The sequence below is a fragment of the Streptomyces argenteolus genome (assembly GCF_042902585.1).
Lineage (GTDB): Bacteria > Actinomycetota > Actinomycetes > Streptomycetales > Streptomycetaceae > Streptomyces > Streptomyces argenteolus.
Map to the genome: position 1 here is coordinate 56,198 of NZ_JBIBEG010000009.1, position 55,972 is coordinate 112,169.

54 protein-coding genes (2 of these 54 cut by a window edge) are annotated in these 55,972 nt (G+C 71.7%); 21 read left to right on the plus strand and 33 right to left on the minus strand.

Going from position 1 to position 55,972, the window contains the following annotated elements; translation table 11 throughout:
- Positions 1–27, plus strand: partial view of a dihydrofolate reductase family protein gene (locus ACFY8O_RS27360; protein WP_387906830.1) — the final stretch only. Its footprint begins 579 nt before the window's first position; only the last 27 of its 606 coding nucleotides appear in the window; its start codon lies off the left edge, out of view; the stop codon is at positions 25–27.
- Here the strand turns inward: ACFY8O_RS27360 and ACFY8O_RS27365 are convergent.
- The gene (locus tag ACFY8O_RS27365) at positions 24–722 is read right to left on the minus strand and encodes a DUF4386 domain-containing protein (RefSeq protein WP_387906833.1); all 699 of its coding nucleotides are present in this window, start codon (positions 720–722) and stop codon (positions 24–26) included. The genes ACFY8O_RS27360 and ACFY8O_RS27365 overlap by 4 nt on opposite strands.
- 119 nt (positions 723–841) lie before the next feature.
- Here ACFY8O_RS27365 and ACFY8O_RS27370 point away from each other — a divergent pair, with 119 nt between their 5' ends.
- A complete protein-coding gene (locus ACFY8O_RS27370; protein ID WP_387906835.1) occupies positions 842–1,528 on the plus strand; it encodes a TetR/AcrR family transcriptional regulator in 687 nt (228 codons plus the stop codon).
- Positions 1,529–1,793: 265 nt separating this feature from the next.
- On the opposite strand, the gene ACFY8O_RS27375 is transcribed toward ACFY8O_RS27370, so the two are convergent.
- Together ACFY8O_RS27375 and ACFY8O_RS27380 are read right to left on the minus strand one after the other, a co-directional pair.
- On the minus strand, positions 1,794–2,771 hold the full coding sequence (locus tag ACFY8O_RS27375; RefSeq protein WP_387906838.1) for a MerR family transcriptional regulator: 978 nt from the start codon (positions 2,769–2,771) through the stop codon (positions 1,794–1,796).
- A gap of 289 nt (positions 2,772–3,060) precedes the next feature.
- Positions 3,061–3,795: a translation initiation factor IF-2 gene (locus ACFY8O_RS27380; RefSeq protein ID WP_145810141.1), complete on the minus strand. Its 735-nt coding sequence runs from the start codon at positions 3,793–3,795 to the stop codon at positions 3,061–3,063.
- A 292-nt stretch (positions 3,796–4,087) separates the two neighbouring features.
- On the opposite strand from ACFY8O_RS27380, the gene ACFY8O_RS27385 reads away from it, so the two are divergent.
- Entirely contained in the window at positions 4,088–4,732 is a 645-nt protein-coding gene (locus ACFY8O_RS27385) for a dihydrofolate reductase family protein (protein WP_387906841.1), read from the plus strand.
- A 271-nt stretch (positions 4,733–5,003) separates the two neighbouring features.
- Here the strand turns inward: ACFY8O_RS27385 and ACFY8O_RS27390 are convergent, their stop codons facing one another.
- The 4 genes from ACFY8O_RS27390 to ACFY8O_RS27405 all read right to left on the minus strand — a co-directional run bounded on the left by ACFY8O_RS27390 (position 5,004) and on the right by ACFY8O_RS27405 (position 9,062).
- Entirely contained in the window at positions 5,004–5,405 is a 402-nt protein-coding gene (locus tag ACFY8O_RS27390; RefSeq protein WP_387906844.1) for a MarR family winged helix-turn-helix transcriptional regulator, read from the minus strand.
- 200 nt (positions 5,406–5,605) lie between these two features.
- Entirely contained in the window at positions 5,606–6,271 is a 666-nt protein-coding gene (locus ACFY8O_RS27395; protein ID WP_387906846.1) for a response regulator transcription factor, read from the minus strand.
- A complete protein-coding gene (locus ACFY8O_RS27400) occupies positions 6,268–7,629 on the minus strand; it encodes a sensor histidine kinase (RefSeq protein ID WP_387906849.1) in 1,362 nt (453 codons plus the stop codon). Before ACFY8O_RS27400 ends, ACFY8O_RS27395 begins: the two co-directional genes overlap by 4 nt.
- A gap of 719 nt (positions 7,630–8,348) precedes the next feature.
- The gene (locus tag ACFY8O_RS27405) at positions 8,349–9,062 is read right to left on the minus strand and encodes a TetR/AcrR family transcriptional regulator (protein ID WP_387906851.1); all 714 of its coding nucleotides are present in this window, start codon (positions 9,060–9,062) and stop codon (positions 8,349–8,351) included.
- A gap of 128 nt (positions 9,063–9,190) precedes the next feature.
- On the opposite strand from ACFY8O_RS27405, the gene ACFY8O_RS27410 reads away from it, so the two are divergent.
- On the plus strand, positions 9,191–9,646 hold the full coding sequence (locus tag ACFY8O_RS27410) for a nitroreductase/quinone reductase family protein (protein ID WP_387906854.1): 456 nt from the start codon (positions 9,191–9,193) through the stop codon (positions 9,644–9,646).
- Here the strand turns inward: ACFY8O_RS27410 and ACFY8O_RS27415 are convergent.
- A complete protein-coding gene (locus ACFY8O_RS27415) occupies positions 9,630–10,895 on the minus strand; it encodes a geranylgeranyl reductase family protein (RefSeq protein ID WP_145810334.1) in 1,266 nt (421 codons plus the stop codon). The genes ACFY8O_RS27410 and ACFY8O_RS27415 overlap by 17 nt on opposite strands.
- Positions 10,896–11,089: 194 nt before the next feature.
- On the opposite strand from ACFY8O_RS27415, the gene ACFY8O_RS27420 reads away from it, so the two are divergent.
- Both ACFY8O_RS27420 and ACFY8O_RS27425 read left to right on the plus strand, forming a co-directional pair.
- The gene (locus ACFY8O_RS27420) at positions 11,090–12,454 is read left to right on the plus strand and encodes a dipeptidase (protein ID WP_387906857.1); all 1,365 of its coding nucleotides are present in this window, start codon (positions 11,090–11,092) and stop codon (positions 12,452–12,454) included.
- Between the two features lie 121 nt (positions 12,455–12,575).
- A complete protein-coding gene (locus tag ACFY8O_RS27425; protein WP_387906860.1) occupies positions 12,576–13,256 on the plus strand; it encodes an MBL fold metallo-hydrolase in 681 nt (226 codons plus the stop codon).
- Between the two features lie 129 nt (positions 13,257–13,385).
- Here the strand turns inward: ACFY8O_RS27425 and ACFY8O_RS27430 are convergent, their stop codons facing one another.
- The gene (locus ACFY8O_RS27430; RefSeq protein WP_387906863.1) at positions 13,386–14,441 is read right to left on the minus strand and encodes an NUDIX hydrolase; all 1,056 of its coding nucleotides are present in this window, start codon (positions 14,439–14,441) and stop codon (positions 13,386–13,388) included.
- Positions 14,442–14,636: 195 nt separating this feature from the next.
- On the opposite strand from ACFY8O_RS27430, the gene ACFY8O_RS27435 reads away from it, so the two are divergent.
- Entirely contained in the window at positions 14,637–14,813 is a 177-nt protein-coding gene (locus tag ACFY8O_RS27435; RefSeq protein WP_387906866.1) for a hypothetical protein, read from the plus strand.
- Between the two features lie 42 nt (positions 14,814–14,855).
- Here the strand turns inward: ACFY8O_RS27435 and ACFY8O_RS27440 are convergent, their stop codons facing one another.
- On the minus strand, positions 14,856–15,824 hold the full coding sequence (locus ACFY8O_RS27440) for an ROK family protein (protein WP_387906869.1): 969 nt from the start codon (positions 15,822–15,824) through the stop codon (positions 14,856–14,858).
- Positions 15,825–16,008: 184 nt separating this feature from the next.
- Between ACFY8O_RS27440 and ACFY8O_RS27445 the strand changes: the two genes are divergently transcribed.
- Positions 16,009–17,040, plus strand: coding sequence for a LacI family DNA-binding transcriptional regulator (locus ACFY8O_RS27445; protein ID WP_387906872.1), 1,032 nt, complete (start codon positions 16,009–16,011; stop codon positions 17,038–17,040).
- Between the two features lie 3 nt (positions 17,041–17,043).
- Here ACFY8O_RS27445 and ACFY8O_RS27450 read toward each other — a convergent pair whose 3' ends face one another.
- From ACFY8O_RS27450 to ACFY8O_RS27470, 5 genes are all read right to left on the minus strand, one after another.
- The gene (locus tag ACFY8O_RS27450; RefSeq protein ID WP_387906875.1) at positions 17,044–18,342 is read right to left on the minus strand and encodes a DUF6986 family protein; all 1,299 of its coding nucleotides are present in this window, start codon (positions 18,340–18,342) and stop codon (positions 17,044–17,046) included.
- Between the two features lie 173 nt (positions 18,343–18,515).
- Positions 18,516–19,478, minus strand: a complete 963-nt coding sequence (locus tag ACFY8O_RS27455; protein ID WP_145810163.1) for an electron transfer flavoprotein subunit alpha/FixB family protein — start codon at positions 19,476–19,478, stop codon at positions 18,516–18,518.
- A gap of 58 nt (positions 19,479–19,536) precedes the next feature.
- On the minus strand, positions 19,537–20,322 hold the full coding sequence (locus ACFY8O_RS27460) for an electron transfer flavoprotein subunit beta/FixA family protein (protein ID WP_031096812.1): 786 nt from the start codon (positions 20,320–20,322) through the stop codon (positions 19,537–19,539).
- Between the two features lie 201 nt (positions 20,323–20,523).
- A complete protein-coding gene (locus ACFY8O_RS27465; protein ID WP_387906878.1) occupies positions 20,524–21,027 on the minus strand; it encodes a flavin reductase family protein in 504 nt (167 codons plus the stop codon).
- Between the two features lie 196 nt (positions 21,028–21,223).
- On the minus strand, positions 21,224–21,550 hold the full coding sequence (locus ACFY8O_RS27470) for a TlpA family protein disulfide reductase (RefSeq protein WP_145810166.1): 327 nt from the start codon (positions 21,548–21,550) through the stop codon (positions 21,224–21,226).
- 219 nt (positions 21,551–21,769) lie between these two features.
- Between ACFY8O_RS27470 and ACFY8O_RS27475 the strand changes: the two genes are divergently transcribed.
- A complete protein-coding gene (locus ACFY8O_RS27475) occupies positions 21,770–22,492 on the plus strand; it encodes a lysophospholipid acyltransferase family protein (protein ID WP_145810168.1) in 723 nt (240 codons plus the stop codon).
- Between the two features lie 167 nt (positions 22,493–22,659).
- On the opposite strand, the gene ACFY8O_RS27480 is transcribed toward ACFY8O_RS27475, so the two are convergent.
- From ACFY8O_RS27480 to ACFY8O_RS27490, 3 genes are read right to left on the minus strand one after another with little or no spacing between them, the layout of a single operon-like run.
- Entirely contained in the window at positions 22,660–23,724 is a 1,065-nt protein-coding gene (locus ACFY8O_RS27480) for a threonine aldolase family protein (protein ID WP_208766099.1), read from the minus strand.
- Positions 23,721–24,485 carry an SDR family NAD(P)-dependent oxidoreductase gene (locus ACFY8O_RS27485; protein ID WP_145810171.1) on the minus strand — a complete coding sequence of 255 codons (765 nt, stop codon included), beginning with the start codon at positions 24,483–24,485 and terminating at the stop codon, positions 23,721–23,723. The genes ACFY8O_RS27480 and ACFY8O_RS27485 overlap by 4 nt, the downstream gene beginning before the upstream one ends.
- Positions 24,486–24,511: 26 nt before the next feature.
- Complete coding sequence (locus ACFY8O_RS27490; protein WP_387906883.1) at positions 24,512–25,909, minus strand: DUF6421 family protein; 1,398 nt, start codon at positions 25,907–25,909, stop codon at positions 24,512–24,514.
- A gap of 281 nt (positions 25,910–26,190) precedes the next feature.
- On the opposite strand from ACFY8O_RS27490, the gene ACFY8O_RS27495 reads away from it, so the two are divergent.
- Complete coding sequence (locus tag ACFY8O_RS27495) at positions 26,191–26,841, plus strand: glycerophosphodiester phosphodiesterase (RefSeq protein ID WP_387906886.1); 651 nt, start codon at positions 26,191–26,193, stop codon at positions 26,839–26,841.
- A 99-nt stretch (positions 26,842–26,940) separates the two neighbouring features.
- Here the strand turns inward: ACFY8O_RS27495 and ACFY8O_RS27500 are convergent, their stop codons facing one another.
- On the minus strand, positions 26,941–27,489 hold the full coding sequence (locus tag ACFY8O_RS27500; RefSeq protein WP_387906888.1) for a GNAT family N-acetyltransferase: 549 nt from the start codon (positions 27,487–27,489) through the stop codon (positions 26,941–26,943).
- 179 nt (positions 27,490–27,668) lie between these two features.
- Here ACFY8O_RS27500 and ACFY8O_RS27505 point away from each other — a divergent pair, with 179 nt between their 5' ends.
- From ACFY8O_RS27505 to ACFY8O_RS27525, 5 genes are all read left to right on the plus strand, one after another.
- A complete protein-coding gene (locus ACFY8O_RS27505) occupies positions 27,669–28,262 on the plus strand; it encodes a DUF5134 domain-containing protein (RefSeq protein WP_387906891.1) in 594 nt (197 codons plus the stop codon).
- Positions 28,263–28,348: 86 nt separating this feature from the next.
- A complete protein-coding gene (locus ACFY8O_RS27510; protein ID WP_145810180.1) occupies positions 28,349–29,284 on the plus strand; it encodes a M56 family metallopeptidase in 936 nt (311 codons plus the stop codon).
- 33 nt (positions 29,285–29,317) lie between these two features.
- Positions 29,318–30,007 (plus strand): phosphatase PAP2 family protein, encoded by a 690-nt coding sequence (locus ACFY8O_RS27515; protein ID WP_387906894.1) that lies wholly within the window; start codon positions 29,318–29,320, stop codon positions 30,005–30,007.
- Between the two features lie 31 nt (positions 30,008–30,038).
- Positions 30,039–30,764: an HAD family hydrolase gene (locus ACFY8O_RS27520; protein ID WP_387906897.1), complete on the plus strand. Its 726-nt coding sequence runs from the start codon at positions 30,039–30,041 to the stop codon at positions 30,762–30,764.
- Between the two features lie 80 nt (positions 30,765–30,844).
- Positions 30,845–31,024: a hypothetical protein gene (locus ACFY8O_RS27525; RefSeq protein WP_145810185.1), complete on the plus strand. Its 180-nt coding sequence runs from the start codon at positions 30,845–30,847 to the stop codon at positions 31,022–31,024.
- A gap of 172 nt (positions 31,025–31,196) precedes the next feature.
- Here the strand turns inward: ACFY8O_RS27525 and ACFY8O_RS27530 are convergent, their stop codons facing one another.
- Positions 31,197–32,687, minus strand: coding sequence for an LVIVD repeat-containing protein (locus tag ACFY8O_RS27530; protein ID WP_387906900.1), 1,491 nt, complete (start codon positions 32,685–32,687; stop codon positions 31,197–31,199).
- A gap of 163 nt (positions 32,688–32,850) precedes the next feature.
- Here ACFY8O_RS27530 and ACFY8O_RS27535 point away from each other — a divergent pair, with 163 nt between their 5' ends.
- Positions 32,851–33,528 carry a DUF305 domain-containing protein gene (locus ACFY8O_RS27535; protein ID WP_387906903.1) on the plus strand — a complete coding sequence of 226 codons (678 nt, stop codon included), beginning with the start codon at positions 32,851–32,853 and terminating at the stop codon, positions 33,526–33,528.
- 87 nt (positions 33,529–33,615) lie between these two features.
- A complete protein-coding gene (locus tag ACFY8O_RS27540) occupies positions 33,616–35,010 on the plus strand; it encodes an FAD-dependent oxidoreductase (protein WP_387906905.1) in 1,395 nt (464 codons plus the stop codon).
- Between the two features lie 29 nt (positions 35,011–35,039).
- Here ACFY8O_RS27540 and ACFY8O_RS27545 read toward each other — a convergent pair whose 3' ends face one another.
- From ACFY8O_RS27545 to ACFY8O_RS27595, 11 genes are all read right to left on the minus strand, one after another.
- Complete coding sequence (locus ACFY8O_RS27545) at positions 35,040–35,387, minus strand: ArsR/SmtB family transcription factor (RefSeq protein WP_387906908.1); 348 nt, start codon at positions 35,385–35,387, stop codon at positions 35,040–35,042.
- 51 nt (positions 35,388–35,438) lie between these two features.
- Positions 35,439–36,167: a class I SAM-dependent methyltransferase gene (locus tag ACFY8O_RS27550; RefSeq protein ID WP_387906911.1), complete on the minus strand. Its 729-nt coding sequence runs from the start codon at positions 36,165–36,167 to the stop codon at positions 35,439–35,441.
- Positions 36,168–36,196: 29 nt separating this feature from the next.
- The gene (locus tag ACFY8O_RS27555) at positions 36,197–37,297 is read right to left on the minus strand and encodes an NADH:flavin oxidoreductase/NADH oxidase (RefSeq protein WP_387906913.1); all 1,101 of its coding nucleotides are present in this window, start codon (positions 37,295–37,297) and stop codon (positions 36,197–36,199) included.
- A 151-nt stretch (positions 37,298–37,448) separates the two neighbouring features.
- On the minus strand, positions 37,449–37,853 hold the full coding sequence (locus ACFY8O_RS27560) for a hypothetical protein (RefSeq protein ID WP_387906916.1): 405 nt from the start codon (positions 37,851–37,853) through the stop codon (positions 37,449–37,451).
- A 27-nt stretch (positions 37,854–37,880) separates the two neighbouring features.
- On the minus strand, positions 37,881–41,069 hold the full coding sequence (locus ACFY8O_RS27565) for a glycosyl hydrolase 115 family protein (protein ID WP_387906918.1): 3,189 nt from the start codon (positions 41,067–41,069) through the stop codon (positions 37,881–37,883).
- Between the two features lie 221 nt (positions 41,070–41,290).
- Entirely contained in the window at positions 41,291–42,559 is a 1,269-nt protein-coding gene (locus tag ACFY8O_RS27570) for an enolase C-terminal domain-like protein (protein WP_387906920.1), read from the minus strand.
- 36 nt (positions 42,560–42,595) lie between these two features.
- Entirely contained in the window at positions 42,596–43,699 is a 1,104-nt protein-coding gene (locus tag ACFY8O_RS27575) for an endo-1,4-beta-xylanase (RefSeq protein ID WP_387906922.1), read from the minus strand.
- Between the two features lie 139 nt (positions 43,700–43,838).
- Complete coding sequence (locus ACFY8O_RS27580; RefSeq protein WP_387906924.1) at positions 43,839–46,241, minus strand: beta-xylosidase/alpha-l-arabinosidase; 2,403 nt, start codon at positions 46,239–46,241, stop codon at positions 43,839–43,841.
- Between the two features lie 52 nt (positions 46,242–46,293).
- A complete protein-coding gene (locus tag ACFY8O_RS27585; protein ID WP_145810202.1) occupies positions 46,294–47,193 on the minus strand; it encodes a carbohydrate ABC transporter permease in 900 nt (299 codons plus the stop codon).
- Between the two features lie 4 nt (positions 47,194–47,197).
- The gene (locus ACFY8O_RS27590; RefSeq protein ID WP_145810204.1) at positions 47,198–48,127 is read right to left on the minus strand and encodes a carbohydrate ABC transporter permease; all 930 of its coding nucleotides are present in this window, start codon (positions 48,125–48,127) and stop codon (positions 47,198–47,200) included.
- Between the two features lie 2 nt (positions 48,128–48,129).
- Complete coding sequence (locus ACFY8O_RS27595) at positions 48,130–49,374, minus strand: extracellular solute-binding protein (protein WP_145810205.1); 1,245 nt, start codon at positions 49,372–49,374, stop codon at positions 48,130–48,132.
- A gap of 214 nt (positions 49,375–49,588) precedes the next feature.
- Here ACFY8O_RS27595 and ACFY8O_RS27600 point away from each other — a divergent pair, with 214 nt between their 5' ends.
- Entirely contained in the window at positions 49,589–50,647 is a 1,059-nt protein-coding gene (locus ACFY8O_RS27600) for a LacI family DNA-binding transcriptional regulator (RefSeq protein WP_387906928.1), read from the plus strand.
- Between the two features lie 795 nt (positions 50,648–51,442).
- Complete coding sequence (locus tag ACFY8O_RS27605) at positions 51,443–52,528, plus strand: WD40/YVTN/BNR-like repeat-containing protein (protein WP_387906930.1); 1,086 nt, start codon at positions 51,443–51,445, stop codon at positions 52,526–52,528.
- A 187-nt stretch (positions 52,529–52,715) separates the two neighbouring features.
- On the opposite strand, the gene ACFY8O_RS27610 is transcribed toward ACFY8O_RS27605, so the two are convergent.
- Positions 52,716–53,393: a uracil-DNA glycosylase gene (locus ACFY8O_RS27610; RefSeq protein ID WP_145810210.1), complete on the minus strand. Its 678-nt coding sequence runs from the start codon at positions 53,391–53,393 to the stop codon at positions 52,716–52,718.
- Between the two features lie 205 nt (positions 53,394–53,598).
- Here ACFY8O_RS27610 and ACFY8O_RS27615 point away from each other — a divergent pair, with 205 nt between their 5' ends.
- On the plus strand, positions 53,599–54,603 hold the full coding sequence (locus tag ACFY8O_RS27615) for an N-acetylglucosamine kinase (RefSeq protein ID WP_387906932.1): 1,005 nt from the start codon (positions 53,599–53,601) through the stop codon (positions 54,601–54,603).
- Positions 54,604–54,741: 138 nt separating this feature from the next.
- A complete protein-coding gene (locus ACFY8O_RS27620; protein WP_145810214.1) occupies positions 54,742–55,665 on the plus strand; it encodes a sirohydrochlorin chelatase in 924 nt (307 codons plus the stop codon).
- Positions 55,666–55,825: 160 nt separating this feature from the next.
- Here ACFY8O_RS27620 and ACFY8O_RS27625 read toward each other — a convergent pair whose 3' ends face one another.
- Positions 55,826–55,972, minus strand: the end of a protein-coding gene (locus ACFY8O_RS27625; RefSeq protein ID WP_387906934.1) for a lactonase family protein. Its footprint extends 927 nt past the window's final position; the window shows 147 of its 1,074 coding nt (coding positions 928–1,074); its start codon lies beyond the right edge, outside the window — the gene reads right to left on this strand; it ends in the stop codon at positions 55,826–55,828.

The following is a 55,972-nucleotide window of genomic DNA, read 5'->3' on the forward strand; positions in this document are numbered from 1 at the left end:
GGCAAGCCCAGCTACGACAGCTACTAGGCCGTTTCGTTCAGCTCATCCGATCGCGTCCGGCGAGGGCTCGCGCCTGAGCCGGGCCCGAACCCCCTGACGATCAGCCACCCGGCCAGACCCAACTCCCAGGCGCACACCGGGAGCGCGCAGATCGACCCCGCCACAGAGAGCTGCGCCCAGGCACCGAACATCACGGCGACGGCCGAGGTGCAGATCAGTGGGCCGCCGACCAGCCCGAGCACGGCGACGAAACGCGGCACGAGCCGTGCGCGGTACGCCAGGTGGGCGAGCAGGACGGTGTTCAGGCCGAGGGCGATGTTGGGCCCGAGCAGGAACGCCCAGTCGTGCACGGCCACCAGTGCGGCGTCGGCGCCTTCCGCCGTCCCCGTACCCCGTCGCAGGGTGACGAGTGCGAGGACGGCGACGATCCCGAAGGCGATGATGGCCGCCTCCAGCAGTCGCCCGAAGGCGTATCCGAGCGCGAGCCCTTCGCCGTGGCGGCGCAGGACGGGGAACAACGCCGCCCCGGTTCCGGCCACCGCCGCCACCAGCACCACCTCGCAGACCACCCCGAGCAGCGCCCCCGTGTCGGCACCCTGCGCGAGCCGGCCGTCCGCCGCTCCCAGCAGAGGGCGGTACAGCACGGCCCCGGCTATCGCGGCGGCCTCGGTCAGCAGGAACAGTGACCCGACGGCCACCGCGGTTCTCCGGTCAGGACTCATCTTCTCGGTACCCCCCACTCGACGGTGGTGTACGCCGTACACCTGGCGGCGAGCATAGGTGTACGGCGTACACTCGTCAAGGAAAGGACGCTGTAGAGACGGGAAAGGGCCGAACCGAGATGACCCGGCAGGAAGCCGCACACACCCACCGGATCCCCCTGAACCGGGACCGCGTCCTGCGCGCCGCCGTCGCGCTCGCCGACGCCACCGGCATCGATGCGCTCAGCATGCGCAGGCTCGCGCAGGAGCTGGACGTCGTACCGATGGCCCTCTACAAGCACGTGGGCAACAAGGAGGAGCTGCTCGACGGCATGCTCGACACCGTGGTCGGAGAGATCGACCCGCCGGCTGAAGGCCCCGACTGGCAGAGCGTGGTCCGCGCACGGATCCTCTCCGCCCGGCGGGTCCTGCTGCGCCACCCCTGGGCAGCCAGGGTCATCGAGTCGCGGACCGGCCCCACCCCGGCAGTGCTGTCGTACCTGGACTCGATGGCCGGCAGCTTCCGGGAGGGCGGCCTCTCCGCCGACCTCACGCACCACGTCATGCATGCGATGGGCAGCCGCCTGCTCGGCTTCAGTCAGGAACTCTTCGACGCCTCGGGCCCCTCCGGACCGCCCGACCCCGGGCTGGCGGCGAGCTACCCCCACATCGCGGAACTTGCGGCGACGGCCACCCACGACGGGAGTCCCACGGTCGGTGGCGGCTGTGACGACCAGTTCGAGTTCGAATTCGCCCTGGATCTCCTGCTGAACGGCTTCGAAAGCCTCCGCCGCCAAGGCTGGACGTCCGCGCGTGCTGTTGACTGACGCGCAGTGCGCACAGATGGAGCCGTCCCTTGCGGACCGGACGCCGGAGCGGGGTGGGCGGTGCCGGGATCACCGGGAGGTGGTCGAAGCGATCGCAGTCAATTCCCGTCCCGGGAAGCAGGGTTGCTGGCCCCAGGCCGCCGGGTCCGCGCGTTCGGCCGCTGGGGCATGTGGGGAAGCAGGTGCCCGAAGACCCGCCCGGCGCAGCGGAGCCGGCGCCGCTCAGAGGTACGTCCGAGCAGCGCCGACATGACCGCGCGCGTGATCAGCTCGACGTCACCGAGCGTGTGCGCGGTCCCGGCGGCAACGCGCCACGGTCCTTTCGCAGGGCCTGGATGAGCCAGGGATACACCGGGGTCAGGTGCGGTACCACCTGCCAGCCGTTGACGATCCACACCAGCCGCCAGTACCGGTCCACCCGGGGGTCGTGCGCCTCTTCGAACTGCTCGGCCATCCAGTCCCGGAATTCCGTGTCAGGCGTGCGCGCGAGCACCGTGGCGAAGCGGTGCACGAGGTCGTCGATGACGGGTGCGGCCCTGTCGCCGAGCGGGTCGATGCCCGACTCCACGGCCCCGGCGACCTTCTGGCGGGTGAACTCCATCAGTTCCTCGCCTGCATCGCATTCGATGTCGAGGGGGCGCCCGGCGGCCTGGCGTACGGCCGCCCGGCGCATCCGGGCGCGGAAGTCCTCGTCTCCGACCAGCTCCGTGAGCTCCACCCACGCGGCGACCTGCTCGCCGGTCGGATCGTCGGGGAGGTCGGGCGTGGCAGCGCGAACCATGGCCACGGCGGTCGGGTCGGCCTCCACCGAGCCGAACGTGCCATCCACGAAGTCGTCGATCAGACGTCGGCGTTCCTCTCCGGACAGCTGTGTGAGCCTGTGCATGAGGTGGGTCTCCTCGGGACTGGACCCGCGTGCGGCCACGACGCGCAGAACGCTCCGACGCAGTTGCAGCAACCGGATCTGGACGTCCAGGGCATCGGCGTGCGCCGCTGCGACTTCCGCCACCGGGAGCTCGCGGTCCAGTACCCGGCGAATCGTGGCCAGGTCCATGCCCAGTTCGCGCAGGGTGCGGAGGAGTTCCAGACGAAGCAGTGCGTCGAGGCCGTAGAGCCGGTAACCGGCGGGGCTTCGGGTGGTCGGCGCTACCACCCCCGAATCGGAGTAGAACCGGATGGTCCTCACGGACAAGCCGGTCCGCCGGGAAAGCTCCCCGATCGAGTAGAGGGTCGTATCGTCCATGCCCCTACTCTGCTGTCTCCAGTCACTGGAGACTCAAGTCCATTCCCCACCAGGTCCCCGAGCACGAGATGACCTCCGGGTGGTGACCGAGGCATGCGTTGCGCGCACCCCTCACCGCCAGGAGGAAACAGCCACGCCGTGCACGTGCCGAGCGAGCGACGGCCGGGGGTACGTGGCGGGGCCGTGCTGTCCCCCGGGCAACCGGGCGATCAGTCACCGCTGAGCGAGAACACTGGACGGGGCGGGCTCTGGCCGCGTCCGGCCTGGCGAGCCCGCGGGAACGGTCCGCTCAGTGCGGGGACGGCTGCGGATCCAGGGCATTGCCGATGCTGCAGCCGCCCTCGCCGGGCATCCTCTGGATCCGAGACGGCACCCACACGTCGGTGCCGCCGGGCTCCACATGGGCGAGCAGGCAGTCCTGCGCGTCGAAACCGTTGCCCTCCACCGACAGCAGGACGCCGACCCGGCCCCCGTCGGCCTCGACCTCGGTACGGATCTCCGGGTGCAGGTCCAGGGACGCGAGCACCCGGCGGACCTCCGCCTCGTCCACCCGGCCGTCCTCGGACACCCTGGGCAGCTTCGTGCGGAGCTCCTCGTACGGCAGCGGGGGCGGCTCGGGTGGCGGGGGGAAAGTCATGGGAAGGCCGTCCGGACAGTCCACGTCGCGGGGCTCCTCGCCCCATTCCGTGCGGGGCGACACCCGCACCGTGAAGCAGCGGCTCACGGTGACCTCCTCGACGTCGAACCAGCCGTTGTACGCCGTGCCGGACGTACGGACGACCACGTCGATGCCGTCCCCGTCGTGTGTCGAGGCACCCGTCACCCGCAGTACCTCGACCCCGTCGATACCGGACGCGGAGCGGCCGACCTCCTCCGCCGTGCGCGGGCGCTGGCCGTGGAGCAGCTCGCCCGCCCTCCTGGCCACCTTCCGGGCGGCGTCGGTCGCCTCCTCGTCGGAGGACTGCACCACCCCGCAGCCGACCGTGAGCAGCAACAACGGAGCCAGCAGGAGTATTCGGCGCATGCCTCCCCTTTCCGGTGCCACGGGCGGCGGGCAGCCGTTCGTCTGCTCGCACCGGTCGGGGTGATCGTACTCAGCCGGACCGACAGCCGGGGGCCATGAGAAGACGGCGTCGGAGGTGCCGCCTGCGGGTGCCTGCTCGTAGGCTGCCTGGAGGAGTTCGAAGGTCCGGGCGGGCGGGTTCGGGCGGGAGGACGCACAGGTGCGCCTCACGGGCCGTCACCGAGTCTAGAATTCCTCGCACTTGCTGATCGGGATCTACCAGCACATCGCTTCGAGGGCAGGAGTCCATGCCATGTCCCGCGTGAGGGTCCACAACTTCTCCGTCTCCGTCGACGGGTTCGCCACCGGTGAGGGTCAGAGTCTCGACACTCCGTTCGGCCATGCCGGCGCGCGGCTCCATGAGTGGTTCTTCCCGACCAGGACCTTCCAGCGGATGCAGGGCCAGGCGGACGGGAGCACGGGGGTCGACGCCGCCATCGCCGGTACCTGGGATGCCGGCATCGGAGCGGAGATCATGGGCCGCAACAAGTTCGGTCCCCAGCGTGGGCCGTGGGAGGACGACGAGTGGAAGGGCTGGTGGGGGTCCAACCCGCCGTTCCACACTCCGGTGTTCGTCCTGACGCACCACCCCCGGCCCCCGGTGGAGATGGAGGGCGGCACCACCTTCCACTTCATCGACGCCACGCCGCAGGAGGCACTCCGTCAGGCGCGCGAGGCCGCGGGCGACCTGGACGTGAGGATCGGCGGCGGGCCGACCACGGTCCGCGAGTTCCTCGCCGCGGACCTCGTCGACCACCTGCACATCGCCGTCGTCCCGATCGTTCTGGGCCGTGGCGAGCGTCTGTGGGACGGCCTCGAGGGCTTGGAGCAGCGCTTCCGGATCGAGTCCGTGACAACCCCCAGCGGTGTCACCCACATGACCTTCACCCGGCCGTAGCGAGCGTCTGCACGGGCAGCGCTCCCTCTCGGTCTGCGGCCCGGGGCAACAGGACGCACATCCCGGCCCCGCGAGCGGTGCGCGTGTTCGACCGAGCAGCTGACCAGCAGGGGCAACGGGAGCACACGCCCCCGTTCCGTGCCGGGCCCCGCTGCCCGTCACCGTCACGCAGGGGTGAGAGCGCGCGCTGTCGGGGCGTCCCTCTCGTGCGCTCACGCGGGACCCGGCGCCCGCCCCTTGCAGAGCGGATCCATGGGGTCGTGTACGTGCGTCAGCCGCCCGTCCCGTTCAGCATCCGGGACAGCACGTCCCGCTGGATCGGCCGGGCCTCCGCATGGCGGTCCCGGCCGGCATCCGTCAGTTCCACGTGCACGCCGCGCCGGTCCTCGACGCACATCGCGCGGCGTACGAGGCCGTCCCTCTCGAGCCGCGCCACGAGCCGCGACAGCGCGCTCTGGCTGAGGTGGGTCCGGGAGGCGATCTCCTGGACGCGGAGGCAGGAGGGGCCGCCGTCGCCCGCGCGCTCCGCCAGGATGTCCAGGACCTCGAAGTCACTGGCTCCCAGCCCGTGCCGGTCCAGTGCCCGATCGAGCTCGCCCACGGTCCTGGCATGCAGCGCGAGCAGGGCACGCCACTCCTCGACGAGCGACCGCTCGGACTTCTTCGCTGCCATGACGGAACGCTAACAGAGGCGCTTCACCCCGATGCCCGCGCAGCGGAGCGCGACAGCCGCACACGCGAGGACGCATGGACGGGCTCGCCCAGCGCGTCGAGCCGGGCGAGGACGCATGACCGGGCTCCCTCAGCGCGTCGAGCCGGCCAAGGAGGCATGGACGGGCTCGCCCAGCGCCGTGGAGCCCGGTCCTGGCGAGGTCAGCCGAGCCAGCCTGGCCGCACGATCCCTGACTCGTAGGCCAATACGACGAGTTGGGCCCGGTCGCGGGCGCCCAGCTTGACCATGGCCCTGCTGACATGGGTCTTGGCGGTGAGCGGGCTGACGACGAGCCTGCGGGCGATCTCCTCGTTGGAGAGTCCCATGCCGACCAGCGCCATCACCTCGCGCTCGCGGTCGGTCAGCTCGTCCAGGACCGCGCCGCCGACCGGCTCCTTCGAGCGGGCGGCGAACTCGGCGATGAGGCGACGGGTCACTCCCGGGGAGAGCAGGGCGTCCCCGCCCACCACCGCGCGCACCGCCCGCAGCAGCTCCTCCGGTTCGGTGTCCTTGACCAGGAAGCCGGAGGCCCCGGAACGGATGGCCTCGAACACGTACTCGTCCAGTTCGAAGGTGGTGAGCATGACCACCTTCACCTCGTCGAGTTCAGGGTCGGCGGTGATGGCGCGGGTCGCGGCCAGCCCGTCGAGCCTCGGCATCCGGATGTCCATGAGCACCACGTCGGGACGCGATTCGCGTACCAGGCGCACGGCTTCCGCTCCGTCGGCGACCTCCCCCGAGACCTCGATGTCGGGCTGCGCGTCCAGGAGCGCGCGGAATCCCGCCCGGACCAGCACCTGGTCGTCGGCCAGCAGGACGCGGATCATGGCGCCTCCCCGCTCTTCCCCGAGCGTCTCTCCCGCTCGGCCGGCGAGGTGGGGCCGCTCCTTACGGGCCGCAGGGGCAGCTCCGCCGCTACCCGGAAGCCGCCGTCGGGACGTGGTCCGGCGTCGATCGTCCCGCCCAGCGCCGCCGCCCGCTCCCGCATGCCGACGAGTCCGCTGCCGCCACCCCCGGTGGGATCCCCCGTGGCAGGTCCCTCGTCGTCCACCAGCAGCTCGATGTGGGTCGCCCCGTGGGCGATCCGGACCAGCGCCGTACGCGATCCGGAGTGCCGCACCACGTTGGTCAGGGCTTCCTGCACGATCCGGAACGCCGCGAGGTCGGTCCCCGGCGGGATCCGGGGCAGGGGGTGCCGGCTCTCGACGGTCACGGTGAGGCCCGCTGCGGCTGCCTGGTCGACCAGTTCGGGCAGGCGGTCGAGTCCGGGGGCCGGGGCCCTTGGGGCGTCACCCGGAGCTCTGAGGTTCTCCAGCACCTGCCGGACCTCGTCCAGGGCCTCCTTGCTGGCCGACTTGATCGTCGTCAGGGCGGTACGGGCCTGCTCCGGATCCGAGTCGAGAAGCGCCAGGCCGACCCCCGCCTGGACGTTGATGACGGAGATGCTGTGGGCCAGGACGTCGTGCAGTTCGCGTGCCATGCGCAGCCGTTCCTCGTCGGCCCGCCGCTTCTCGGCCGCCTCACGCTCGGCCCGCGCGGCCGCCCACTGCTCACGGCGCACCCGGAGCAGCTCCGCCGCGGCGACGATCGCCACGACCCACGCGGTGACGAACGCTTCCTGAGCCCAGGGTGCGGGTCCGTCGCCGTCCGGTGGCAGCCAGCGGTAGAGCCAGTGCGCGGCCAGCAGGTGCCCCGCCCACAGCGTGCCCAGCGACCACCAGGCCGCCGCGCGGTGCCCCGACACGATGGCGCTGAAGCAGCCAACGGCCACGGCGAGGAAGACGGGGCCGTACGGATACCCCAGCCCGAGATAGACGAGCGTCGCCGCGCACGTGCCGGCGACGGCGGCGACGGGGTGGCGGTGGCGCACGAGGAGCACCGCGACCGCGGCCAGCAGGAGCAGCCGGGCGGCGAGCCCCAGCGGTTCGCGGTCCTGGCCGTGGGCGGCGACGTTCGTCCCGGCCATCACGACCACGGCGAGCACGACCGTGGAAGGCCACGGGAGCCGGCGGCTCCGCGGGCGCGGGTCTCCAGGCCTCGCCGGGGAACCGTACCGCCCGGGGTCGTCGTCGCCGCGCCCTGTCCGGCGGGTGAACCGCCCGTGCCACGGCGGACCGTGTCCGGCCAGGCGGCGGCCGGCCAACCCCCGGCGGGGCACGCCGGGGTCCGCTCGCTGCTCATGCATACGGCCCACGCTAGACGCGGGGGGCCCGGGCACGCATCAGCCGGGCGAGGTGGCGCCGTGTACTCCCCGCGGAGTACACGACCGGGCGGATGCCCCGCCGTTTCCTCGCGTCGCTCGGGGGCCTGCCGTACGCGAGGATCAGGCCGGCGGTGCAGCGGCTGGCCGGGAGCCCGCGTTCCCGGGCGCCTGCGTTCCCGGGCGCCTGCGTTCCCGGGCGCCTTCGTTCCCGAGCGCCTTCGTTCCCGAGCGCCTGCGTTCCCGGTCGCCTGCATACGGAGGCGTACTCGTACGGAGGCCTACGTGCCGAGCCTTCTCACCCCGGAGGCCCTTCCCTGACGCCGCCGGCGTGCTCGCTCTGCGACCGGGGGTCTCCGGCGCCCTCCCGGCCCCGGAAGCTTGGGACATGTACCGGCGTCCCTCACGGCGCCGCATGCTCAGGCCTGCGGTCACGGATCCGCCCGGAATCCCCGTATCGGAATGCCCGTACCGTCCCTGGCCCTCGCGGCACGGAGGCCTGTCTCGTGCCACCCGTACCCGACGGGCGACCCCTGAGCCCCTCCCACGAGCCGTAAGCCGGGCGCCGGGCTCCGGTTCGGGCAGCCATCTCCCTCGGACTCAGGGGCCGGCGGTCCCTTTCGTCAGATGCGGTCAGGCAGTCCGAGCCGTCAGATGCAGGTTCCGGCAGCGCTCTCTGCCGCACGCCGGTTCCGGCTGCTCGGCTACTCCTTCGCGGTCCGCCCGTCCAGCAGGCCGACCGACCGTCCGAGATCGGCGGCGGCGCCCCGGAACAGGAGGTCGCGTGCCTCGACGACGCGGTCGAACTGGCCGAAGAGCTCGAAGGAGATCAGCCCGAAGAGTTGCGCCCATGCGGAGACCAGGGCGGCCACGACGGCCGGTGGCAGGTCGGGAGCGAGGTCGGCGGCCAGCCGGGCGGCCTCGGGGCGCAGCTCTGCCTCCAGCCGGGGGGCGGCGAGTCCGTCCGTGCGGTGGGCGTCGCGGGCGAGGTCGATGAACACGAGGCCGACGCGCGACGCGGGGCCGACGGTGTCCTGCGGGGCGCTGTACCCGGGCACCGGCGAACCGTAGATCAGCGCGTACTCGTGGGGGTGGGCCAGAGCCCAGGCCCGGACGGCGCAGGCGACAGTCGTCCAACGGGCGGAGTGCGGGCCGGCCGAGCCTCCAGGGGTCGCACGTGCGGCCTCCGCGGCCTCGCCCACGGCGTCGTAGGCATCGACGATGAGGGCCGTCAGCAGGTCGTCGCGGCTCGGGAAGTAGCGGTAGAGGGCTGACGAGACCATGCCGAGTTCCCGGGCGACGGCGCGCAGGGAGAGCTTCGCGGCGCCTTCCGCCGCCAGTTGTCTCCTGGCCTCGTCCTTGATCGCCGCGGTGACCTCGACACGGGCGCGTTCCCTGGCTCCTCGGATGGTGCTCATGGAGATCAGTGTGCCACGCGATCGGAGCACTGAACACAAGCGAGAGCAGTGCTCTTGCTTCGGAGCGGCACACTCGTGCACACTGCTCCAAAGCGAGAGCACCGCTCTCTTGATGGCAGGAGCTCACCATGGCCCAGCAGCCGTACTACCTCCGGGGCAGCGCCCTCACCGTCCGGATGAACAGCGTCGTCGGCCGTCTCGCCCGTCACGGCCTGAGCTTGCTCGGCACCGCCGAGATGTCGGTGCGGGGCCGCAAGAGCGGGCAGATGCAGCGCATCCCCGTGAACCCGCACCGCCACGAGGGCATGCAGTACCTCGTCTCCGCCCGCGGCCACTCGCAGTGGGTGCGCAACATGCGGGTCGCCGGCGGCGGAGAGCTGCGGGTGGGCCGCACGATCCGCACGTTCACCGCCGTCGAGATCGCGGACGACGAGCAGAAGGTACGGATCGTCCGCGCCTACCTGAAGCGGTGGGGCTGGGAGGTCAACCAGTACTTCCAGGGCATCACGGCGAAGTCGACCGACGCCGAACTCCTCGCCGCCTGCCCCGACCACCCCGTCTTCCGCATCACGGTCGAGAGCTGACCCCGTCCGCTCCCTGGCGGTCCATCACATGGAGCGCGCGCTGGGCCAGCGGATGCGAGCGGACCAGCTCGGCGAGAGAGGTGGTCCCCCGGGTGACTCCCGCGAAGGCGTTCCACGCGGGCCGGAAACCCGTCAGGATCGCGTGCAGGAGACCGGGCCGCCGCTCGAAGAGCCGGAGCATGCGCCGTCCGACGCCCATCTCCACACCCAGTCCGGCCTTGATGGCGAAGGCGTAGTTGAGGGCCTGCCGCCGGGCGTCGACCGCGTCGTGCGACTCCGCGATGCGCACGGCCCACTCCCCGGCGAGCCGGCCGGAACGCAGGGCGAAGGAGATGCCCTCCCGGGTCCAGGGCTCCAGCAGCCCGGCCGCGTCGCCGCAGACGACCACGCGTCCGCGGGACAACGGGGAGTCCTCGCTCCGGCAGCGGGTCAGATGACCGGAGGAGATCTTCGGCTCGAAGCCGGCGAGACCCAGCCTGCCGACGAAGTCCTCCAGATACCTCTTGGTGCCCGCGCCGTCGCCGCGGGCCGAGATCACCCCGACGGTCAGGGTGTCGCCCTTGGGGAAGACCCAGCCGTAACTCCCGGGCATCGGACCCCAGTCGATGAGCACCCGGCCGGCCCAGTCCTCGGCCACCGTCTCCGGTACGGGGATCTCCGCCTCGAGGCCGAGGTCGACCTGGTCCAGCTTCACGCCGACATGAGCCCCTATCCGGCCCGCACTTCCGTCCGCGCCGACGACGGCCCGGGCGAGCACCGTCTCGCCTCCGGACAGCACCACGGCGACCGTGCGCCGGTCCGGCACGGCGGGGCCGTGCTGCTCCACCCGTACCACCGCCGCGCCCGTGCGCAGCTCGGCGCCGGCCTTCTGCGCTTCCTCCACAAGTCCCGCGTCGAACTCAGGGCGGTTGATCAGCCCGAAGAGCATGCGCTTGGACCGCCGGGTACGGGAAAGCTTGCCGTTCAGCGAGAAGGTCACCGCGTGGATGCGGTCCTTCAGGGGCAGTTCGAAGCCGGGCGGCAGCGAATCCCGTGAGAACCCGATGATTCCGCCGCCGCAGGTCTTGTAGCGGGGGATCTCCGCCTTCTCCAGCAGCAGCACCCGGCGGCCCGCCACGGCCGCCGCGTACGCCGCGGAAGCTCCGGCCGGGCCCGCGCCGACCACGACGACGTCCCATACCGAGGACTCCTGCGGTACCGACGACGACTCTTCCGGCTCACGTCCGGCGTCTGCGTTCTCGCTGCTCACGATGTGCTTCTGCTCCCGATCCGACCAGTGGCCCCAGTTGCTCACGGCATCCTACGGCGCGACGCGGCCGAACTCCGCTGTGGGAGGATCAGCCATGAATTCGTCGTACACGCAACGTCGCACCCACGGCGTCGCCCACGGTCGCGTACTCACCGCGCCACAGTCCTAACGTCGCACCCACGAGGAGCGTGCCCATGACCGCCCACCCGATTTCCGAGACCGTTGCCTCACTGATGCCCCGTGCGAAGGCGGAGCTCGCTGAGCTGGTGGCCTTCAGGTCGGTGGCGGACCCCGCGCAGTTCCCGAGGAGCGAATGCGAGGCGGCGGCCGGCTGGGTCGCCGACGCCCTGCGCGCCGAGGACTTCCAGGACGTCGCCCTGCTCGACACCCCCGACGGCACCCAGTCGGTGTACGGATACCTGCCGGGTCCCGCCGGCGCGCCCACGGTGCTGCTCTACGCGCACTACGACGTGCAGCCGCCGCTGGACGAGGCGGCCTGGCTCTCGCCGCCGTTCGAGCTGACCGAGCGGGACGGCCGCTGGTTCGGCCGGGGCGCGGCGGACTGCAAGGGCGGATTCATCATGCATCTGCTCGCGCTGCGCGCCCTGAAGGCGAACGGCGGTGTCCCGGTCTCGGTCAAGGTGATCGCGGAAGGATCCGAGGAGCAGGGGACCGGCGGCCTGGAGCGGTACGCCGAGGCCAACCCGGAGCTGCTGGCCGCGGACACGATCGTCATCGGTGACACCGGGAACTTCCGGGTCGGCCTGCCGACCGTCACCGCGACGCTGCGGGGCATGACCATGCTGCGGGTCCAGCTGGACACGCTCGAAGGCAACCTCCACTCCGGGCAGTTCGGCGGCGCGGCCCCCGACGCGCTGGCCGCGATGATCCAGCTGCTGGCGTCCCTGCGGTCCGAGGACGGCACGACCACCGTCGACGGACTGACGACGGACGCGGAGTGGGACGGACTGCAGTACCCCGAGGGCGAGTTCCGCAAGGACGCGAAGGTGCTCGACGGCGTGGAGCTGATCGGCACGGGTACGGTCGCCGACCGGATCTGGGCGCGGCCCGCGGTGACGGTCATCGGCATCGACTGCCCGCCGGTCGTCGGCGCCACCCCCTCGCTCCAGGCGAGCGCCCGGGCGCAGATCAGCCTGCGGGTGCCGCCGGGGCAGGACGCCGCCGAGGCGACGGAGCTGCTGACCGCCCACCTCGTGTCGCACGCCCCGTGGGGTGCGCGGATCTCCGTCGAACAGGTCGGCCAGGGGCAGCCGTTCCGGGCGGACGTCACCAGCCCGGCGTACACCTCGATGGCCGAAGCCATGCGGCTCGCCTACCCGGGTGAGGAGATGCAGACCTCCGGCATGGGCGGCTCCATCCCGCTGTGCAACACCCTGGCTTCGCTCTACCCGCAGGCCGAGATTTTGCTCATTGGGCTGAGCGAGCCCGAGGCACAGATCCACGCGGTGAACGAGAGTGTGTCCCCCGAGGAGCTGGAGCGGCTCTCGGTCGCCGAGGCGCTGTTCCTGCGGAACTACGCGGAGTCCAGGAAGGCCTGAGGTCCGCGACGAGCCCCCGCCCCGTGACACGGACCGCTCCGGGCGGCGCTACGCGCTGAGCGGAAGTCGCCCGGAGCAGAATTCCGGGCGACCGGCGCCCTCCTGCGCGTACGTTCCGGGCATGGACGTCGTCGAGGTGACCCCGCAGCTGCACATGTTCCGCTTCTCCGTCGCGCAGGCGTATCTCTGGCGTGACGGCACGGACCTGACCCTGGTCGACGCGGGCGACGCGCACGCCGCCGCCGCGATCGAGGACGGAGTGCGCGGGCTCGGGCTGGACCCGGGCCGGATCCGCCGGATCGTCCTCACGCACGGACACCGGGACCACTACGGCGGCGCCCAGGAGCTCGCCGACCGGCACGGCGCAGAGATCCTCGCCCACCGGCTGGACGCCCCCGTGGTCCGGGGCGAGGCGCCCACTCCGGAGCCCGTCCTGCACGACTGGGAGCGCCCCTTGTACGCCCGTGCGCTGACGGTTCCGGAGGCGCCGCCCACCCGGGTCGACCGCGAGCTGACGGACGGCGAGGAGCTGCCGTTCGGGGGCGGTGCCCGGGTGGTGCACTCCCCCGGGCACACACCCGGCTCCATCGGTCTTCATCTGCCCCGCCACGGAGTGCTGTTCACCGGGGACTCCGTGGCCTCGGTCGGCCGGGTGATGCTGGGTGTCTTCAACACCGACCACGCCCGGGCGCGTGAGTCGTTCCGGCGACTGGCCGCCCTCACGCCCTCGGTGGCGTGCTTCGGCCACGGTGATCCACTCACCGACGGCACCGCGGCCCTGCTGCGGGCAGCCGCCGGCTGACGGACGATCCGTGCACGAGCGGGGCGCCGGCCGGACTGGAGCATCGTGGCGCCGGCGGCCGGACCGCCGCTGCTCGTGGCCTTCCTCCTCCAGGTACCGACCGGGGCAGGCGCGATCGAGCCGGCCCGATCAGGGCGAGAGCCCCTGAACGCCCACCGGCACGCCTGCCTCAAGATTCAGCACGGTGGAGCGTTCGCGGGCGCGCAGGGCCCAGCGGAGCCGCTCGAAGCGCGTCGGGGGGAGCAGGAGTGCGGCCTCGTCCTCGGTGACGAACCGCCAGCCGCGCAGCTCCGCCCCCGGCAGCAGCAGCCGCGCCGCCTCCTCGCAGCCGAGCCGGCCCCCGTCGAACAGGAAGCGCAGCCCTCCGTACGCGGGTGGCTTCGGGGCCTCCCAGTCGACCACCAGCAGCTTCGGCTCCGTCGCGAGGCTGAGCCCCAGCTCCTCGGCGACTTCCCTGATGCCGGCCTGGGCCGGGGCCTCTCCGGTCTCCACCACCCCGCCCGGGAACTCCCAGCCCGGCTTGTACGTGGGGTCGACGAGCAGGACCCTGTCCTGCTCGTCGAAGAGCAGGACCCCGGACGCGACGGTCTCCGCGCGTGGTTCGGGGGTCTGGACTATCCCGCACTCCTTGGCCTCACCGGTGCGCAGCGCCTCCGCGATGCGCTGCGCTGTCTGGGAGGGGGTGAGGTCGCTGGTGTCGATCGTGAGGGCGTCCGCGCTGATCCATCCGAGCGCCGCCCGGTAGGGCTCGATGTGTTCGTACGCCCACTGCCGGATGCGCTCGCTGTGTTCGGGATCGTCCGCGAATTCCTCACGGCCCGCTATCCGCCGACGCAGGATCGTTTCCTCGGGTGCGAGCAGCACATGACGGACGGGTATGCGCCGGGAGGCGAGCCCGCCGAAGATCTCGTCGCGGTAGTCCTGCCGCAGCAGCGTCATCGGCACCACCAGCACGCCCGGGAGCTCCGCGAGCAGTGCCGCGGCCGTGTCGACCACCATCCGCCGCCAGATCGGCAGGTCCTGGAAGTCGGTCACCTCCGCGAGCTTCTTCTGCGGGAGCAGCATGCGCAGCCCCCCGCCGGTCAGCTCGGGGTCGTAGAAGGTGCTGTTCGGGATCAGATCGATCAGTTCGCACGCGGCGCTGGTCTTGCCCGCACTGAACGCACCGTTGATCCAGACGATCACGGGTCCCCCTCTTCCGTAGCCCCCTGTGGCTTGCCCGCAACACCCCGCTGCGGAAACCCCGCGGGGCGACGGGGTTGTGCCGAAGGGCTGCCGGGCGCGTCCCACTGTACGAGCCCGGCCGGGTGCCGGACCGTGACGAGGGACCGCCGGACGTCGTTGGAGCGGACAGCGACTGGAACGACGAGGGGGTACGCGGTGCGCCGCACGGTACTGGAGCAGTTTCCCGCGGGTGGGCCGCGGGGCAGCCGGCCGGCCGAGGAGTTCGCCGCGGCCCGCCGCGGCGAGGGCATGCCGGCGGAGGTGGTGATGGATCTCGAACGTGACGCCTTCCTGGTCGTGGTGCCCCAGCAGCCGGCCGACCGGGCCCATTGACGGGCGCGGCCCTCGCCGGGCCCGCCCGTTCCCCGTCCGTCGTTACGGCGCGGCCACGGCCCGCACGCCGTTCGCGGCGCCGGAGCGGACCGTCGAGGCCGCCGCCGCGGCACCCACCAGGCCCGCGTCGGTGCCCATCACGGCCGCGGTGACCGTGAGCCCCTGGACGAAGGAGAGCGTGGCGTAGTCCCGGAGGGACCTGCGCAGCGGCGCGAAGAGCACCTCGCCCGCGCCGGCCACTCCGCCGCCGACGACCGCGATGTCGATGTCCGTCAGCGTGGCGGTGGCGGCGATGCCGGCGGCGAGCGCCTGGGCGGCCCGTTCGAAGGAGGCGACGGCGACGGGGTCACCCGCGCGCGCGGAGGCGGCCACCGCGGCTGCCGTGGCGTCGCCGTCCGGGCCGGGCCGCCAGCCGTTGTCCAGCGCGCGCCTGGCGATGTTCGGACCGCTGGCGATGCGCTCCACGCAGCCGCGGGCCCCGCACGGGCAGGGGTCGCCGTCCAGGTCGACGCTGATGTGTCCGATGTGGCCAGCGTTGCCCGAGGGGCCGGGGTGCAGCTTCCCGCCGAGGACTAGACCGCCGCCGACGCCCGTGGAGACGACCAGGCACAGCGCGTTGTCGTACCCCCGGGCCGCGCCGAGCCAGTGTTCGGCCGCCGTCATCGCGACTCCGTCGCCCACGAGCGTCACGGGGAGTCCACCCGTCACCGCGGCCACGCGGTCCACCAGCGGAAAGCCTCGCCAGCCGGGCACGTTGACCGGACTGACGGTGCCCGCGGAGGCGTCCACGGGCCCGGCGCTGCCGATGCCGACCGCGCCCGCCCGGTGCCACAGAGGGGAGGCCGCCAGGTCGGCCAGGACGCCGCGGACCGCGCCCATGACCGCCTCCGCACCCTCCTGCGCGGGCGTCGGCCGCTGTGCCCGTACGAGGAGGGATCCGGCGCCGTCCACCAACGCCCCGGCGATCTTGGTACCGCCGATGTCGAGCGCGGCGACGAGGTCGGTATGCATCGGTGTGGACTCTCCGGAGGGGGTGAGGCGCAGGACCTGCGGCTTCAGTCTGGTGGTCCACCCAGTCTCCATTCTCTTGACAACGTTGTCCAGGGCCTATGCTCGACGCCACAGCAATCGGCCCCACCCCCGGTACCGCCGGGACGGCCGGAACGACCCGTTCCCGACGACAGGACAGCGCACCGTGGCCGAGACCGCCCGTCATTCCGAGACCCGTTACGGCAACAGGCCGACCATGAAGGATGTGGCGGCCCGGGCCGGCGTGGGCCTCAAGACGGTCTCCCGGGTGGTGAACAGCGAGCCGGGGGTCACCCCGGACACCGAGCGCCGCGTCCAGGAGGCCATCGAGGCACTCGGTTTCCGCCGCAACGACAGCGCGCGCGTCCTGCGCAAGGGCCGCACCGCGTCCATCGGGCTCGTCCTGGAGGATCTCGCGGACCCGTTCTACGGCCCTCTGAGCCGCGCGGTCGAGGAGGTGGCCCGCGCCCACGGGGCCCTGCTGATCAACGGCTCCAGCGCCGAGGACCCCGAACGCGAGCAGGAGCTCGTCCTCGCCCTCTGCGCCCGGCGGGTCGACGGCCTCATCGTGATCCCCGCCGGTGACGACCACCGCTACCTGGAGCCCGAGATGAAGGCCGGCATCGCCACCGTGTTCGTCGACCGGCCGGCGGGACGGGTCGACGCGGACATGGTCCTGTCGGACAGTTTCGGCGGGGCGCGCGCGGGAGTCGCCCACTTGGTCGCGCACGGCCACCGCAGGATCGGTTTCGTCGGCGACCAGCCCCGCATCCACACCGCGACGGAACGCCTGCGCGGGTACCACGCGGCCCTGACCGACGCCGGGATCGAGGTGCAGGACGCGTGGATCTCCCTCGGCCCGACCGATCCCGGCCGGGTCAGGTCCGCCGTCGAGGCCATGCTGTCGGGCCCGGAGCCGGTGACCGCGGTCTTCGCGGGCAACAACCGCGTGACGGTCACCGCCGTGCGGGTCCTCGCCGAGTGCGACCGCCGGATCGCCCTGGTCGGCTTCGACGACATCGAGCTCGCCGACCTGCTCGGCATCACGGTGATCTCCCAGGACGCCGCGGCCGTGGGCCGTACGGCGGCGGAACACCTGTTCCGCCGCCTCGACGGGGCCGCCCACCCACCGGCCAGGGTGGAGCTCCCGACCCGGCTCATTCCCCGCGGCTCGGGGGAGCTTCCTCCCGCGCCGTAGGCGTTACGGCGCCGTCACGGTGAGGCCGCCGCGGCGCGGCGACGCGAAGCCGTCCAGATCCGCGCGGGTCAGACCGGTGAGACCGGTGACCTCGCCGGCGTCCAGGGCGCCGCAGTCGATCCCGCGGAGCAGATAGCCACTGAGGGCCTTCGCGGTGGCGGGCTCGTCCATGACGTCTCCGCCCGCCTTCGCGACGTAGGCGGCCAGCCTGGACGCGGCCTGGGCCAGGCCCTCGCGGTAGAAGGTGTAGACGGCGGCGTAGCGCGTGGGCAGATGGCGCGGGTGCATGTCCCAGCCCTGGTAGTAGGCGCGGGCCAGGGCGCGGCGGGTGAGCCCGTAGTGCAGGCGCCAGGCGTCGTGCACCTGCTGGGCCGGACCGACCGGGAGGACGTTGGTGGAGCCGTCGCAGACCCGTACGCCGGTGCCGGCCGCCGCGACCTGCATGACGGCCTTGGCGTGGTCGGCGGCGGGATGGTCACTTGTCTGGTAGGCCGGGCTGACACCGACGCAGGCGCTGTAGTCGAACGTCCCGTAGTGCAGTCCGGTCGCCCGGCCCCGGGCGGCGTCGATCATGCGGGCCACGGCGGCGGTGCCGTCGGCCGCCAGGATGGACTGGCTGGTCTCGATCTGGATCTCGAAGCCGAGGCGCCCGGCCGGCAGGGCGTGGGCCTCCTCGAAGGCCTCGAGCAGCCGCACGAAGGCCGAGACCTGCTCGGGGTAGGTCACCTTGGGCAGCGTCAGGACGAGCCCGTCGGGCAGCCCGCCCGCCCGCATCAGCCCGGTGAGGAAGATGTCCGTGGTGCGGATACCCCGCTCGCGCACGGCGGCCTCCATGCACTTCATGCGGATACCCATGTACGGGGCCGCCGTCCCGTTGCCGTACGCATCGGCGACCAGGCGTGCCGCGCGAGCGGCGGCCTCGTCCTCCTCGGCGTCGGGACGGGGCCCGTAGCCGTCCTCGAAGTCGATGCGCAGGTCCTCGACCGGCTCGCGCTCCAGCTTCGCCCGTACGCGGTCGTGCACGGGCTCGGCGAGCTCCTGCGGGATACCAAGCACGCCGGCGAGTGCTGCGGCGTCGGGGGCGTGCTCGTCGAGGGCTTCGAGGGCCTGGTCGCCCCAGGTCCGCAGGGTGGTGGCGGCGAAGGTGTCGGCGGGGACGTACACGGTGTGGACGGGCTGGCGGGTGCCGGGATCTCCCGGGTAGCGGCGGGCGAGTTCGGCGTCCACCGCCGTGAGGGAGGCGCCGATCTCCGCACCGACCGCGCCGGCGAGGCTCGTCGCCACCTTCTCCTGCTGACCCATGGCCGTACCCTCCATACACTCGACTGTTTTCCGCTTGCCGGAATCCTTCATCCGCATAGTGAAGCTATAAGGTGCCTGGTCGCGCGTCAATGGTGATCGGAAACGGCCCGGGGCCGCGCGGTGAGAACACCACGCGGCCCCGGGCCGTCGTTCGGGCGATACCCCTGACGCGGTCAGCCCTTGCGGGACTTGACCTCGTCGGTGAGCTGCGGGACGACGTCGAAGAGGTCCCCGACGACGCCGTAGTCGACGAGGTCGAAGATCGGGGCTTCGGCGTCCTTGTTGACCGCGACGATGGTCTTCGAGGTCTGCATGCCGGCGCGGTGCTGGATCGCGCCCGAGATGCCGGAGGCGATGTACAGCTGCGGGGAGACCGACTTGCCGGTCTGGCCCACCTGGTTGGTGTGCGGGTACCAGCCGGCGTCGACGGCGGCACGCGAGGCGCCGACCGCGGCACCGAGCGAGTCGGCGAGCGCCTCGATGATCGCGAAGTTCTCCGCACCGTTGACGCCACGGCCGCCGGAGACGACGATCGCGGCCTCGGTCAGCTCCGGACGGCCGGTCGACTCGCGCGGGGTGCGGGAGAGGACCTTGGTGCCGGTGGCGGTGGCCGAGAAGGAGACCGTGAGGGCCTCGACGGCGCCCGCGGCCGGGGCGGCCTCGACGGCGGCCGAGTTCGGCTTGACCGTGATGACCGGAGTGCCCTTGGAGACACGGGACTTGGTGGTGTACGAGGCGGCGAACGCGGACTGGGTGGCGACCGGGCCCTGGTCACCGGCCTCCAGGTCGACGGCGTCCGTGATGATGCCGGAACCGATGCGGAGCGCGAGGCGGGCCGCGATCTCCTTGGCCTCGGCCGAGGAGGGCAGCAGCACCGCGGCCGGGGACACCGCGTCGTAGGCGGCCTGGAGCGCGTCGACCTTGGGGACGACGAGGTAGTCGGCGAACTCGGGCGCGTCGGCGGTCAGCACCTTGACCGCGCCGTGCTCGGCGAGCGCGGCGGCGGTGTCGGCGGCGCCGTTGCCCAGAGCGACCGCGACCGGCTCGCCGATGCGGCGGGCGAGCGTCAGCAGCTCCAGGGTGGGCTTGCGGACGGCACCGTCCACGTGGTCGACATAGACGAGAACTTCAGCCATGGGAAGTCAATCTCCTGCGTGCGAGGGAGGGCGGGGCGGTGGAGGGGACGGCCGGGGCTCAGATGAACTTCTGGCCCGCAAGGAACTCGGCCAGCTGCTTGCCGCCCTCGCCCTCGTCCTTGACGATCGTGCCCGCCGTACGGGCCGGACGCTCTGCCGCCGAGTCGACCGCGGTCCAGGAGCCACCCAGGCCGACCTCGTCCGCCTCGATCTCCAGGTCCTCGAGGTCCAGGGACTCGACCGGCTTCTTCTTGGCCGCCATGATGCCCTTGAAGGACGGGTAGCGGGCCTCGCCCGACTGGTCGGTCACGGAGACCACGGCCGGGAGGGACGCCTCGAGCTGCTCGCTCGCGGAGTCGCCGTCGCGGCGGCCCTTGACCGTGCCGTCCTCGACCGAGACCTCGGAGAGCAGCGTGACCTGCGGGACGCCGAGGCGCTCCGCGAGCAGCGCCGGCAGCACACCCATGGTGCCGTCGGTCGACGCCATGCCGCAGATGACCAGGTCGTAACCGGTCTTCTCGACGGCCTTGGCCAGCACCAGCGAGGTGCCGATGACGTCGGTGCCGTGCAGGTCGTCGTCCTCGACGTGGACGGCCTTGTCGGCGCCCATCGACAGCGCCTTGCGCAGCGCGTCCTTGGCGTCCTCGGGACCCACCGTGAGCACGGTGATCTCCGCGTCGTCCGCCTCGTCGGCGATCTGCAGCGCCTGCTCGACCGCGTACTCGTCGAGCTCGGACAGCAGACCGTCGACGTCGTCACGGTCCAGGGTCAGGTCATCGGCGAAGTGCCGGTCGCCGGTGGCGTCGGGCACGTACTTCACACAGACAACGATCCTCAAGCTCACGCCGGCTCTCCTACTGCATCGTCTTTTCTGGGCTGCCTTGTTGCACGCAGCATAGGCGCCTTATCGGGCGGTTTCCGGTCGGGGCGACCGAGCTCCCGGTGAAATATTACTCGCCAGTACACCCAGTACGTTACCCATAAGCAAGCGCTTGGAACTGTGACGTAGCCAACGGGCTGCGCTCCGGTACCGCCTTGCTCGCGCTCAGTCTCGCAGAGCCGTGAAACGACCCTGGTGGTAGACCAGCGGACGTCCGCCCTCGGAGGGTTCCCCGGCGACCACCTGGCCGATCACGATGCGGTGGTCACCGGCCGGGATCCGGGCCACCACGCGGCAGACCAGCCAGGCCACCACTCCGCCGAGGAGCGGAACACCCTCGGGACCCGTGCTCCAGTCGGTGGACGGGCCGAAGCGGTCGGCTCCGCTGCGGGCGAAGGTCGCGGCCAGCTCGTGCTGGTGCTCGGCGAGTATGTGGATGCCGACGTGCTCCGCCTCGGCGATCACGGGCCAGCTGGAGGCCGAGGCGCCCACCCCGAAGGAGACGAGGGGCGGTTCGGCGGCGACGGAGCTGAGCGAGGTGGCCGTGAAACCGACCGGACGCTCACCCGCCGCGGTGATCACGGCGACACCGGCGGCGTGGTGCCGGAAGACGGAGCGGAGCAGTGCGGGGGTGCCGGTCCGGGTGCCGAGATCGGGAGAGGCCGTCATGACAGAGTCCTTCTGCGAGGGGGCGTACGGGGCCGGGGATTCTTCAGAGACCCGGACAGCGCGCACTCGCGTGGCGCACGAGGTCGACGTGGACCCGGCCGTGGAGAAGGAGTTCAGGCGGCACGACGTCAGACTGACGATGCGTGGTGGGGGCAGTCAAGTGCGTCCCGTCATGTGGGAGAAGCGTCACGGCCCGTCACATGGCCCGTCCGAGGGCGGCGACCACGTCGGCCGTACGCGGCTGGCCGGCCGCCCGGCGGACGACACGCCCTTGTGCGTCGAGCACCAGCACCGTGGGGGTCCGGGTGATGCCGAGCCGCCGTACGAGGGTGAGATGCGCCTCGGCGTCGATCTCCACATGGGCGACTCCCTCGACCATGCCGGCCACCTCCGTGAGGGTGCGCCGGGTGGCGCGACAGGGCTGGCAGAAGGCGCTGGAGAACTGCACCAGCGTCGCCCTCTCCCCCAGTTCCGCACCGAGTTGGGCGGCGTCCAGCGTGTCGGCAGCCGTCTGCCCGTCCATCCCGGCCTCCTTCTCACAGCTCTGCGCAATGGGTCAGCACCGGGCGTCCGCATTACATTCCCGGAGGATTCACGTGACGAGAATCTCTCGCCCCGGAGCCTTTGGGGCTGGCCACGGCGTCACACATGGGGCACGATCGCCCCAATGCCGAAAACCTACGGCTGCGTAACTTCCGCCGGGAGAACCCTCCCCAGGCATTGAAGAAGGGTCTTCATCCAGATGGCAGAACTCGTCTATCGGCCGGTCATCGGCGCCGCGCGCACGCTGTTCAAGGCGCTCGACCTGAAGATCGACACCCAGGGTTCGGAGCACATCCCGAAGACCGGTGGCGCGGTTCTGGTCAGCAACCACATCAGCTATCTGGACTTCATCTTCACCGGCCTCGGCGCCCTGCCGCAGAAGCGGCTCGTGCGCTTCATGGCCAAGGAGTCGGTGTTCCGCCACAAGGTGTCCGGACCGCTGATGCGCGGCATGAAGCACATCCCCGTGGACCGCAACCAGGGCGAGGACGCCTACGCGCACGCACTCGCGTCGCTGCGCGCGGGCGAGATCGTCGGTGTGTTCCCCGAGGCGACGATCTCCCAGTCGTTCACGCTGAAGAGCTTCAAGTCGGGCGCCGCGCGCCTCGCCCAGGAGGCGGGCGTACCGCTGATCCCGATGGCGCTGTGGGGGACGCAGCGTCTGTGGACCAAGGGCCGTCCGCGCAACTTCCGGCGCAGCCACACCCCCATCACCATCCGCGTGGGCGAGGCCCTGGAAGCCCCCGCGGACCAGTACGCGGGTGCGATCACCCGTCGGCTCCGCGAGCGCGTCCAGGAGCTGCTCGAAGCGGCACAGCGGGCCTACCCGGTGCGCCCGAAGGACGCGGCCGACACCTGGTGGGTCCCGGCACACCTCGGTGGTACGGCTCCGACTCCGGCCGAGGTACGCGAGAACGGCTGACGGCCGCCACGCGGGGCGGATGAAACGTCACGCCGGGCCGCGAAGGACGGCCGCCCTCAGCGGCGGCCTCCACAGCGGCCCGGCGGGCCCGTGTCCACGTCGCCCAGGCCCCGTGGACACGGCGGAGCGGCCGACCGGTGCATCCGGTCGGCCGCTCGTACGTGCCGCTACTGCCTGGCCATCTCCTCCTTGAGCGCCAGCACGAAGGCGTCCACGTCCTCCTCGCGCGTGTCGAAGGCGCACATCCAGCGGACGTCACCGGCCGTCTCGTCCCAGAAGTAGAAGCGGAAGCGCTTCTGCAGCCGTTCCGACACCTCGTGGGGCAGCCGGGCGAAGACGGCGTTGGCCTGGACGGGATGGAGGATCTCCACCCCGTCCACCGCACGCACCCCCTCCGCCAGGCGCTGGGCCATGGCGTTGGAGTGGCGCGCGTTGCGCAGCCAGAGGTCGCGCGCGAGCAGCGCCTCCAGCTGGACCGAGACGAAGCGCATCTTGGAGGCGAGCTGCATCGACAGCTTGCGCAGGTGCTTCATCGCACGGACGGAGTCCGGGTTCAGGACGACGACGGCCTCGCCGAACAGCGCTCCGTTCTTGGTCCCGCCGAACGAGAGCACGTCGACGCCGACCGTGTTGGTGAACGTGCGCATGGGCACGTCCAGCGACGCGGCGGCGTTGGCTATGCGGGCGCCGTCGAGGTGCACCTTCATGCCGCGCTCGTGGGCGTGGTCGCAGATGGCGCGGATCTCGGCGGGGGTGTAGACGGTGCCGAGCTCGGTGTTCTGGGTGATCGAGACGACCTGCGGCATCGCCCGGTGCTCGTCGTCCCAGCCGTACGCCTGGCGGTCGATGAGCTCCGGGGTCAGCTTGCCGTCCGGCGTCGGGACGGTGAGGAGCTTCAGCCCGCCCATCCGCTCCGGCGCCCCGCCCTCGTCCACGTTGATGTGCGCGGACTCGGCGCAGATCACGGCGCCCCACCGGTCGGTCAGCGCCTGGAGGGCGACGACGTTGGCCCCCGTGCCGTTGAAGACCGGGAAGGCCTCGGCCGTCGGCCCGAAGTGGCTGTGCATGACCCGCTGGAGGTGGCCGGTGTAGTCGTCCTCCCCGTAGGCGACCTGATGGCCGTCGTTGGCGAGGGCGAGGGCCGCGAGAACCTCCGGATGCGCCCCCGCGTAGTTGTCGCTCGCGAATCCGCGTACCTGCGGGTCGTGATGACGTCGTGCATCGGTCTTCACGGTTGCGGGGTCAGCCACAGACGCTTTCCGTTCACTTCTCCGGCGGGCCGGTCCCAGACTCCGGCGATGGCCTCGGCCAGCTCCTGGACGTCCGTGAAGCCCGCGAACTTCGCATTCGGGCGCTCGGCGCGCATCGCGTCGTGCACCAGTGCCTTGACGACCAGGATCGCAGCAGCCGCCGTCGGCCCCGCGTCGCCCCCTGCCTTGCGGAAGGAGTCCGCGAGGGCGAGGGTCCAGGCCTCAGCGGCGGCCTTGGACGCGGCGTAGGCCGCGTTCCCCGCAGTGGGGCTGCTCGCCCCGGCGGCGCTGATCAGTACGTACCGGCCGCGGTCGCTGCGCTGGAGGACCTCCTGGAACGCCAGCGAGGTGGACTGGACGGTGCGGACCAGCAGCTTCTCCAGGAACTCCCAGTCGGCGAGGCTGGTGTCCGCGAAGCCCGCGCTGCCGCGCCAGCCGCCCACCAGGTGGACCAGGCCGTCGATGCGGCCGAACTCCTTCTCGGTCTTGACGACCCAGTCACGGGTGGCCGCCAGGTCGAGCAGGTCCACCGTGTCCCCGGTGACGGTCGCTCCCCCGTGGGCGTACCGCGCCGCGTCCACGGCTTCGACGAGCCGCTCGGGGTTGGCGTCGGAAGCGACGACGGTCGCGCCCGCCTCGGCGAGCCTGAGCAAGGTGGCGCGGCCCGCCGGCCCCGCCGCTCCGGCCACCGCGATCACCGCACCGTCGAGCGCACCGTTGTCGGCACTGCCTGTTCCGTTCATCGCCACCGCCTCCTCAGAACCCGCGCTCACGCCGCTGCCCGCCCGGCATCCGCCGCAGTGATCCCCTTGGTGGAGGCGATCACATGCTTCAGTTTCTTCGAGAGCGCCTCATAGAACATGCTCAGGGGAAACTCGTCCGGAAGCACGTCGTCGACGAGCTTGCGCGGCGGCTGATTCAGGTCCAGGGCCTCCGGGCCCTTGGCCCAGCGGGAGCCGGGGTGGGGTGCGAGATAGGTCGCGACCAGGTCGTACGCCGCGAACCAGTGCACGAGCTTGGGGCGGTCGATGCCGTCGCGGTAGAGCTTCTCGATCTCCGCGCAGAGCTGGTTGGTGACCTGCGGTGCACGCTCCCAGTCGATCCTGAGCGTGTTGTCGGTCCAGCGGACGACGTCGTGCTTGTGGAGGTAGGCGAAGAGGAGCTGGCCGCCCAGACCGTCGTAGTTGCGGACGCGCTCACCGGTGACCGGGAAGCGGAACATGCGGTCGAAGAGCACCGCGAACTGCACGTCCCGGCCCTGGCCGAAGCCGTCGGCCTCCAGCTTCACGGCCTCCTTGAAGGCGGTGAGGTCGCAGCGCAGCTCCTCCAGCCCGTACATCCAGAACGGCTGGCGCTGCTTGATCATGAAGGGGTCGAACGGCAGGTCGCCGTGGCTGTGGGTGCGGTCGTGGACCATGTCCCAGAGCACGAACGCCTGCTCGCAGCGCTCCTGGTCGCCGATCATCTCGCGGATGTCGTCGGGCAGATCGACACCCAGCAGATCGACGGATGCCTCGGTCACACGGCGGAAGCGCGCGGCCTCGCGGTCGCAGAAGATGCCGCCCCAGCTGAAGCGCTCCGGCGCCTCGCGCACGGCGATGGTCTCGGGGAAGAGCACGGCGGAGTTGGTGTCGTAGCCCGAGGTGAAGTCCTCGAAGGTGATGCCGCAGAACAGCGGGTTGTCGTAGCGCGTGGCCTCCAGGTCGGCGAGCCACTCGGGCCAGACCATCCGCAGCACGACCGCTTCGAGGTTGCGGTCCGGATTGCCGTTCTGGGTGTACATCGCGAAGACGACCAGGTGCTGGAGGCCGTCGGCCCGGTTCCGGGCGGGCTGGAAGGCGAGCAGGGAGTCCAGGAAGTCCGGGACTCCGAAGCCGTCGGCGGCCCAGCGGCGCAGGTCGGCGACGAGCGCGCGGTGGTAGGCGTCGTCGTGCGGGAGCAGCGGGGAGAGCTGCTCGACGGCGGTGATCACGCGGGCGATGACGGCTTCGGCCGCGGCGGCGGTGGGCGCGCCCTCGGCGGTGAAGTCGATGGAGCCGTCCTTGGACTGCCAGGGGCGGAACTCCTCCACGGCACTCTTGAGCGAGGGCCAGGCCGGATGCTCCACGACCCGTTGACCGGCAGCTATCGCGCCGGTGGCGGTCACATGCTCAAGAATTTCCGTCATAACACTTCCTTCACCGGAGAACCTCGCGTCAGGCAACCGTATCCATGTGCGGTTCCTTCAGACAAGTCAGGGACGAAAAATTATCCTGCCATCCCCCCATGCTCACCGTTATTTTTCCTGTCACACATCTCTGCGACAACTTCTTCCACCGCACGGGCCCCGCGCTCTCCGTCCCTGGGGCGGAAACTGCTTCCCTGGGGGCAGAAGCCGCACGCGGGACGAGGACGACGGACGGAAGCGGGAGTGCCTTGACTTTTCTCACCATCGGACATCGCGGAGTCATGGGTGTCGAGCCGGAGAACACGCTGCGCTCGTTCGTGCGCGCGGAACAGGCCGGTATGGACGCCATCGAGCTGGACCTCCATCTGAGCAAGGACGGCGCGCTCGCCGTGATGCACGACCCCGACGTGGGGCGCACGACGGACGGCCGGGGACTGATCTCGGAGAAGACGCTGGCGGAGCTGCGTGAGCTCGACGCCGGGCAGGGAGAGCGGGTGCCCGTCTTCGAGGAGGTGCTCGACGCGGTCGGCTCCCCCGTCCAGGCCGAGATCAAGGACGTCGCCGCGGCCCGGGTGCTGGCCGGCGTGATGCTCCGCCGCGATCTGGCCGGACGCGTCGAGGTGTCCTCGTTCCACGACGAGGCGGTCGCCGAGATCGCGCGGCTGGTGCCGGGCGTACGGACGGTGCTCATCGCCAGCCGCTGGGAGGGCGACGTGGTGGAGCGGGCGAAGGCGGTGGGCGCGGCGACCCTCGCACTCAACATCCGCCGCCTCACCCTGGAGGTGGTCGAGCAGGCGCACGCCGAGGGCCTGAAGGTGCTGGGCTGGGTGGTGAACACGCAGGACCACCTGCGTCTGGTGCGCGCCCTGGGCCTGGACGGGGCCACGACCGACTATCCGGAGATCCGCCGGGCCGGCCGCTTCACCGCCTGAGCGGCCCCCGGCCCGGGCGCTCGGGGGAAGGCCCACGCACCACCCCCGGAAAGGGCGCTCGCGGGAGCGCCGTCTCCCGGGCCGGCGTCTCCCGCCTGACTACAGCGCCTTCACCAGCAGCTCGAACGCGAGGTCCTCACGCTGCGGGATTCCGAAGCGCTCGTCGCCGTACGGGAAGGGCGTCAGCTCTCCCGTGCGGCGGTAGCCCCGGCGCTCGTACCAGGCGATGAGCTCCTCGCGGACGGAGATCACCGTCATGTGCATCTCGCGCGCGCCCCAGTCCGCGCGTGCGGTGCGCTCCGCCTCGGCGATGATCACCTTGCCCAGGCCGGCTCCCTGAAGCTCCGGCCTGACCGCGAACATGCCGAAGTACGCCGCCTCGCCCCGGTGTTCGAGCTGACAGCAGGCGACCGCCTCGCCGTCCCGCTCGGCGACGAGGATCCGCCCGGAGGGGGTCCCGAGCACCTCGCGCACGCCGGCCGCGTCGGTGCGCTGCCCCTGGAGGATGTCGGCCTCGGTGGTCCAGCCGGCCCGGCTCGCGTCGCCCCGGTAGGCGGACTCGACGAGCCCCACGAGGACCGGGACATCCGCCTCGGTCGCGTCTCGGAAGGTCAGGGGTACCCGGGCCGGGGCCGGTGCGATGTCCATGTGGCTGTTCTCCGGTTGGTGTGCTGCCGACGGTGCTGTCCGAGACTAACGCGGCCCCGGCCGCCCTCCGCAGGCCCTGTCGCGCTCCCCCAGTACCCCAATGCGCCCCGGTAGGCGCAGACGGAACGGGGCATCGATCGGACGACACCGGCGTCATTCGTCGTAGGGGGGAGGGCACCGTGCACGGACCGGCGCTGTCCGGCTGGCTGCTCATGGTCTTGTGCGGCTTCACGGGGGCGTACTGCCTCCTGCGGACCCGCGAGGGGCCTGAGCGGGAACGCCGCGCGGCACGCGCGGAGGCGGTGATGGGCTTCGGGATGGCCGCGATGGCGGTGCCCGCCGCCCTGCTCAGGCCACCGGAGTGGACCTGGGCCGTGTACGCGCTCGTGTTCGCCGGCGCCTCACTGCGCGCGCTGGTCCAGGCCTCCCGTGGCGGCGGCCATCACTGGCACCATCTGATCGGCTCGCTCGCCATGGTCTACATGGCGGTGGCGATGGCGCCCGGGGCGGCGCACCCCGGAGCCCATCTGTCCCACGGAGCGGAGGCCGGCGGCGTTCCCGCCCTGACCGGTGTGCTGCTGGCCTACTACGCCGTCTACGTCCTGCGCTCGGCCGGACGTCTCATACCCGCGCCCGCCCCCGTCGGCGTGGCGGCCGGCGGTGGGGCTCCGGGCGGACCGGGGCGCACGGCCTGGGGCTCACGACCGGAGTTGGCCCTCGCGTGCCGGCTCACCATGGGGATGGCCATGTTCGCCATGCTTCTCACCCTGTGAGACGAGCGGCCCGGTACTCCGTGGCGTACGTCACTTGGCGTGCGTGGCCATATCGGTGAACTGCGCGCCGCTCATAGGCTGACGCCATGTTGGTCTCCCTCGCGCTGCTGCTGCTCGGCGCCATGGCCGCTGTCGTGGCCCCGGGCCTGATGGCGCGGGCCCGATGGCCGGAGCGCGAGCCGGTGGTGGCCCTCTGGGTCTGGCAGTGCGTGGTGGCGGGGGTCCTGCTGTCGTTCGGGCTCTCCATGACCTTCAGCGCGGCCGCCGCCTGGCAGGCGGTACGCGGTCACGTCTTCGCGCCCGCGCCGCACGCCGTGGTGGAGGCCTATGCCCTCGGCGCGTACGGGCCCTGGTCGGCGGTCATCGCCGTACTGCTGGCGCTCGGCGGCGTGTGGACCGCGGCCATGCTCGTGCGGGAGATCCACCGGGCCCGGACCCGCCGCAGGCAGCGGCGGCGCGAACTGCTCGTCCGCTCCCCGCTGCTGCCCGGCGAGGAGCCGGGCAGCGGTCGCCTCGTGGTGCTGGAGGGCGAACGCCCGGACGCCTGGTGGCTACCGGGGGCGGCGCCCCAACTGGTCATCACCACCGCGGCGCTGGGGCGGCTGAAGGGACGCCAGCTCGATGCGGTGCTCGCACACGAGCAGGGGCACGCGCAGGCCCGCCACGACTGGCTCCTGCACTGCTCGGGCGCCCTCGCGACCGGGTTCCCGCAGATTCCGGTGTTCGCCGCGTTCCGGGACGAGATGCACCGCCTCGTCGAACTGGCCGCCGACGACGTGGCGTCACGGCGCTTCGGACGCCTCACGATCGCTCTCGCACTCGTCGAACTCAACGAGGACCGCGGCGTATTCGGCCCGTGCCCCACTCCCGGCGCCGACATGCCGCTCAGGGTGAACCGCCTCCTCGCCCCGGTGGAACGGCTCACCGCCGGCCGGCGGCTGCGGCTGACGGCCGCCGCCGCGCTGGTGCCCGTCGTTCCGCTGCTGGTGGCGTTCGTTCCGGGACTCAGCGCACTGGGTTAGCGTCCCGTGCGGGTCGTCCGCGAGGATCACCGCATGTACTCCCCCTCCCGAGCACCGAGTGGCCGAACCCCCTTCCTGGCCCTGGGCCTCGTCTGCGCCGCCCTGTCCGTCGTCCTGCTGGTGCTGGTGGCCGTGCGCTGGTCGCCCCTGATGTCGCTCGACGGCAGGCTGGCCGACGCGCTGCACCGCAGCGCAGTGACCGAACCAGGGCTGGTCCACGTCAACCGGGTGCTGACGGACTGGGTCTGGGACCCGTGGACGATGCGCGCCCTGACCGCCGTGACCGTCGTCGTCCTGTGGTGGCGCGGCGCGCGTCTGCTCGCCGGGTGGGTCGCCGCGACGAGTCTGTTCGCCACGCTCCTCCAGCAGGGGCTGAAGGCGGCCGTGGGCCGGGAGCGGCCCCGGTGGCCCGACCCGGTGGACTCGGCGCACTACGCGGCCTTCCCTTCGGGGCACGCCATGACGGCCGCGGTGACCTGTGGGCTCCTGATGTGGCTCCTGCGCCTGCACGGCGCACAGGCGCCCGTGTGGTGGGCCTCGCTGGCGCTCGCGGTGGTCTCCGTGGCCGGAGTCTCCCTGACACGCCTCTACCTGGGTGTGCACTGGCTGACCGACGTGGTCGGCGGGGTGCTGCTCGGAGGCGCCGTGGTCGCGCTCTCCGTCGCCGGATACACCGCGTACACGGCGAGGCGGGCGGCCGGCGGTGCGGACGCGCCCTTGTAGGACCCCGACCGCAGCGACGATGATCGGGCGCATGCCGATCAGAGGGGTACTTTTCGACTTCTCCGGGACGCTCTTCCGGATCGAGTCCGTCGCTGCGTGGCTGCGGGCGGCCCTGGACGCCCGGGGCACCACGGTTGCACCACAGGACTTCGAGCGTCACGTGCGTCTCCTGACGGCTTCCGGGGCACTGCCCGGGGGCCCGGCCCCGCTGGAGGTGCCCCCGGACCTGGCCGCCGTGTGGGCCGCTCGCGACCGCAGTGCCCGCCTGCACAGGGAGGCGTACACAGGTGCCGCCCGGCGGGTCGCGCTGCCGGACCCAGGGCTCTACGACGCGCTGTACGAACGGCACATGGACCCGGCCGCCTGGCAGCCGTACCCCGATGCGGCGGAGGTACTGCGGGGGCTGCGCCACCACGGCGTCGCGATCGGGGTCGTCAGCAACATCGGGTGGGACCTGCGTCCCGTCTTCCGCGCACACGGCCTGGACGAGCTGGTCGACGCCTACGTCCTGTCCTGCGAGCACGGCGTGCAGAAGCCCGATCCCCGGCTGTTCCGCACGGCGTGCGGGCTGCTGGGCCACGATCCCACGGGGGTGGTGATGGTCGGTGACGACCGCCACGCGGACGCGGGGGCGAGCGCCGTGGGCTGTGAGGTGCGTTTCGTGGACCACCTTCCGGTGGCGGAAAGGCCCGACGGCCTCCGGGCGCTCCGCCTGGTGGAACGCGCGGGAGAGGCGCCTGCGGGACCCGGTGCGTGAAGGATTCCTGGAGACGGTGTGAGGGATGTCCCTGTCCCGGAAGGCGACCCGGACCCCGGTGGGGGTTTAGTTTGGTGCACATGTCCCCGTATCCGAACACGTCCGTCACCGTGCGCCCCGCCTCCGTGGTCAACGAAGAGATTCGCGACCTGTGGCAGCGCTCGGGCGGTCTGCTGTCCCCGGACCAGGAGACGCTGTACCAGCGCCTCCTGGTGGAGTGGGCCGCCGCCTCGGGCACGAGTGTCCGGCCGGCTGCCTGAGCCTGTCGCGCGGCACGCGGCGGTACCCCTGATTCCGGCGATCCCCCGCATCGCCGGAATCAGGGGTACAGCATGTCCCCGTGCCGCCCACAAATCAATCGGATAGACGTGCCCCGCCGGGCGGAAGCCGCCCGGCGGGGCACTGTCGTCGACGCGCTCGGCGAGCGGTGGGTCAGCGGTCGAAGTAGTCCGGCTGCGTCTGGACGTTGAGCTCCTTCAGCCGCACCTTCTTCGCGGGGTCGGTCCGCCGGTCGTCGAGCTTCAGGACGTCGAAGCCCTTGGCGATGTCGTTGGAGTAGATGTAGCCGTTGTAGTAGTACGCCGACCACGGGCCGGCCGTGGTGACGGCCGTCGTGGAGACGGGACCGCGCTCGAAGAACGCGATCTCCTTCGGCTTCGAGGAGTCGGTGAAGTCCCACACGGAGACTCCGCCCTGGTACCAGGCCTGGACCATCAGGTCACGGCCCTTGACCGGGATGATCGAGCCGTTGTGCGCCACGCACACCTCGGTGTCCGCCTGCGGACGGTCGATCTTGAAGTAGCTGCGGAAGACGAGCTTGCGGTTGTCGCCCTTGCCCGTGATGTCGTAGACGCCGTCGGCACCGCGGTTCGGGCCGATCCGGTCGTTGCAGGTCGCCGCTCCGCCGCCGCCGAGCTCGTCGGTGAACACGACCTTGTCCGCACCCTGGTTGAAGGTCGCGGAGTGCCAGAACGCGAAGTTCACGTTGTCCTGGACCCGGTCGATGATCTTCGGGTTCTCGGGGTCCTTGATGGAGAAGAGCAGACCGTCACCCATGCACGCCCCGGCCGCCAGGTCCTTGGACGGCAGGACGGTGATGTCGTGGCATCCGGTGGTCTTGGAGACGCCCGGGTTGGTCGGCGCACCCGGGTTGCCGCCGTCCGGGAAGAGGACCGGGAAGTTCACGATCCGGGAGTCCTCGGGGGCGCTGCGCGGCACCTTGATGACGGAGATGCCGTCGTGCGGCGGCTGGCAGTCCGGGAACGTCTCGTTCGGCGAGTACGACGACACGTAGACGTAGACGTTCTTGCGGTCCGGGATGATCGTGTGGGTGTGGGACCCACAGGCGGTCTCGACGGCCGCGACGTACTTCGGGTTGCGCTTGTCGCTGATGTCGAAGACCTTCATGCCCTCCCACGAGGACTTCTCCGTCGCCGGCTGGGTGGTGCTGGCACAGGAGTTGTCGCTTCGTGAGGAGTCGGTCGACAGGAAGAGCAGGTTCCCGGAGACCGAAATGTCGTTCTGCGAGCCGGGGCACAGGACCTGTGCGACGGTCTTCGGCTTCTTCGGGTCGCGGATGTCGAAGATCCGGAAGCCGTCGTAGTTTCCGGCGTAGGCGTAGTTGCCCTGGAAGGCCAGGTCCGTGTTGAGCCCCTGGAGCGCGTCCTTGGGGACGTTCGTGAGGTGCTCGATGTTGGCGCTGTGGACGATCTCGTCCACGCCGGGTATCTCGCCGCTCTCGATGGCGGCACGTGCTTCGGCCTGCTCGCTCACGGAAACACCGCTGCGGGTGGTGGCGGTGTCGCCCGGGTCCGGCGTCGCGGCTGCGGGTCCGGCCGAGAACAGCGTGGCGATGAGCCCGGCCGCGGCTGCCGCCACACCCAGACGTCTGCGCCGCACGCTGGTGGTGTGCAACGAGGTCACTGCGTCCTCCCTTGTATCCGTTCGTCGACGAACGGTTCTTGGACCCCGGCAGTATCGTCCCTCTCATGTACACACCAACAGATGGCAACAGAGACGTAATAAAAGTTTTTGATCACCGGCCGGTGGAAGGTGTTAGGACGGTCTCCGACACACTCATGTGGCCATGGAGGTAGCTGTGTTGATCCACCGTCGGACCGCACACGTGCGCACGGCCGCTCTGGCGGCCACCCTCACGGCCGCCGTCCTCGTCCTGGGCGGCTGTGACGCGGGCAGCGACGACGGGGCGAAGGCGGGGGCGGACAAGGGACCTTCGGTCGTGGCTCCCGGGAAGCCCGGCGAACCCGCACGGACGCTGTCGGCCGAGGAGGCGGCGAAGGCCGTGGGCGACGACACGCCCAACTCCGCCGACTTCCGGTACACCCGCATGATGATCGAGCACCACCGGCAGGCGCTCGTGCTCACCTCGCTCGTCCCCGGCCGCGCGGCCTCCTCGTCCGTCGTACGGCTGGCGGAACGCATCTCGGCGAGCCAGGAACCCGAGATCGGCGCCATGGAGGGCTGGCTGAAGAACAACGGCGGGGACGAACGCGAGGAGACGCACGACCACGCGGCGATGCCCGGCATGGCGACCGAGGCGCAGATCGCCGGGCTGCGCGCCGCGCGCGGCAAGGCCTTCGACAGGCTCTTCCTCGAGCTGATGATCACCCACCACCAGGGGGCGGTGACCATGGCGACCGAGGCTCTGGCGGACGGCAACAACGTCCTGGTGGAGGAGATGGCCAACGACGTCGTCGCCCAGCAGACCGTCGAGATCGACCGGATGCGCGGGCTGCTGACCTGAGCGGCTCACCCGCTCGGCGGGTCCGTGTTCCTCCCCGCTGCCGCACGGCGGTGCCATGCTGGAGGCATCCGCGGGAAGAGGTGCGCCGTGCTCCGTGTCGCCGTCGTCGGTTCGGGTCCCAGCGGGGTCTACACCGCCCAGGCCCTGCTGGAGCAGTCGCGGGTGCCGGACGTGCGGGTGCACGTGCTGGACCGGCTGCCCACCCCGTACGGACTGGTGCGCTACGGCGTGGCGCCCGACCACGGGAAGATCAAGTCGCTGCAGAGCAGCCTCCGGGCGGTGCTGGAGGACGAACGGATCACCTTCGTCGGACACGTCGAGGTGGGGGGTGAGGGAGGGCTGTCACCGGCCCGCCTGAAGGAGCTGTACCACGCGGTGGTCTACTGCGTCGGAGCGGCGGCCGACCGTCCGCTCGCCGTTCCGGGCGAAGGGCTGCCGGGCAGCTTCTCCGCCACCGAGTTCGTCTCCTGGTACAGCGCCCATCCCGACGCGGCCACCTCCGGTTTCGCACTCCGCGCGCGCTCGGCGGTGGTGGTGGGCGTCGGCAACGTGGCGGTGGACGTGGCCCGGATCCTGGCCCGTGGCGCGGCGGAACTGCGGGGCACCGACGTGCCGCGCGCCGCACTGGACGCCCTCGGGGCGAGCCGCGTGCGCGAGGTGCAGATGGTGGGCCGGCGCGGCCCTTCGCAGGCCCGGTTCACCACCAAGGAGCTACGCGAGCTCGGCGCCCTGCCCGGAGCGCGGATCACCGTGGACGGTGCGGAGCTCGCGCTCGACCCCGCCTGCGCCACCGACCCGGCCGCTCCGGAGGTGCCACCGCTGCCCGCCGTGGTCCGGCGCAACCTCGACGTGCTGCGCGGCTGGGCGGCCCGGCCCTCCGCCCCCGCGGACGACACGGTGCGCCGCATCCGGCTGCGGTTCTATCTGCGGCCGGTCGAACTGCTGGAGCGGGACGGGCGGGTGGCGGGGGTGCGGTTCGCCCGGACGGCCCCGGACGGGGCCGGGGGCGTGCGGGACACCGGCGCCCACGAGGACATCGAGGCGCAGCTGGTGCTGCGGGCCGTGGGCTACCGGGGGACGCCTCTGCCCGGTCTGCCCTTCGACCCGGTCACCGGGACGGTGCCGCACGAGGGCGGCCGGGTGTTCAGGGACGGTGCCGCGTCCCCCGGGGAGTACGTCGCCGGGTGGATCAAGCGGGGTCCTACCGGGGTGATCGGCTCGAACCGGTCGTGTGCCAAGGAGACGGCCGCTGCCCTGCTGGCGGACGCGCCCCTGCTCGTCGGCAGGGAGGTCTCCCCCGATCCCCTGGGCGCCCTGCGGGCCGAGGGGCTGCGGCCGGTGGAGTGGGACGGCTGGCTGTCGATCGAGCGCGCGGAGTCGGCGCTGGGCCGTTCGCTCGGCCGGGGCCAGGTGAAGATCCCGGACTGGCCGGGGCTGCTCGACGCGGCCCGTGGACAGGGGTCGCGGCCGGGCGGCGCGTAGCGGGACCGGGCGGCGGTTGGCCGGTCGCCTCAGACCTCGCCGGCCCGCGCGCTCTGGCGCTCGGCCGCGCCGAGGACGCTGTCCAGCAGCCCGGGGAAGAGCGCGTCCAGATCCTCGGTCCGCACACAGCTCAGCTTCGCCGTCCCGCGGTAGAACTGCGTGATGACGCCACTCTCGCGCAGGACCCTGAAGTGGTGCGTGGTGGTGGACTTGGAGACCGGAAGGTCGAAACGGGAGCAGGCCAGCTCATCGGTCGCACCTGCGAGCTGGCGCACGATCCGGAGCCTGACCGGGTCCGAGAGGGCGTGGAGCACTCCCTCGACCCTGATCTCCTCGCGCGCCGGATGGGCGAGCACGCGAGCGGCGTTCGACGTCACGGTGGCTCCACTTCCTGCAGGGGTCCCTATTGTACGAGAGACGTCGTAGTTTTATCCACGAGCCGCCACGACGAGCCGGGCCCGGGGGCTGCCGTCCTGCCTCCGGCCGAGTTCCTCCAGGGGCAGCAGCCGTACCTCGAAGCCCGTCCGTACGAGGTCGTCCACGACCCCGGCGAGCGGGAAGGTGCGGTAGTACATGACGAAGGGCGGTCGCCACAGGGCGTTCCGCACCCGCATGGCCACGTCGAAGCCGAGCAGCGACCAGTACGGCCGGGAGCCCACCGCCGGTGGCGCGCCCACCGGGAAGACGAACAGGCCGCCCGGCCGTAGCGAGGCGAACACCTGATCGAACAGGAGCGGGCGTTCCTCCGGCAGGAAGTGCCCGAAGGCCCCGAAGCTCAGGGCGAGGTCGAAGACGGGTGCGAAGGGGAGCGCCCGGGCGTCGGCCCGTACCCAGTCCACCGGGGGCGCTCCCGCGGCCCCGGCATGAGCGGACCGGGCGACACCGAGCATGCCCGCACTGAAGTCGACGCCCGTGACCCGCTCCTGGCACAGCTCACGCAGGACGCCCACACCCGCGCCGGTGCCGCAGCAGACGTCCAGGCCCCGGCGGAAGGGACCGAGCGGCCGGACGGCGCTGGTGACGGCGTCCAGCACCCGGTCCGGCGTCCGGTAGGGCGTCAGGTCGAACTTCGGGGCGAGGAGGTCGTATCCGCGCATGGTCGAGGACAGCGCTTGTACGGCCAGTTCGCGCAGCGTGGGGCCCTGAGGAGTCGGCATCGCCGCTCAGCGTACCGACCGGTGCGGCGTCACACGGCGTAGCCGTAGGGTTCGGGCAGCTCGATGTCGCCGTCGAGCGCGCGTGAGGCGTTGCGCGCGAAGTAGGGGTCGCGCAGGAGCTCGCGGCCGAGCAGGACGGCGTCCGCGCTGCCGTCGGTGAGGATCTTCTCGGCCTGCACGGGATCGGTGATCAGCCCGACGGCGGCCACCGGGAGATCCGTCTCCCTGCGCACACGCTCGGCGAAGGGCACCTGGTAGTCCGGACCCACGGGGATGAGCGCCCTCGGGGCGAGTCCTCCGCTCGAGACGTCGAGCAGGTCCACGCCGTGGGCGAGCAGGTCGTGTGCGAAACGGACGGTGTCGTCGGCGGTCCAGCCTTCGCGCGGGTCCTCCGGGTTCTCGGTCAGCCAGTCCGTGGCGGAGATGCGGAAGAACACCGGGAGCTCCTCGGGCCACACGGCGCGCACGGCGTCCACGACCTCCAGGGCGAAGCGGGTGCGGTTCTCGAAGGAACCGCCGTACCGGTCGGTGCGGCGGTTGCTCTCCGGGGAGAGGAACTGGCCGATCAGATAGCCGTGCGCCCCGTGGACCTCGGCGACCTTGAAGCCGGCGTCGAGCGCCCTGCGCGCGGCGTCGGCGAACTGCCGCACGATGCCCTGGATGTCGTCGACGGACAGCTCGGTGGGCACCGTGTAGTGCTCGTCGTAGGCGAGAGCACTCGGCGCGACGGGCTGCCAGCCCTCCGGGGCGTCGACGGCGACGGGCCCTCCGCCTTGCCAGGGGCGGCCGGTCGACGCCTTGCGCCCCGCGTGGGCGAGCTGGATCCCGGGCACGGCCCCGTGTGCGGTGAGGAAGCCGGTGATGCGCCGGAACGCCTCCACCTGCCGGTCGTTCCAGATGCCGAGGTCGGCGGCGCTGATCCGCCCCTCCGGACTGACGCCGGTCGCCTCGACGAGCACGAGCCCGGTGCCGCCGACCGCGCGGGAGGCGTAGTGGGCGAAGTGCCAGTCGTTGGGCGCACCCGTGTCGGGACCGGCCGCGTCCGCGCTGTACTGGCACATGGGGGCCATCCAGATGCGGTTGGGGAAGGTCAGGGACCGCAGGGTGCAGGGCTCGAACAGTGCGCTCACAGAGGGCTCCGGTTTCTCGGAATGCGTCGGGCGGCGCTGCGGCCCGGTTGCCCCGGGCCGCAGCATCGTACGAGATTTACCGTACTACGAGAATCACCGTACTACGGCGAACGTCGAATTATGAACCCGCGTCTCTTCGAGGGCGCCCTGCTCACCTCCCCGGGGCCCGCCGGCTCCGGAGTCTGATGTCGGCATCGGCCCCGTACAGCTGGCTCCAACTGCGCCCGCCTCCCGAGGTCCACGTGACCTGCACGTCGGCCCCGTCGGTCCTGACCGCCTCCACGGTCATGAGCCGGTCCCCTTCCCGGACGTCGCCCCGCCGCAGCTCCCGCGCCTTGACGGTGACGGGCTCCGCGGACCGCCTCGCCTCCGCCTCGGCCGCCGCCTCGACGAGCGCCGCGGCCAGTTCCCTGGCCGCGGCCGGCGAGCAGGACCAGGAGGCGCCGGCCGACGGGCTCTCGATCAGGAGGGAGACCTGGAGGGGCCCCTCCGCCGGTCCCGGGGCCACCTCCAGCCTCGCACCGTGCCCCTCGGTGTCCCGGATCTCGATGCTCATCCCTGCCGCCTCCTCGTCCCGCTCCGGTCAGCTCAGCCGGAGACTCTCCGGCGGGCCCAGATAGCTGGGCTTGAGACCGCCGGTGTCCACCACGAGGTTCTGGAGTACCACGGTCGGGTCGACCATCCAGAATCTGAGCACGTGGGCGCCCGCCCGCTCGATACGGTGCACGGTGCTGGTGCGGTTGACGTTGTCCGAGGTCGTGCGCGCCCACTGGACGTTCATGGTGCCGTCGTCGGACCCCGTGACCTCGGTGATGTTCACGGAGCGCGGCGCCTCGTCGTCGAAGGAGACCGCGTACGTCAGCCCGTCGGTGGCCAGGGCGTTGTTGCGGGGCGACAGATAGGCCCACACCGTGACCGGCCCGGTGGTGAACAGGCTGACCCGGTACTCCAGCCTGGGCGCACCGCCGCCCGGGGTCTGCCGCGGGGCGGTGACGGGGAAGGGCTCCATGCCCGATCCGGTACGGCCGATGTCCGGGATGCGCCGCCAGGAGACGCCGTCGCGGCCGACCGCCCGGTGGAAGTGGTCGGCCTCGATGGAGACGTACCCGTTGGCCTCGACGAACCCCCTGAGCTGGGAGCGGTCCAGGCGCGGCCGGTCGGCCACAGCCGTGACCACGACCTCGCTGCCACCGGGACCGTGGACGGTCACGGGAACGCGCGTGATCCCCTTCGGTGCGCGCGACCAGTCGACCCGGAAGGTGACGCGGGTCTGGGCTTCCACCCGGCCGTGGGTGCGGTCGGCGATCAGCCAGGAGGCACCCGTGCGGATGCGGAAGTCGAACGGCTCGGTGCCCCGGTTGAAGACCTCGACGTACTGCGCGGGCTGGCTCTGGTACGGGCTGAACACCGGGAGCACCGCTTCGGTACCGTCCTCACCGGCCGCCGGCCACCAGGCGGCGGAGCCGTCGACGGCGACGCCCATCTCGGCGGCCCGCGGGAGCTCGATGCGGCGCACGGCGGGGAAGATCTCGTCGGCGATCGCGACGTTGTTCAACTCCGGCTGCTGCCACGGGGCGTTGGGACCGTAGCGGTCCACGTCCCCGTAGCCGATGTGGGGCTGGGTCTGGAACCCCTTCCACTTGCCGTCGGCCACCTCGGTGCCGAACCGCCGCGCCAAGGCGAAGTCCTCGGCGAGCCCCGCCTCGGCGGTGGCCGCGAGCTGGTTGGTCAGGGCACGGCCCTGGGGGGCGTAGTGCAGGTTCGTGAACTCGGCCTCCCGCAGGGAGTACAGGTTGGCGGTCGCCCGGACCGCGTAACCGACGAGTTCGTACCAGGCGTCCTGGGCGGAGGCCGGCAGCCTCCGGCGGACGCGTTCCGCGGCCGTGTCGAGGCGCCTCCAGTCCCCGGTGACCCGCTCCAGCTCGCGGTAGTCGACGATGCTGAAGGGCGTGGCCCGGTCGTCGTAGACGATGGCCGAGGGGTCCGTCGCGGGGTCCTTCGCCGGATCGACGGTGATCTTCCTGTTGAGCAGTTCGGGCTTGCGGCGGGACTGCAACCGGGCGTACGTCCGAAGGATCTCCGCGATCTCCTCGGCCTGCCGTTCGCCGAAGTTCTGCGCCGCGTACCGCTCCTCCCACTCCGGGAGCGCCTCCAGGGGCCACCGCTCGGGGTCCCAGGCGTACTCCAGGAAGAACTGGGTGGGCAGTTCGTTGCCCTTGAGGTCGCCCACGTTGGTGACCCAGAGGCCGTGGTTGCCGTAGGCCGCGCTCTGATGGAGCTGGTCCCAGAGGTTGGGGAGCGAGGCGGTGTCGACCCACTTGTAGTTGCGCCCCACCCCGACGTAGTCGAAGTGGTAGTAGAGGCCGTATCCGCCGCTTCTGGGGTCGTTCTCCAGGTCCGGCAGTTTGCGGACGTTGGCCCAGTTGTCGTCGGTGAGGACGACGGTGATGTCGTCCGGAACGCGCAGTCCACGGTCCCAGTAGTGCTGGACCTCCTTGTAGAGGGTCCACACCTGCGGGACGGCGTCCGCCGAGCCGAGTTCCTCGGCGAGGATCGTGCGCTGGGTGGCGATGATCTCGGTCATCAGCTCGATGCCGTCGCCGTCCGGCAGGCTGACGTCACCGTTGCCCCGCATGCCGAGGGTGACGACGCCCTCGAAGTCCTCGTCCGCCATGCGGCGGATCCCTTCACGCCAATAGGCCTTGATGGCTTCGGCGTTGCGGCGGAAGGACCACTCGCCGGTGCCGCCGTAGGGGTCGTGGCCCGGCTGGGTGATGTTTCCCGCGCTGTCGCGTACGGCGGCGACGGCATGCCTGTTCCACTCCTCGATGCCGCGCATCATGGGCGCCTCGTGCGAGGTTCCCATGACCACGCCGTAGGCCTTCGCGGTGGCGTGGTTCTGCGGGTCGTCCTCGGCGAAGGCGCGGCCCCAGACGGCCGGCCACAGGTAGTTGGCCTTCAGCCGCAGCATGACTTCGAAGACCTTGGCGTAGAAGCCGGCGTTGAAGCCGCCCTCGAAGCCGGGCGCCTTGCCCGGGCCGAAGAAGGCGGGGGCCCAGGTGCCGAGCGCGGGGTTCTCGTCGTTGATGAAGAACCCGCGGTACTTCACGGCAGGAGTGCCCTGGCTGTACCGGCCCGGCAGGACGTACAGCGCGTCGCGGTGGACCGGGACCACGTCGTCCCACCAGTACCAGGGCGAGACACCGATGCCCCGGGAGACGTCGTAGGCGCCGAAGATCGTGCCGCGCTGGTCGCTTCCCGCGATGACGAACGCACGGTCCACGCCGGGCAGCGGATGCTCGACCACGGTCTGCAGGCTGGTCTCCCACGCGCCCGCGATCCCCGGGACCTTCAGCCTTCCCGAGGCGATCAGCCCGTCGATCAGCGGGCTGCGGCCGATGGTTCCCACGAGGACGATCTCGCGACCCCGGGGCGGGGCCTCCTTCGAGAGCGTGGGACGGACGCCGGTGACCCGCTCAATGTCGTCCCGGAGATCGCCTGCCACCCGGACCACGCCGTCGTGATCCGCGTCGCTGACCACGATCGGGGCCGCCCTGCCGGACCTGACCAGGGGGAAGGCGCCGGAGCGGGGCGTGAACGATATGTACGCGCCGGGGTCGGTGGGCCGGACCGACGGGGAACCACCGGGTCCGGCCGACGCCGCGGCCGCCTCCCCGGCCGGCCCCAGCAGGGAGCCGAGCGGCGTCGCGGCCAGGGCGGTGAACCCGAGACCGGCCCCGAGGACCGCTCTGCGGCTGGTGCGCTTGTCCATGTTGCTCTCCATTTGTTCACACACATGACACATTGGGCGGGCGGGTGCCCCGGTGCTGTCCGGTACGGCCGTACGGCGCCGGTCGGTGACGCGGGGCATGGCGGGGCGCGGTGCGGGGTCCCGCCGGCGTTCCGTCCGGGACGGGCGGGAACGCGGCGCTGCTCGCGCCGGTGGTGTCGTCGGGGTCCGGGCCGATCAGTGAACCGGGCGGCCCGGCGGATCTACCGGCGGGACGTCTTCTTCTCGTGGGAGCGGCCGGTCCGGCGCGGTTGACCGGTGCCGTCCCGGTTGCGCAGGCCGCGGACGATGTACTGCTCGTGGAGCCGGGCGAGGGCGTCACGGTCCAGTTCCACGCCGAGCCCGGGGCCCCCGGGGACGCGGACCGCGCCGTCGGCGAAGGAGAGCACGCCGGGAACGACGACCTCTTCGGTCTTCCACGGCCAGTGGGTGTCGCAGGCGTACGGGAGATCGGGTGTGGCGGCGGCGAGATGGGTCATCGCGGCCAGGCTGACGCCCAGGTGCGAGTGGGAGTGCATCGAGAGGCCCATGCCGAAGGTGTCACAGATGCCGGCCAGCAGCCGGGAGCGGTGCAGACCGCCCCAGTGGTGGTGGTCCGCCAGCACCACCGCGACCGACCGCCGCTCGACCGAGGGCGCCAGGTGCCCGAAAGCGACGCCGCACAGGTCGGTGGCCAGCGGGACGCCCGTCTCACGCGCGACGTGCGCCATGCCGTCGAGCCCGGGCGTCGGGTCCTCCAGGTACTCGAGGACCCCTTCCAGGCGCCGGGCCACCTCGATGGACGTGTCCACGCTCCAGGCGGCGTCGGTGTCCAGCCTCAGCGGGACGCCGGGGAAGGCGTCACGCAGGGCCAGTACCGTCTGGATCTCCTCCTCTGGATGCCGTACCCCGCCCTTGAGCTTGATCGCCGAGAAGCCGTGGTCCTGGATCATGCGGTGGGCCTGGGCGACGATTGCGTCCGGGTCGAGCGCCTCGCCCCAGCCGTCGGGCTCCGCTCCGGGATGACCGGCCCACTTGGGGAAGAGGCAGGCGCCGAACGGCACGCGATCCCGTACGGCGCCTCCGAGCAGATCGCTGACGGGCCGTCCGGCCGCCTTCCCCTGGATGTCGAGACAGGCCACCTCGAACGGGGAGAAGACCCGGTCGACGGCGCTGCCGGCGGCGATCGTCCCGGTGAGCCCGGAGCCGTCGGGACCGTTGTCGTGCGCCAGCGCCTCGGCCACCTTGCGGTACATGGCTCCCAGGGCGTACACGTCCGCGCAGCTGATCGCGTCGGCGGCGGCCCGCAGCCGGCGCAGGTGCCGCTCGTCCGCGTAGGTCTCACCGAGGCCGACCAGGCCGTCGGCCGTGTCCACCTCGACGATCGCCCGCAGGACGAAGGGGTCGTGCACGCCGGCCGCGTGCAGCAGCGCCGGTTCCCGGAAGGCCACCGGAGTGATGCGCACTCCGGTGATCCGGAGGTCCGTCGTCATTCCGTCGCCTCTTCCCTGCCTGGGGGGTGGGATGGTTCAGTGCCTGCCCGCGGCGAGCGTCAGGGTCTGGCGCAGGGTGCCGTAGGCGGGCTTGGGGGCGTAGTTCTCGTCGAAGATGTTGGCCGCGCCCTCGCCGGGGAACGTATCCGGCACCCAGGAGTAGGTGTCGGTGAAGCCCCAGACGGTGAAGTCGTTGCAGCCAGGCGTGAGGAGGCAGCCGCGCAGCAGGACGCCGTAACCCTCGGCCTGGGCCTCGAGCTTGGTGCTGTCGGCCGGCATGGGCATCCGGACGTCGGCCTCGGTGATGGCGGTCTCCAGGCCGAGCCGGTCGAAGCGCAGCATGTTGTCGGCGATGTCGTGCGGCGCGCTGTACTGGACGCCCAGGTGGCCCTGGATGCCGACGCCGTGGATCGGTACGCGCTGCTTGCGCAGTTGGGTGACCAGGGCGTGGAGCGCCGTGCTCTTCGCGTTGACGCCCTCGATGTTGTAGTCGTTGATGAACAGCCGGGCCTTGGGGTCCGCCTCGTGGGCCCAGCGGAAGGCGTCCGCGATGTAGCCGGGGCCGAGTTCGCGCAGCCAGATGCTGTCCCTCAGCGTCCCGTCGTCGTTGAAGGCCTCGTTGACGACGTCCCACTGCCAGATGTCGCCCTTGAAGTGGGTGACCTGGTCGGTGATGTGCTCGTGCAGGATCTCCCGGAGCTCGTCGGCGGTGAAGTCGCCGTCGTTCAGCCAGGAGGGCAGCTGGTTGTGCCAGACCAGGGTGTGGCCACGGACCAGCTGCCCGTGCTTCTTCGCGAAGTCGACGAGACCGTCGGCGGCGGCCCAGTCGTAGGTACCGCGCGTCGGCTCGACCGCTTCCCACTTCATGACGTTCTCCGCGGTGACGGAGGAGAACTCCCCCGCGACCTTGTCCCGGTAGGGCGCGTCCTCGGCCAGTGCGGTGGTGTCGACGGCCGTGCCGATGCGCAGGCCGGCCTTCCTGCCGAGGCTCCCGAGCGTCTGCGGGGCCGCGCTGTGGCCCGGCCCCGCACGCCTGCCGGTGTCGTCGGTGGCGGCAGCGGCACTGGAGAGGGTGAACGCCGAGGCGAGGAGTACGGCGGCGGCCGAGCCGACCGCGAGCGCTCTGGTTGTCCTGTGCATGACATACGCCTTTCGGTGAGGACGCACGGCCGACGGCCGAGTACGCCGGGGATGACCTTTCGAAAGTTTCGACATCGCTCCGCACACCCGCGAAGGAGCGTGCGGAGCGGACGTCCCGGTGGGCTCGCGCCCACCGCTGTCAGTTCTCGGGGACCAGCGCGCCGAGGGAGGTGGCGCAGACCATGTGGCGCCGGTGGTCGACGGTGCGCTCGGGTCCCGTGAGACGCAGTCGTACGGTGTGCTGCACGTCGGCCGGGTCGCTGGACGTGGCGAACCGCAGCTCCAGGTCACCGGGTTCGACGATCCTGCGGCCTCCGACACCGGAGAAGGAGACCAGGTCCGGGTGGAAGCGGAAACTGACCCTCCGGGACTCCCCCGCGGCGAGGGGCACCCGGGCGTAACCGATGAGCCTGGTCTCGGGGCGGGTGGTCTGGGCGACCGGGTCGTGGACGTACAGCTGCACCACTTCGGCGCCCTCGCGGTCGCCGGTGTTGCGGACCGTGATCTCGAGGTCGGTCTCGCCGTCGGTGGGCAGCTCGGCCGGCACCTCGGCGCCCGGCTCCCACGCGAACGTGGTGTACGAGAGCCCGTGGCCGAAGGCGTGGAGCGGGGTCGGGTCCAGATTGCTGACCCCGTTGTTCTGTCCCAGCGGAGGCTGCAGATACGTCCACGGCTGGCCGCCGGGGCCGTTGGGCACGCCCAGGGGCAGGCGGCCGGACGGGTTGACCCGCCCGGAGAGCACACCGGCGAGCGCCGGGCCCCCCTCCTCGCCGGGGAAGAACGCCTGCACACAGCCGGCCAGCCGGTCGGCCTGCGCGCCGAGCGCGTAGGTGCGCCCTGTCAGGAGCACCAGGACCACGGGAGTGCCGGTGGCGAGCAGAGCGTCCAGCAGCTCACCCTGGAGACCGGGCAGCGACAGGTCCGGCGCGTCACAGCCCTCGCCCGAGGTGCCCCGCCCGAAGAGTCCGGCGCGGTCCCCGAGCACGGCCACGCAGACGTCGGCACCCGCCGCGAGGGCGGCGGCCTCCTGGATCCTGGAGGCGTCCGTCCCGTCCACCTCGCATCCTTCCGCGTAGCTGACGCCCGCCTCGGGGAACTCGTCGCGGAGTGCTTCCAGGAGCGTCGGCACCTCGATGCCCATGGGCACCTCGGGGTGCTGGACCCCGACGTGACTCGGGAAGGAGTAGCAGCCGAGCATGGCCAGGGGGTCGTCGGCGCGCGGTCCGACGACCGCGATCCGCCCCGTTCCGGTGAGCGGCAGCGCTCCGTCGGCATTGGACAGCAGGACGCAGGAGCGCTCGGCGAGCAGCCGGGCCAGGGCCCTGTTGCGCGGCGGGTCGAGGTCCACCGTGCCGCGCGCCTGCTCCGGGTCCACCCCGCTGAGCACCGCGGGCAGGAGAGGCTGGTCCGGATCGAGCAGCCCGAGCTCGCACTTCTGGAGGAGGACCCTGCGCAGGGCGCGGTCCACCAGCTCCTCGGCCACGAGACCGTCGCGTACGGCGGCGACCAGTTCGTCGCCGTAGCTGCGCACGGTGGGCAGTTCCACGTCGACGCCGGCGGTGAGGGCCAGTCGCGCGGCGTCCCCCCGGTCCGCGGCCACTCTGTGCAGAGTCTCGAGGAACCCGATCCCGAAGTAGTCCGCCACGACGGTGCCGCTGAACCCCCAGGTGTCCCTGAGGAGTCCGGTGAGCAGGGCCGGGTCGGCGGCTGCCGGGACCCCGTCGATCTCGGCGTACGAGTGCATCACCGAGCGGGCGCCGCCCTCACGCACCGCCATCTCGAACGGCGGCAGGATCACATCGGCCATCTCCCGCCCGCCGGCCCGGACCGGGGCGAGGTTACGGGCGCCGGCCGACGCGGAGTAGCCCGCGAAGTGCTTGAGCGTGGCGACGATCCCGGAGGACTCCAGCCCCCGGACGTAGGCCGTACCGATGGTCGCGACCAGGTAGGGGTCCTCGCCGATGGTCTCCTCGACGCGACCCCAGCGCAGGTCCCGCACCACGTCCAGGACCGGGGCGAGGCCCTGGTGGACACCGACCGACCGCATGTCGCTGCCGATGCGGTGGGCCATCTCGGCGACCAGCTCCGGGTCCCAGGCGGCGCCCCAGGCCAGCGGTACCGGGTAGGCCGTCGCCCCCCAGGCGGTGAAGCCGGCGAGGCACTCCTCGTGGGCGAGCGCGGGGATCCCGAATCTGCTCGCCGCGGCGATCCGGGCCTGGGCGGTGGCCAGTGAGACGGCACCGACACCCGGGTCGACCGGGGCGGTGCCGAACGGCCGGGTGAGCTGGCCGAGTCCGCGCGTGGTGATGTCCGCGAAGTCGACCGGGTCGACCATGTCGTTCTGGTGCGGCGCGACTCCGTCGCCCTCCGCGTCGGCGCCCACCCAGATTCCGTACAGCTGGGCGGCCTTCTCCTCCAGGGTCATCCGGGCCACCAGGTCGGCCACCCGCTCCTCGGGACTGAGTGAAGGGTCGCGCCACGGGCCGTCTACGGCGGGGGGCGGATCGGCCTGACGGGCCTGCGGGACGGGGTGGATTGCCATGGCGGCAGAGGTTCCTCTCATGAGTGCGGGGGTCCGGGGCGGCGTCGGTGTGCTACTTGCCGCCCACGCCCATCAGTCCGTTGATGAGCGCCCGCCGGGCCACGAGGTACACGGCGAAGATGGGAATGACGGAGAGGACGATCGCTGCCAGTACCGCGGGGATGTTCACTCCGAACTGGCTCATGAAGTTGAACAGCCCCAGCGTCAGGACGCGCTGCTCCTCCGACTGGGTCAGGATCAGCGGGAAGAGGAAGCCGTTCCACGCCTGCAGGGCGGAGAAGATCGCCACCGTGCTGATCCCCGCCTTGGAGAGCGGCACCGCCAGTTGCCAGAGCATGCGGAAGGGCGAGGCTCCGTCGAGGGCCATGGCCTCGTACATCTCCTCGGAGACGTCACGCATCGTGCCGCTGAGCACGAGGACGGCGACGGGCATCGCGAAGGCGGCGGTGGGCAGGATGATCGCCCACAGGGTGTCGTACAGCCCCATCTTGCCGATCATCAGGTACAGGGGCACGATCACCGCCTGCGCCGGGATCGCGACACCGAGCAGGAAGGTCCGGAAGGCGAGCGAGGAGAGACGGCTGCGGGTGCGTACCGCCACGTAGGCCACCGGGACGGAGAGCACCAGCACGATGACGACGGTCACCACCGCGACGATCGCCGTGTTGCCGATGAGCGAGAGGAACCCGCTGTCCAGGACGGTGCGGTAGTTCTCGAACGTGGGATCCGTGGGGATCGCCAGCGGGTCGCCGTTCAGCGCCTCGTCCTGCCGCATCAGCGATGCGGAGACCAGGGTGTAGAGCGGCACCAGGACGATCAGCAGCCAGACGAGCGAGCCGATGCCGGCCACCGGGTTGCCCAGGGACCTGCGCCGGCGGGCGGCTCCTCCTCGGCGCGGCGCAGTGGGGGTCGCGCGGTGCTGCGGCGCAGCGGGGCGGGTGTCGATCGACATCTCGTCACATACCTTCCCGGGTGGACCGCATGGACCCGAATCCACTGAGACGGACCATGATCAGCGAGATACTGGTGGCCACGACGACGAGCGCGGTGGCGATGGCAGCCGCATAGCCGAGGTCGTACGTCTGGAAGCCGGTCCGGTACATCAGATAGGGCAGGATCGTGGTGTCCGTGCCGGGACCGCCCTTGGTCATGATGAGCACGGTGTCGAAGTAGGTCAGCGAGCCGACGATCATCAGGACCGACGAGGTCGTCATCGTGTGCCGCAGCTGCGGCAGCGTGATGTGGAAGAACTGCCGCACCATGCCCGCGCCGTCGATGGAGGCCGCCTGGTAGAGGACCTCCGGGATCTGCCGGGCGCCGCCCTGGTAGATCAGCGTGTGGAAGGGCATGAACTGCCAGCCGCCGACGAACGCCACCACGAGCAGGGCGCCGGTGGACGAACCCATGACGTTGGGATCGATGCCGAGCCAGGGCCCGATCGTCTGGATCACCCCGAAGTTGGGGTCCAGCAGCGCGTGGAAGAGCATGGCGATCGCGGTGGTGGAGAGCAGCAGCGGGATGAAGAAGACCGCGGACAGGAACGCGCGGCTGCGCTGGCGGCCGGCTGCCCACACACCGAGCAGGAGGGCCACCGGGGTCTGGAAGACCCAGCTGATCGTGGTGAGGAGGAGGCTGAGCCAGGCGGCCTGGCCGAATTCGGAGTCCTTGAACAACCGGGTCCAGTTGTCCAGGCCGGTCAGGGTCGGGGAGTCGAGCCCGTCCCATTCACAGAAGGAGAGGTAGACGGCGATCGCCAGCGGGACGATCGCGAAGACGGCGAAGAAGAGGATGCCGGGGACGGCCCAGGCGACCGGCGGGCGGCCGACGTTGCCGACGGCCGCCTTCCTGTCTCCGTGCCTCTTCGCGACCGGAGTGGGGTGCGACATCGTTACTTTGCGGCCTTCATTGCTGCGACGAACTGCTCGGGAGTCGTCTTGCCGGCGAACAGCTTGCTGATCTCGGTGAGCAGAGGGGTGGCGTACTGGGCTTCGAGTGCCTGGTCCCACGAGAGGGTGAAGCTCGGGGCCTTCTGCACCATGTCGTACTGGTCGGTGGCGAACTGCGGGTTGGGGGAGCCGCTGAGCATCGACGCAGCGTTGGAGGTGGTGGGGACGTCACCGTTGTCGACGAGGGCCTGCGCGTAGGTCTTCGACGCCATCGTCTTCAGGAAGTCGATGGCCGCGTCCTTGTGCTTGGTCCGGGCGTTGACGGACCAGTAGTTCGTGGGGTTGCCCACCACGTTCGCCGGGTCGCCCACACCGCCGGCCACCGTCGGGAAGGCGGTCCAGCCGAGGTCCTTCTTCGCGAACTCGGGGGCCTTGCCCAGCTGGGTCGAGTACTCCCACGAGCCCATGAGGTGCATCGCGGCCTTGCCCTTGTTGAGCAGGGTCGGCGCTCCGCCGTTGCCGTAGTCGACCGAGTTGAAGTTCTTGCCGAAGGCGCCGTCGTCGATCAGCTCCTTGACGGTCTGCGCCGTCTTGAGCACCGCCGGGTCGCCCCAGCCCTCGGTGTCACCGTCCTGGATCTTCTTGAAGACCTCGGGACCGCCGATCCGGTCCAGCAGGTACTCCATCCACATCAGTTCGGGCCACTTGTCGGAGCCGCCGAGCGCGAACGGCGTGATGCCGGCTTCCTTGAACGTCTTGATGGCCGTCTGGAGGTCTTCCCAGGTCTTGGGCGGCTCGATCTTGTGCTCGGCGAAGAGGGACTTGTTGTAGAAGAGCATCACGGGCTGCATGCCGCGCATGGGCACCCCGTAGATCTTCCCGCCGAGCCCGCCGGCCGTCATGATCGAAGGAAGGAAGCCGTCCTTCAGCGTGGCGTCGTTCTTGACCGTCGACGTCAGGTCGACCAGGTCCTTGGAGTCGACGTACGGCTTGATGGAACCGCCGCCCCAGTTGAAGAAGACGTCCGGAGCGCTGGGCGATCCCATGGCGCTGCGCAGCTTGTTCACGTAGTCGGTGCCGGGCACCGACACCAGCTTGACCTTGACCTTGGAGGTCTTGTTGAACGTGTCCACCGCGGCCTGCTGCACCTTGACCGCGTCGTCGCCGTAGACGTAGGCGGTGATGGTTCCGCCGTCACTCCCCCCGGCCCCTGAACCACAGCCGGCCAGCAGACCGGCCATGGCCATCGCCGCACCTGCTGCGGCCCATCTCGTCGTACGTGTGCCCTGAGCGAATATCCCCGACCGCATGACCGCACCTCTGTCGAATGTTTCGGCGTGCCTTTCGAATGTTGCCGGAACCGTACGGTCGTGTTTCGGGCCAGTCAAGAGGGTGGGAGCAAGGATTTACGAACCTCGCCCGGACGCGTGTCCACGGCCGTCGGGGAGCTACGATTCGTGCATGAGCCCTGCAAAGGTCCAGCCCCAACAGGAGAAGGCGTCCGTCGACGAGTCGTCGGTGAGCACCGCCACGCTGGCAGAGATCGCCCGAGCGGCCGGAGTGTCGGCTCCGACAGTTTCGAAAGTGCTGAACGGCCGCGCCGACGTCGCCCCGGGCACGCGCACGAGGGTGGAGGAACTGCTGCTGAAGCACGGCTACCGCCGCAGGCGCGGGGCCTCCCAGCAGTCCCAGCTCATCGATCTGGTCTTCCACGAGCTGGACAGCGCCTGGGCGATGGAGGTCGTCCGGGGGGTCGAGAACGTCGCGCGGGAGGAGGGGCTGAGCCTGGTCCTCTCGGAGAGTGCGGGCCGCCTCACTCCGGGCCAGACCTGGGTGGACGGAGTCCTGGCACGCCGTCCCGCCGGAGTGATACTCGTGCTCTCGGATCTCGACGCGGCGCAGCGCGCCCAGTTGACCAGCCGTTCCATCCCCTTCGTCGTCGTCGATCCCGCGGGCGACCCCGGGGACGACATCCCTTCGGTCGGTGCGGCCAACTGGCAGGGCGGCCTCGCCGCCACCCGTCATCTGACGGGTCTCGGCCACCGCCGGATCGGCATCATCGGCGGCCCCACGCGCATGATGTGCAGCCGCGCCCGGCTCGACGGCTACCGCGCGGCACTGGAGACGTCGGGGGTCCCGATGGACCCCGAGCTCGTCCGGGAGGGCGAGTTCAACCATGAGGACGGGTACACGGCGGCGCTGGAACTGCTGCGCCTGCCGGAGCCGCCCACCGCGATCTTCGCGGGGAACGACCTTCAGGCCCTCGGTGTGTACGAGGCGGCACGCGAACTGGGCCTGCGGATTCCGCAGGATCTCAGTGTGGTCGGCTTCGACGACCTGCCCCTGACCCGCTGGATCGGCCCGCCGCTCACGACGGTGCGCCAGCCGCTGATAGAGATGGCCGAGACCGCCGCCCGGCTGGTGCTCGACCTCGGCAGGGGCAGGCAGCCCGCGACCACCCGGGTCGATCTGGCGACGAGCCTGGTGGTGCGCAACAGCACGGCGCCGCCGGCGCGCTGAGGAGACCGGCCGCGCCCGGGAGGGCACGTTCGGGCAGGCGGGTCGGGGGACGCGGGTCGCGCGGGGCGCCGGCCAGGCGGCTCGGGTGGTGAGACGGGTCGCTCGGGCATGCGCGCCGGGTCGCACGCGCCCTCTCGCGCGTCGGAGTGGCACCCTCGCACACCTTGGCGCCGCGTCGCACCCTCACGCACGCTGGGGTCGCTCGCGTCGCGCAGGCACGTTCGGAACACCTCGCGCAGATACGTTCCTCCCGCATGCCGGGGTCAGGGCGTAACCCGAGGCGCCCCGCGCGCGCTCCGGGGCGCAGGTCGCTTGTCGGGGCGGTTCGGGCGCGCCGGGCCTCGGGTTCGGGCGCGTCTGGCCGCGCGGGTTCGGGTTCGTCGGGCCTCGCGGGTTCGGGTTCGTCGGGCCTCGCGGGTTCGGGCGAGCCTGTCCCGGGCCGGGCGTGTCGGGCCGCGCGGGTTCGGGCGTTCCTGGTCGCCCCCATGATTCCGGGCGGGCCCTCCCCCACGCGCACATGTGTGCGCCCGCAGCGGTCGTGACGGCCCCGGCATCGCGGGCCACACGCGCACCGCACCGCCCGCGTCGGTCGCGCGCACGCCCCGGCAGCACGTTCGCCCGGCTCGAAGCGCGGCACCGACCGGCCCGCCGTGGGCCCCACCCCAGGGCCGCTGCGGGCCGCACGGCTGCCACGACCGCTGTGAGCTGCGCCGACGCCGCGTCTCCCGGCCACTGTCAGTGGCCGGGTGCAGACTGGCACCTGTCCGGCACAACGGCGTTTCGGGAGGTCTTGTCATGGCCGAGGTTCTGCTCACCGTAGGGACTCGCAAAGGGCTCTTCATCGGCCGCAAGCGCGGCGGCTCCTGGGAGTTCGGCGCCCCGCATTTCAATGCTCAGGCCATCTACTCGATCGGGATCGATACGCGCGGCGGGACGCCCCGGCTGCTGGTCGGCGGCGACAGCGCGCACTGGGGTCCCTCCGTCTTCCACTCCGACGACCTGGGCGAGACCTGGGTGGAGCCGAAGCAGCCCGCCGTGAAGTTCCCCCAGTTCACCGGGGCGTCGCTCGAGCGGGTGTGGCAGCTGCATCCGGCAGGGCCCGAGGCCCCCGGCGTCGTGTACGCGGGCACCGAACCCGCCGCGCTGTTCCGGTCCGACGACCGGGGCGAGTCCTTCGAGTTGGTCCGCCCGCTGTGGGAGCATCCGACGCGGTCCAAGTGGGTGCCCGGTGGAGGCGGCGAAGGGCTGCACACCGTCCTGACGGATCCCAGGAACTCCTCGGCTGTGACCGTCGCGGTCTCCACCGCAGGGGTGTTCCGCACCGAGGACGGCGGTGAGCGCTGGGTCCCGGCCAACAAGGGCGTCTCCGCCGTCTTCCTGCCGGACCCCGACCCGGAGTTCGGGCAGTGCGTGCACAAGGTGACGCGGGACGCCGCGGATCCCGACCGCCTCTACCTGCAGAACCACTGGGGGGTGTTCCGCAGCGACGACTCCGGGGAGCACTGGAAGGACATCGGGGCGGGCCTGCCGTCGGACTTCGGCTTCGCCGCTGTGGCACACCCGCACCACGCGGACACGTGCTACGTCTTCCCGATCAACGCCGACGCCGACCGCGTCCCCGCAGGGCACCGCTGCCGGGTGTTCCGGACACGGGACGCGGGAGAGACCTGGGAGCCCCTCACCCAGGGTCTGCCGGAGGACGACCACTACGGCACGGTGCTGCGCGACGCGCTCTGCACGGACGGGGCCGACCCGGCGGGGATCTACTTCGGCAACCGCAACGGCGAGGTGTACGCGAGCGCGGACGACGGCGACAGCTGGCAGCAGCTGGCCTCGCATCTGCCGGACGTCCTGTGCGTGCGGGCGGCGGTGCTGAGCTGACCGGCCCGCACGACGCGGCTGGCCGTCCCGCGGTATCCACCCCGGCCCTGCCCTGTCGGAGCTGCGGGAGTGCCTTCGGACCGTCTCGGGCGGCGGCAGGCTACGAAATTCGTCCCGGGGAGCCTCCCGGACGACCCCGGGGGCGCCGGGGCGCCACCGGACACAGCCGTCCCCGGCCGCCCCGGGTCTACGGCAGGCGCCAGTCCACCGGCTGCTCCCCCGCGCGTTCCAGGAACTCGTTGGTGCGGCTGAAGGGCCGGGAGCCGAAGAAGCCGCGGTCCGCCGACATGGGGGAAGGGTGGGCGGACTCGATCGCGGGGAGGTCGCCCAGCAGCGGGCGCACGTTGCGGGCGTCCCTCCCCCACAGCACGGACACCATCGGCTTGCCCCGCTCCGCCAGGGCCCGGATGGCCTGTTCGGTCACGGCTTCCCAGCCCTTGCCGCGGTGGGCGGCGGGCTTGCCGGGCGCGGTCGTCAGCGCGCGGTTGAGGAGCAGTACGCCCTGGCGCGTCCAGGGTGTCAGGTCTCCGTTGGAGGGCCGGGGCAGGCCGAGGTCGGAGTGCAGTTCCCTGAAGATGTTCTCCAGGCTGCCCGGCAGCCTCCGCACCTCGGGAGCCACGGCGAAACTGAGCCCGATGGCCATACCCGGCGTCGGATAGGGGTCCTGACCCACGATCAGGACGCGCACGTCGTCGAAGGGCTGCTGGAAGGCGCGCAGGATGTTGTTCCCCGCCGGCAGATACGTACGTCCCGCCTCGATCTCGGAACGGAGGAAGTCCCCCATCGCCGCGATCCGGTCGGCCACGGGCGCCAGCGCCCCGGCCCAGCCCGGCTCCACAAGTTCACTCAACGGTCGCGCTGCCACGGACGTCACTCTACCGGCCTAAACGGCAGCTGTGATCATGTGGCCCCACGGAGCGGAGTTGAGCGGTAGGGTGCCGCACGTCTTCGGTCCCCGTCCCCTGGAGTCCGCCCATGGAAGCCGTCCCGGCGTTCACCCGCAGGCGACGGTGCCCGGTGCAGCCGGTGAGCACGGCGCCCGCTCCCGCAGCGGCGGCCCGGAGGCTTCCGTGAGCGCCCCCGTGCCGGACGAGTACGTCCTCGGGGTGGACTCGGGCGGTTCAGGACTGAGGCTGGCGCTGCGGAGGGTGGACGGCGATCGCCCGGCTCTGATGTCGGTGTGCGCGGAACCCGTACGGACGGGGGCGGACGGCATCGACGCCGCGCACCTGCTGGAGCAACTGCTGCCCGCTGTCAGAGAGCTGCTGGAGCGGGCCGGGCAAGGGACGGTGGCCGCCGCGGCGATCGGCGCCGCGGGGATGGCCACGCTCGGCGGGCAGTTGCGCGAGCAGCTGCCCCCGGCGCTCGCCCAGGCGCTCGGAGTCCGGAGGCTGGCCCTGGCCGCCGACGCGGTGACCGCGTACGCCGGAGCGCTGGGGCAGCGCCCCGGGGCGGTCGTGGCCGGCGGTACCGGCATGATCGCCCTCGGCACCGACCTCACGGCATGGCGCAGGGCGGACGGCTGGGGGCATCTGCTGGGCGACAGCGGCGGCGGCGCATGGATCGGCAGGGCGGGGCTCGACGCCGCGATGCGCGCCCACGACGGCCGGCGCGGAGGCTCGGCCGCACTGCTGGCCAGGGCCGAGGCCGCCTTCGGGCCCCCCACCGGCATTCCGGGCCTCCTGTATCCACGGACGGACCGTCCCGCACTGCTGGCGTCCTTCGCCCCGGAGGTCGGGGCCTGCGCCGTCGAGGACGACGTCGCCGCCCGCATCCTGCGGGAGGCGGCCTCGCACATCGCCGAGGCCGCCGCCGCGGTGTGCCCGGCAGCCGAGGGCCCCCGGTCCGACGGGCTCGAAGTGGCCCTGACCGGAGGTCTGTTCCGGATGGGCGAGCCTCTCCTGGGGCCGCTGCACCACGAATTGGCCGAGCAGGTTCCGCAGGCGCGGGTCGTACCGGCCGCCGGCGACCCTCTGCACGGCGCGCTGGAGATCGCCCGCGCCCTCGCGGTGCCGGGAGCGGGGCCGCGGCTCCCGCCCCACCCGACCCTGCTGTTCGTACCGGGAGGTACGTAGCCGGATCGGTCACGCGTACCCCCGGACATAGCGGGTGAGTCGTCCACTGCGTCACCGAGCAGACATATATGGACAGATGACGCCTGGTCGCCCCCTCCCCGAACAGAGGGGTACCCAAAACCAGTAGCATGCGGCGCCATGAGCACCCCCACTGGGCCCGCTTCCGGCCTGCCTGTACGAATGCCGCGACCTCGCCAGTCCGGACGGCACCGCCGCCCGGAGCCCGTGGTCGCACCTGAGGGCGCTGCCGCGCTCGTTCTTGCCCTTCCCGGTACCCCTTCCCCGGCCTCGCGCAGCCTGGCCGAGGAAGTCATCAGCATCGCCCGTTCCGAGCTGCCCGGACTGAATGCCCAGATCGGCTACCTCGACGGCGACGACGCCGAATATCCCACGCTCGCCTCCGTACTCACCCATGCCGCAGCCGAGCGCACCGCTCGTTACGAGCAGGCCACCGCCGCCGGCCGTGAGGTCCCCGAGCCCTCGGGCGCGTCCGCCGTCGTGGTTCCGCTGCTCGCCGGGCCGGACAGCGCCACCATGCGGCGCATACGGCAGGCGGTCATGGACAGCGGCACGCAGGCCGAGCTGACCGATGTCCTCGGTCCGCACCCGCTGCTCGCCGAGGCGCTGCACGTACGCCTCTCGGAGGCCGGACTGGCCCGCGCCGACCGGGCACGGCTGTTCACGGTGGCGACCGCGGCCGACGGCATCGTGCTGGCCACGGTCGGCGGCGAGGAGGCCGTCCAGGCCGCCGGGATCACCGGCATGCTGCTCGCCGCACGGCTCGCCGTCCCCGTGATGGCCGCGGCCCTGGACGTGGAGGGTTCGGTCGCCTCGATCGCCGCCCAGCTCCAGAACTCCGGCTCCGCGCAGCTCGCGCTCGCGCCGTACCTGGTCGGCCCGGAGGTCGACGAGGGCCTGCTGGACGCCGCCGCGAAGGAGGCCGGCTGCGCGACCGCCCAGCCGCTCGGCTCCTACCCGGCCATCGGCAAGCTCGTGCTCTCGCTGTACGCGACGGCGCTCGGCATCACCCCGGCGACGCCGCAGGGAGCCCCGGCGCACTGATCCGCGCCTGGCCACGGACGACGGCGCGGCGCGTACCTGATCTCTCAGGTACGCGCCGCGTTCCGGTTTCCCCTTGCGCCCAGGGTGCGGGGGCAGGCCCCCCGGCCTCGAAGCGCGCGGGAACGCTCCGAGGGCGTCCCCGGCGCCGAGGACCGTGCGCTCAGGCGAAGACCACGCAGGAGGCCGCCGGAACGTCCACGGAGCCCACGTGGGCCGGGATGCCCGTCTCCGCGTCCACGGCGAACCAGCCGACACTTCCGGAGCGCTCGTTGGCGGCGTACAGCCACTGCCCCGTGGGGTCGAGGGC

Coding starts and splice junctions, on each gene's coding strand:
- ACFY8O_RS27600 (WP_387906928.1), top strand. CDS start 49,589: ATGAGCCCTGCAAAGGTCCAGCCCCAACAGGAGAAGGCGTCCGTCGAC.
- ACFY8O_RS27495 (WP_387906886.1), top strand. CDS start 26,191: ATGGGTGTCGAGCCGGAGAACACGCTGCGCTCGTTCGTGCGCGCGGAA.
- ACFY8O_RS27500 (WP_387906888.1), bottom strand. CDS start 27,489: ATGGACATCGCACCGGCCCCGGCCCGGGTACCCCTGACCTTCCGAGAC.
- ACFY8O_RS27550 (WP_387906911.1), bottom strand. CDS start 36,167: ATGCCGACTCCTCAGGGCCCCACGCTGCGCGAACTGGCCGTACAAGCG.
- ACFY8O_RS27485 (WP_145810171.1), bottom strand. CDS start 24,485: ATGAACGGAACAGGCAGTGCCGACAACGGTGCGCTCGACGGTGCGGTG.
- ACFY8O_RS27605 (WP_387906930.1), top strand. CDS start 51,443: ATGGCCGAGGTTCTGCTCACCGTAGGGACTCGCAAAGGGCTCTTCATC.
- ACFY8O_RS27395 (WP_387906846.1), bottom strand. CDS start 6,271: ATGATCCGCGTCCTGCTGGCCGACGACCAGGTGCTGGTCCGGGCGGGA.
- ACFY8O_RS27475 (WP_145810168.1), top strand. CDS start 21,770: ATGGCAGAACTCGTCTATCGGCCGGTCATCGGCGCCGCGCGCACGCTG.
- ACFY8O_RS27450 (WP_387906875.1), bottom strand. CDS start 18,342: ATGGGTCAGCAGGAGAAGGTGGCGACGAGCCTCGCCGGCGCGGTCGGT.
- ACFY8O_RS27375 (WP_387906838.1), bottom strand. CDS start 2,771: ATGGACGATACGACCCTCTACTCGATCGGGGAGCTTTCCCGGCGGACC.
- ACFY8O_RS27515 (WP_387906894.1), top strand. CDS start 29,318: ATGTACTCCCCCTCCCGAGCACCGAGTGGCCGAACCCCCTTCCTGGCC.
- ACFY8O_RS27405 (WP_387906851.1), bottom strand. CDS start 9,062: ATGAGCACCATCCGAGGAGCCAGGGAACGCGCCCGTGTCGAGGTCACC.
- ACFY8O_RS27620 (WP_145810214.1), top strand. CDS start 54,742: ATGAGCACCCCCACTGGGCCCGCTTCCGGCCTGCCTGTACGAATGCCG.
- ACFY8O_RS27390 (WP_387906844.1), bottom strand. CDS start 5,405: ATGGCAGCGAAGAAGTCCGAGCGGTCGCTCGTCGAGGAGTGGCGTGCC.
- ACFY8O_RS27365 (WP_387906833.1), bottom strand. CDS start 722: ATGAGTCCTGACCGGAGAACCGCGGTGGCCGTCGGGTCACTGTTCCTG.
- ACFY8O_RS27370 (WP_387906835.1), top strand. CDS start 842: ATGACCCGGCAGGAAGCCGCACACACCCACCGGATCCCCCTGAACCGG.
- ACFY8O_RS27470 (WP_145810166.1), bottom strand. CDS start 21,550: ATGGACGGGCAGACGGCTGCCGACACGCTGGACGCCGCCCAACTCGGT.
- ACFY8O_RS27510 (WP_145810180.1), top strand. CDS start 28,349: ATGTTGGTCTCCCTCGCGCTGCTGCTGCTCGGCGCCATGGCCGCTGTC.
- ACFY8O_RS27525 (WP_145810185.1), top strand. CDS start 30,845: ATGTCCCCGTATCCGAACACGTCCGTCACCGTGCGCCCCGCCTCCGTG.
- ACFY8O_RS27570 (WP_387906920.1), bottom strand. CDS start 42,559: ATGACGACGGACCTCCGGATCACCGGAGTGCGCATCACTCCGGTGGCC.
- ACFY8O_RS27590 (WP_145810204.1), bottom strand. CDS start 48,127: ATGTCGCACCCCACTCCGGTCGCGAAGAGGCACGGAGACAGGAAGGCG.
- ACFY8O_RS27560 (WP_387906916.1), bottom strand. CDS start 37,853: ATGAGCATCGAGATCCGGGACACCGAGGGGCACGGTGCGAGGCTGGAG.
- ACFY8O_RS27520 (WP_387906897.1), top strand. CDS start 30,039: ATGCCGATCAGAGGGGTACTTTTCGACTTCTCCGGGACGCTCTTCCGG.
- ACFY8O_RS27400 (WP_387906849.1), bottom strand. CDS start 7,629: ATGCATGAGCAGCGAGCGGACCCCGGCGTGCCCCGCCGGGGGTTGGCC.
- ACFY8O_RS27575 (WP_387906922.1), bottom strand. CDS start 43,699: ATGCACAGGACAACCAGAGCGCTCGCGGTCGGCTCGGCCGCCGCCGTA.
- ACFY8O_RS27440 (WP_387906869.1), bottom strand. CDS start 15,824: ATGCATACCGACCTCGTCGCCGCGCTCGACATCGGCGGTACCAAGATC.
- ACFY8O_RS27385 (WP_387906841.1), top strand. CDS start 4,088: ATGTCCCGCGTGAGGGTCCACAACTTCTCCGTCTCCGTCGACGGGTTC.
- ACFY8O_RS27380 (WP_145810141.1), bottom strand. CDS start 3,795: ATGCGCCGAATACTCCTGCTGGCTCCGTTGTTGCTGCTCACGGTCGGC.
- ACFY8O_RS27595 (WP_145810205.1), bottom strand. CDS start 49,374: ATGGCCATGGCCGGTCTGCTGGCCGGCTGTGGTTCAGGGGCCGGGGGG.
- ACFY8O_RS27410 (WP_387906854.1), top strand. CDS start 9,191: ATGGCCCAGCAGCCGTACTACCTCCGGGGCAGCGCCCTCACCGTCCGG.
- ACFY8O_RS27465 (WP_387906878.1), bottom strand. CDS start 21,027: ATGACGGCCTCTCCCGATCTCGGCACCCGGACCGGCACCCCCGCACTG.
- ACFY8O_RS27585 (WP_145810202.1), bottom strand. CDS start 47,193: ATGTCGATCGACACCCGCCCCGCTGCGCCGCAGCACCGCGCGACCCCC.
- ACFY8O_RS27535 (WP_387906903.1), top strand. CDS start 32,851: ATGGAGGTAGCTGTGTTGATCCACCGTCGGACCGCACACGTGCGCACG.
- ACFY8O_RS27425 (WP_387906860.1), top strand. CDS start 12,576: ATGGACGTCGTCGAGGTGACCCCGCAGCTGCACATGTTCCGCTTCTCC.
- ACFY8O_RS27580 (WP_387906924.1), bottom strand. CDS start 46,241: ATGGCAATCCACCCCGTCCCGCAGGCCCGTCAGGCCGATCCGCCCCCC.
- ACFY8O_RS27490 (WP_387906883.1), bottom strand. CDS start 25,909: ATGACGGAAATTCTTGAGCATGTGACCGCCACCGGCGCGATAGCTGCC.
- ACFY8O_RS27455 (WP_145810163.1), bottom strand. CDS start 19,478: ATGGCTGAAGTTCTCGTCTATGTCGACCACGTGGACGGTGCCGTCCGC.
- ACFY8O_RS27420 (WP_387906857.1), top strand. CDS start 11,090: ATGACCGCCCACCCGATTTCCGAGACCGTTGCCTCACTGATGCCCCGT.
- ACFY8O_RS27565 (WP_387906918.1), bottom strand. CDS start 41,069: ATGGACAAGCGCACCAGCCGCAGAGCGGTCCTCGGGGCCGGTCTCGGG.